The 48,074-nt window shown below is 66.6% G+C and carries 43 protein-coding genes and 1 tRNA gene; 22 read left to right on the top strand and 22 right to left on the bottom strand.

Annotation, left to right across the window (positions count from 1 at the left end):
- The first annotated feature begins 365 nt into the window (after positions 1-365).
- Genes QRN53_RS17310 through QRN53_RS17295 form a run of 4 tightly spaced genes read left to right on the top strand, consistent with a single transcriptional unit; the run spans position 366 to position 4,284 of the window.
- Entirely contained in the window at positions 366-1,934 is a 1,569-nt protein-coding gene (locus tag QRN53_RS17310) for an NCS1 family nucleobase:cation symporter-1 (RefSeq protein ID WP_285245045.1), read from the top strand.
- A gap of 53 nt (positions 1,935-1,987) precedes the next feature.
- Positions 1,988-2,731: an aspartate/glutamate racemase family protein gene (locus tag QRN53_RS17305; RefSeq protein ID WP_285245044.1), complete on the top strand. Its 744-nt coding sequence runs from the start codon at positions 1,988-1,990 to the stop codon at positions 2,729-2,731.
- Between the two features lie 14 nt (positions 2,732-2,745).
- Entirely contained in the window at positions 2,746-3,507 is a 762-nt protein-coding gene (locus QRN53_RS17300; RefSeq protein WP_285245043.1) for an SDR family oxidoreductase, read from the top strand.
- Positions 3,508-3,561: 54 nt separating this feature from the next.
- Positions 3,562-4,284, top strand: a complete 723-nt coding sequence (locus QRN53_RS17295; RefSeq protein WP_285245042.1) for a Pr6Pr family membrane protein — start codon at positions 3,562-3,564, stop codon at positions 4,282-4,284.
- Here the strand turns inward: QRN53_RS17295 and QRN53_RS17290 are convergent.
- The 3 genes from QRN53_RS17290 to QRN53_RS17280 form a co-directional block, all read right to left on the bottom strand.
- Positions 4,261-4,638 (bottom strand): sterol carrier family protein, encoded by a 378-nt coding sequence (locus QRN53_RS17290; protein WP_285245041.1) that lies wholly within the window; start codon positions 4,636-4,638, stop codon positions 4,261-4,263. The two genes, QRN53_RS17295 and QRN53_RS17290, sit on opposite strands and share 24 nt — an antisense overlap.
- Positions 4,639-4,691: 53 nt before the next feature.
- A complete protein-coding gene (locus QRN53_RS17285) occupies positions 4,692-5,708 on the bottom strand; it encodes an asparaginase (protein WP_285245040.1) in 1,017 nt (338 codons plus the stop codon).
- A gap of 61 nt (positions 5,709-5,769) precedes the next feature.
- Entirely contained in the window at positions 5,770-7,365 is a 1,596-nt protein-coding gene (locus QRN53_RS17280; RefSeq protein ID WP_285245039.1) for a molybdopterin-dependent oxidoreductase, read from the bottom strand.
- A gap of 99 nt (positions 7,366-7,464) precedes the next feature.
- Between QRN53_RS17280 and purD the strand changes: the two genes are divergently transcribed.
- Positions 7,465-8,781 carry a phosphoribosylamine--glycine ligase gene (purD, locus tag QRN53_RS17275; protein WP_285245048.1) on the top strand — a complete coding sequence of 439 codons (1,317 nt, stop codon included), beginning with the start codon at positions 7,465-7,467 and terminating at the stop codon, positions 8,779-8,781.
- A 1-nt stretch (position 8,782) separates the two neighbouring features.
- Positions 8,783-9,721: a phosphoribosylaminoimidazolesuccinocarboxamide synthase gene (locus QRN53_RS17270; protein ID WP_285245038.1), complete on the top strand. Its 939-nt coding sequence runs from the start codon at positions 8,783-8,785 to the stop codon at positions 9,719-9,721.
- A 51-nt stretch (positions 9,722-9,772) separates the two neighbouring features.
- Here QRN53_RS17270 and QRN53_RS17265 read toward each other — a convergent pair whose 3' ends face one another.
- Positions 9,773-11,038 carry a helix-turn-helix domain-containing protein gene (locus tag QRN53_RS17265; RefSeq protein ID WP_285245037.1) on the bottom strand — a complete coding sequence of 422 codons (1,266 nt, stop codon included), beginning with the start codon at positions 11,036-11,038 and terminating at the stop codon, positions 9,773-9,775.
- Positions 11,039-11,168: 130 nt separating this feature from the next.
- On the opposite strand from QRN53_RS17265, the gene QRN53_RS17260 reads away from it, so the two are divergent.
- On the top strand, positions 11,169-11,402 hold the full coding sequence (locus QRN53_RS17260) for a hypothetical protein (protein ID WP_285245036.1): 234 nt from the start codon (positions 11,169-11,171) through the stop codon (positions 11,400-11,402).
- A 160-nt stretch (positions 11,403-11,562) separates the two neighbouring features.
- Here QRN53_RS17260 and QRN53_RS17255 read toward each other — a convergent pair.
- From QRN53_RS17255 to QRN53_RS17235, 5 genes are all read right to left on the bottom strand, one after another.
- Positions 11,563-11,639 (bottom strand) — tRNA-Pro (locus QRN53_RS17255).
- An 84-nt stretch (positions 11,640-11,723) separates the two neighbouring features.
- On the bottom strand, positions 11,724-13,550 hold the full coding sequence (locus QRN53_RS17250; protein WP_285245035.1) for an ABC transporter ATP-binding protein: 1,827 nt from the start codon (positions 13,548-13,550) through the stop codon (positions 11,724-11,726).
- The gene (locus tag QRN53_RS17245) at positions 13,547-15,355 is read right to left on the bottom strand and encodes an ABC transporter ATP-binding protein (RefSeq protein ID WP_285245034.1); all 1,809 of its coding nucleotides are present in this window, start codon (positions 15,353-15,355) and stop codon (positions 13,547-13,549) included. Before QRN53_RS17245 ends, QRN53_RS17250 begins: the two co-directional genes overlap by 4 nt.
- A gap of 132 nt (positions 15,356-15,487) precedes the next feature.
- Positions 15,488-16,432 (bottom strand): metallophosphoesterase, encoded by a 945-nt coding sequence (locus QRN53_RS17240; protein ID WP_285245033.1) that lies wholly within the window; start codon positions 16,430-16,432, stop codon positions 15,488-15,490.
- A 6-nt stretch (positions 16,433-16,438) separates the two neighbouring features.
- Positions 16,439-18,766 carry a transglycosylase domain-containing protein gene (locus QRN53_RS17235; RefSeq protein ID WP_285245032.1) on the bottom strand — a complete coding sequence of 776 codons (2,328 nt, stop codon included), beginning with the start codon at positions 18,764-18,766 and terminating at the stop codon, positions 16,439-16,441.
- Between the two features lie 37 nt (positions 18,767-18,803).
- On the opposite strand from QRN53_RS17235, the gene sp36 reads away from it, so the two are divergent.
- From sp36 to QRN53_RS17220, 3 genes are read left to right on the top strand one after another with little or no spacing between them, the layout of a single operon-like run.
- Positions 18,804-18,959 (top strand): Sp36 family protein, encoded by a 156-nt coding sequence (gene sp36, locus QRN53_RS17230; protein ID WP_009359196.1) that lies wholly within the window; start codon positions 18,804-18,806, stop codon positions 18,957-18,959.
- Between the two features lies 1 nt (position 18,960).
- A complete protein-coding gene (locus QRN53_RS17225) occupies positions 18,961-19,494 on the top strand; it encodes a RidA family protein (RefSeq protein ID WP_285245031.1) in 534 nt (177 codons plus the stop codon).
- A 15-nt stretch (positions 19,495-19,509) separates the two neighbouring features.
- Positions 19,510-20,421: an NUDIX hydrolase gene (locus tag QRN53_RS17220; RefSeq protein WP_285245030.1), complete on the top strand. Its 912-nt coding sequence runs from the start codon at positions 19,510-19,512 to the stop codon at positions 20,419-20,421.
- 64 nt (positions 20,422-20,485) lie between these two features.
- On the opposite strand, the gene QRN53_RS17215 is transcribed toward QRN53_RS17220, so the two are convergent.
- Entirely contained in the window at positions 20,486-21,163 is a 678-nt protein-coding gene (locus tag QRN53_RS17215; protein WP_013602309.1) for a Crp/Fnr family transcriptional regulator, read from the bottom strand.
- Between the two features lie 196 nt (positions 21,164-21,359).
- Here QRN53_RS17215 and QRN53_RS17210 point away from each other — a divergent pair, with 196 nt between their 5' ends.
- Positions 21,360-22,544 carry a MarP family serine protease gene (locus QRN53_RS17210; protein WP_285245029.1) on the top strand — a complete coding sequence of 395 codons (1,185 nt, stop codon included), beginning with the start codon at positions 21,360-21,362 and terminating at the stop codon, positions 22,542-22,544.
- 25 nt (positions 22,545-22,569) lie between these two features.
- Here the strand turns inward: QRN53_RS17210 and aroQ are convergent, their stop codons facing one another.
- The 5 genes from aroQ to QRN53_RS17185 form a co-directional block, all read right to left on the bottom strand.
- Positions 22,570-23,034 carry a type II 3-dehydroquinate dehydratase gene (aroQ, locus tag QRN53_RS17205; RefSeq protein WP_285245028.1) on the bottom strand — a complete coding sequence of 155 codons (465 nt, stop codon included), beginning with the start codon at positions 23,032-23,034 and terminating at the stop codon, positions 22,570-22,572.
- Positions 23,035-23,165: 131 nt separating this feature from the next.
- On the bottom strand, positions 23,166-25,355 hold the full coding sequence (locus QRN53_RS17200; protein WP_285245027.1) for an alpha-galactosidase: 2,190 nt from the start codon (positions 25,353-25,355) through the stop codon (positions 23,166-23,168).
- A gap of 150 nt (positions 25,356-25,505) precedes the next feature.
- Positions 25,506-26,849, bottom strand: coding sequence for an ABC transporter substrate-binding protein (locus QRN53_RS17195; RefSeq protein ID WP_285245026.1), 1,344 nt, complete (start codon positions 26,847-26,849; stop codon positions 25,506-25,508).
- An 84-nt stretch (positions 26,850-26,933) separates the two neighbouring features.
- Positions 26,934-27,857, bottom strand: a complete 924-nt coding sequence (locus QRN53_RS17190) for a carbohydrate ABC transporter permease (RefSeq protein ID WP_285245025.1) — start codon at positions 27,855-27,857, stop codon at positions 26,934-26,936.
- 10 nt (positions 27,858-27,867) lie between these two features.
- On the bottom strand, positions 27,868-28,800 hold the full coding sequence (locus tag QRN53_RS17185; protein ID WP_285245024.1) for a carbohydrate ABC transporter permease: 933 nt from the start codon (positions 28,798-28,800) through the stop codon (positions 27,868-27,870).
- A 182-nt stretch (positions 28,801-28,982) separates the two neighbouring features.
- Between QRN53_RS17185 and QRN53_RS17180 the strand changes: the two genes are divergently transcribed.
- Positions 28,983-30,185 carry a Gfo/Idh/MocA family protein gene (locus QRN53_RS17180; RefSeq protein WP_285245023.1) on the top strand — a complete coding sequence of 401 codons (1,203 nt, stop codon included), beginning with the start codon at positions 28,983-28,985 and terminating at the stop codon, positions 30,183-30,185.
- Positions 30,186-30,190: 5 nt separating this feature from the next.
- Positions 30,191-31,219, top strand: coding sequence for a LacI family DNA-binding transcriptional regulator (locus QRN53_RS17175; RefSeq protein ID WP_502934854.1), 1,029 nt, complete (start codon positions 30,191-30,193; stop codon positions 31,217-31,219).
- Positions 31,220-31,279: 60 nt separating this feature from the next.
- Here QRN53_RS17175 and QRN53_RS17170 read toward each other — a convergent pair whose 3' ends face one another.
- From QRN53_RS17170 to acs, 5 genes are all read right to left on the bottom strand, one after another.
- On the bottom strand, positions 31,280-32,071 hold the full coding sequence (locus tag QRN53_RS17170) for a DeoR/GlpR family DNA-binding transcription regulator (RefSeq protein WP_285245021.1): 792 nt from the start codon (positions 32,069-32,071) through the stop codon (positions 31,280-31,282).
- Positions 32,072-32,126: 55 nt separating this feature from the next.
- Positions 32,127-33,044 (bottom strand): carbohydrate ABC transporter permease, encoded by a 918-nt coding sequence (locus QRN53_RS17165; RefSeq protein ID WP_285245020.1) that lies wholly within the window; start codon positions 33,042-33,044, stop codon positions 32,127-32,129.
- The gene (locus tag QRN53_RS17160; protein ID WP_285245019.1) at positions 33,041-34,015 is read right to left on the bottom strand and encodes a carbohydrate ABC transporter permease; all 975 of its coding nucleotides are present in this window, start codon (positions 34,013-34,015) and stop codon (positions 33,041-33,043) included. Before QRN53_RS17160 ends, QRN53_RS17165 begins: the two co-directional genes overlap by 4 nt.
- Positions 34,016-34,104: 89 nt before the next feature.
- Positions 34,105-35,415 carry an ABC transporter substrate-binding protein gene (locus QRN53_RS17155; protein WP_285245018.1) on the bottom strand — a complete coding sequence of 437 codons (1,311 nt, stop codon included), beginning with the start codon at positions 35,413-35,415 and terminating at the stop codon, positions 34,105-34,107.
- A gap of 206 nt (positions 35,416-35,621) precedes the next feature.
- Positions 35,622-37,643: an acetate--CoA ligase gene (gene acs, locus QRN53_RS17150; protein ID WP_285245017.1), complete on the bottom strand. Its 2,022-nt coding sequence runs from the start codon at positions 37,641-37,643 to the stop codon at positions 35,622-35,624.
- Between the two features lie 396 nt (positions 37,644-38,039).
- On the opposite strand from acs, the gene QRN53_RS17145 reads away from it, so the two are divergent.
- The 3 genes from QRN53_RS17145 (at position 38,040) to QRN53_RS17135 (ending at position 40,998) form a co-directional block, all read left to right on the top strand.
- Positions 38,040-39,446: an energy-coupling factor transporter transmembrane component T family protein gene (locus QRN53_RS17145; protein ID WP_285245016.1), complete on the top strand. Its 1,407-nt coding sequence runs from the start codon at positions 38,040-38,042 to the stop codon at positions 39,444-39,446.
- Positions 39,447-39,529: 83 nt separating this feature from the next.
- Complete coding sequence (nth, locus tag QRN53_RS17140; RefSeq protein ID WP_285245047.1) at positions 39,530-40,324, top strand: endonuclease III; 795 nt, start codon at positions 39,530-39,532, stop codon at positions 40,322-40,324.
- On the top strand, positions 40,321-40,998 hold the full coding sequence (locus tag QRN53_RS17135) for an NUDIX hydrolase (RefSeq protein ID WP_285245015.1): 678 nt from the start codon (positions 40,321-40,323) through the stop codon (positions 40,996-40,998). Before nth ends, QRN53_RS17135 begins: the two co-directional genes overlap by 4 nt.
- Before the next feature lie 3 nt (positions 40,999-41,001).
- On the opposite strand, the gene QRN53_RS17130 is transcribed toward QRN53_RS17135, so the two are convergent.
- Together QRN53_RS17130 and QRN53_RS17125 are read right to left on the bottom strand one after the other, a co-directional pair.
- On the bottom strand, positions 41,002-41,190 hold the full coding sequence (locus QRN53_RS17130) for a YegP family protein (RefSeq protein WP_285245014.1): 189 nt from the start codon (positions 41,188-41,190) through the stop codon (positions 41,002-41,004).
- Between the two features lie 154 nt (positions 41,191-41,344).
- A complete protein-coding gene (locus QRN53_RS17125; protein WP_285245013.1) occupies positions 41,345-43,078 on the bottom strand; it encodes a bifunctional 3'-5' exonuclease/DNA polymerase in 1,734 nt (577 codons plus the stop codon).
- Positions 43,079-43,179: 101 nt separating this feature from the next.
- Here QRN53_RS17125 and ssd point away from each other — a divergent pair, with 101 nt between their 5' ends.
- From ssd to QRN53_RS17095, 6 genes are all read left to right on the top strand, one after another.
- On the top strand, positions 43,180-44,268 hold the full coding sequence (gene ssd, locus QRN53_RS17120; protein WP_285245012.1) for a septum site-determining protein Ssd: 1,089 nt from the start codon (positions 43,180-43,182) through the stop codon (positions 44,266-44,268).
- Positions 44,265-45,569 (top strand): TadA family conjugal transfer-associated ATPase, encoded by a 1,305-nt coding sequence (locus QRN53_RS17115; RefSeq protein WP_502934853.1) that lies wholly within the window; start codon positions 44,265-44,267, stop codon positions 45,567-45,569. The genes ssd and QRN53_RS17115 overlap by 4 nt, the downstream gene beginning before the upstream one ends.
- Complete coding sequence (locus tag QRN53_RS17110) at positions 45,566-46,363, top strand: type II secretion system F family protein (protein ID WP_285245011.1); 798 nt, start codon at positions 45,566-45,568, stop codon at positions 46,361-46,363. The genes QRN53_RS17115 and QRN53_RS17110 overlap by 4 nt, the downstream gene beginning before the upstream one ends.
- Positions 46,360-46,965 carry a type II secretion system F family protein gene (locus QRN53_RS17105; protein WP_285245010.1) on the top strand — a complete coding sequence of 202 codons (606 nt, stop codon included), beginning with the start codon at positions 46,360-46,362 and terminating at the stop codon, positions 46,963-46,965. The genes QRN53_RS17110 and QRN53_RS17105 overlap by 4 nt, the downstream gene beginning before the upstream one ends.
- Positions 46,966-47,128: 163 nt before the next feature.
- Positions 47,129-47,509, top strand: a complete 381-nt coding sequence (locus QRN53_RS17100; protein WP_285245009.1) for a DUF4244 domain-containing protein — start codon at positions 47,129-47,131, stop codon at positions 47,507-47,509.
- A 56-nt stretch (positions 47,510-47,565) separates the two neighbouring features.
- Positions 47,566-47,991, top strand: a complete 426-nt coding sequence (locus QRN53_RS17095) for a TadE family type IV pilus minor pilin (protein ID WP_285245008.1) — start codon at positions 47,566-47,568, stop codon at positions 47,989-47,991.
- Positions 47,992-48,074 lie beyond the last annotated feature (83 nt).

Raw genomic sequence — 48,074 nt, 5'->3', positions numbered from 1 at the left:
CAGCTGGTTAGTCAACCCGCTGAGGATATGGGAGGTCTCTTCTCCTGCAGCCACGGCAGCCTCTTTTCATCGTTGAATGCATCTGCGCATGTTTTCGTATTGTGAGAAAACATTATTGCTATATGAGATTACTGAGGCGAACCCGGCGGGTCAACGTGACGGTCATCATCCCGCCCAAGAGGCCTCGTGCCGGCAGTAAGGGACCGTTTGTGACTAGACGGCAGCGGCAGTGGCGCTTGACCGACCAGTGATCCAGGTCATACCCTTATTTCACTATTCAAAATCTCGTTTCCGCAGTGTGGAATAACAGAAACGGCGACCTGCCGGCCTCACCACCTCGGAATCTCCCAAGAATCGAGACCCCCATGCAAACACCTCCCACCGCGGGCGTTGCTGCGGAGCAGGGCCTGACAGAGCCGTCAGTTGCTCCGGCTCACCTGCCAGGCAGCATCGACGCGCTGTGCGAATCAGCCAGCGCTGCCTCCGGCAAGAGCATCAGCCCTTCCCTGTACAACGCAGACCTTGCCCCCACCAAGCGGGCGGGACGCAGCTGGACCAGCTACAGCATCTTCACCCTTTGGGCGAACGATGTGCACAGCCTGGGTAACTACGCTTTCGCCATCGGACTGTTCGCCCTCGGCCTGGGCGGGTGGCAGATCCTCATGGCGCTCGGCATCGGCGCAGCCCTGCTGTTCGGACTCCTGACACTCTCCGGTTTCATGGGCGTCAAGACCGGTGTGCCGTTCCCGGTCATGAGCCGCATCAGCTTCGGTATCCGCGGGGCGCAGATCGCCAGCCTGCTCCGCGGTGCCGTGGCCGTCGCCTGGTTCGGCATCCAGACCTACCTCGCATCGGTGGTCTTCCGCGTCATGCTCACAGCCATGTTCCCGTCCCTCGCAGAGCTGGACAAGGACTCGATTCTGGGCCTGTCCACACTGGGGTGGATGGCATTCGTGACCCTCTGGGTGGTCCAACTGGTGATCGTCAGCTTTGGCATGGAAATGATCCGCAAGTACGAGGCGTTCGCCGGTCCGGTCATCCTGGCCACCATGGCAGCGATGGCCGTCTGGATCTTCGTGGAAGCCGGCGGAAGCATTGCCTGGGCGTCCAACAAGGCACTCGAAGGGCCGGAAATGTGGCTCACCATCTTTGCCGGCGGCGCGCTCTGGGTCTCCATCTACGGCACTTTCGTCCTGAACTTCTGCGACTTCACCCGGTCGGCGGTGTCGAAGAAGGCCATGGTGCGCGGCAACTTCTGGGGGATCCCCATCAACATGCTGCTCTTCGGCGCCATCGTGGTGGTCATGGCCGGTGGGCAGTTCAAGATCAACGGGACCATCATCAAGAGCCCGTCGGACATCGTCCAGACCATTCCCAACACCTTGTTCCTGGTCCTGGCTTGCCTGGCGCTGCTGATCCTGACCATCGCCGTGAACCTCATGGCCAACTTCGTGGCCCCCGTCTACGCACTGACCAACCTGTTCCCCAAGAAACTGAACTTCCGCAAGGCTGCAATGGTCTCCGCCAGCATCGGTCTGGTGATCCTGCCCTGGAACCTGTACAACAACCCGCTGGTCATCGTGTACTTCCTCGGTGGACTCGGGGCCTTGCTCGGCCCGTTGTTCGGCGTGGTGATGGCTGACTACTGGCTGATCAGGCGTGGCAAGGTCAACGTGCCGGAGCTCTACACGGCCTCCCCGGAGGGCGCGTACTTCTATAAGAAGGGCGTCAACCCCCGTGCGATCATCGCCATGGTTCCGGCCGCCGTCCTTGCCCTGCTGATCGCCTTCGTGCCCGGCCTTGCGGCGGCGGCACCGTTCGCCTGGTTCTTCGCGGCGGGCATCGCGGCTACGTTGTACTTCTTCATCGCCGACCGCAACCAGCGGCTGGTGGACGCCGACGGTGAAGCCATCGCAGTTGCCAGCACCCACTGAGCTCCCGGCCCCGACACGGCCCGCCAAACCCCGGCTGACAAAGGAATTTTCCCATGCGCCTCCTCGTCGCAAACGTGAACACCACCCACGCAATGACTGACTCCATCGCGGCCTCCGCGCGTGCCGTGGCCGCCCCGGGCACCGAGATCGTTGGCCTCACGCCGCGGTTCGGCGCCGACTCCTGCGAAGGAAACTTCGAAAGCTACCTGGCAGCCATCGCCGTCATGGACGCCGTCACCTCCTACCCCGGGCCGTTCGACGCCGTTATCCAGGCCGGCTACGGGGAGCACGGCCGGGAGGGCCTGCAGGAACTCCTGGATGTTCCGGTGGTTGACATCACCGAGGCAGCTGCAAGCACGGCGATGTTCCTCGGCCACAAGTACTCTGTGGTCACCACCCTGGACCGCACAGTTCCGCTCATTGAGGACCGGCTGAAGCTGGCCGGCCTGGATGCCAGGTGTGCGTCCGTCCGTGCCAGCGGCATGGCCGTCCTGGAACTTGAAGAGGAACCCGAACGGGCAGTGGAGGCCATCATCAACGAGGCGTTGCTGGCCGTTACCCGGGACAAAGCGGAAGTGATTGTGCTCGGGTGCGGCGGCATGGCAGGCCTTGACGAGCAGATCCGGCAGCGGGCCGGCGTCCCCGTAGTGGACGGCGTGGCCTCGGCCGTGACCATCGCCGAATCGCTGGTGCGCATGCGCCTGTCCACCTCCAAGGTCCGGACCTTTGCTGCGCCCCGGCCCAAGACCGTCATAGGCTGGCCGCTGCACCAGCCGGCCGTGCCGGTACAGCTTTAAGCCAGGAGGTCCGAATGAACACCCCACAGCCTGCCGCCCGCGTCGCCGTCGTCACCGGCGCCGGTTCGGGCATCGGCAGGGAGGTGGCCCGCCAGATGCTGGCCGCGGGCTACCGCGTGGCACTGGCCGGTCGGCGCGAGGCCCAGCTGAAGGAAACGGCGGACGGCAGCCCGGGCACCCTGGTGGTGCCCTGCGATGTCACCCGGCCCGACGACGTCGAACGGCTTTTCGAGGTCGTCCGCCAGGAGTGGGGGCGCGTGGACGTCCTGTTCAACAACGCCGGGGTGTTCGGCCCGTCGGCCGGTGTGGACGAGATCAGCCTGGACGACTGGAACGCCACGGTGGCGGTCAACCTTTCCGGGTCGATGCTGTGCGCGGCAGCGGCGGTCCGGGCCATGAAGGCACAGGAGCCGCAGGGCGGCCGCATCATCAATAACGGATCCATCTCGGCCCACTCGCCCCGCCCGCGGACCGTGGCCTACACGGTCACCAAGCACGCAATGACGGGTCTGACCAAGAGCATCGACCTGGACGGGCGCGGCTTCGGCATCACGTGCGGACAGATCGATATCGGCAACACCGCCACCGACATCATGGACACCATCGGCGTCGGCTCAGGGGCGTTGCAGGCGGACGGCACCCGCAAGGTGGAACCAATGTTTCCGGTGGCGGACGCGGCGCGTGCGGTACTGATGATGGCCAACATGCCGGCCTCGGCCAGCGTGGGCTCCGTGGTGGTCACCGCGGCCGGCATGCCCTTCATTGGCCGCGGGTAGGCACGCCGGGCAGCCGTGGCGGGGCTCCCGGCCGCCAGGGCCTAGGATCGGCTCATGACCGCAAACAGGGGACTTGCACTTTTCCGCTTTTGGTTCGCGCTGCTGGGCTTCGTGGCGGTGCTGTTCCAGTTGCTTTACCTGGTGCAGAACGTGCCGGGCGCCAGCACCGGAAACTACTTCAGCTACTTCACCATCGAGTCCAACATCATCGCGTTCGTGACCCTGGGGATCGCCGGCTGGTTCGCCTGGAAAGGCGAGAGCCCGCGGTGGCTGGAGCTCCTCCGCGGCGCGGCCACTGTGTACATGACCATCACCGGGATCACCTACAGCCTGCTGCTGAGCGATATCGACGTCAACACGCCCATCCCTTGGGTCAACGTGGTGCTGCACTACACCGTCCCCACCGTCATGGTGATCGACTGGCTGGTGGACCTCCCGCGGGAGCGGATCCCGGTCCGGACATCCTTGGTGTGGCTGGCTTTTCCCATGCTCTACCTGGTCTACAGCCTGATCCGTGGCCCCATCGTGGACTGGTACCCGTACCCGTTCCTGGACCCGCGGTCAGCCGGCTACGGCACGGTTGCGGTGATGTCGGTCCTGATTGCCGTGGCCGCGTTCGGGTTCGCCGTGGTGGCAGCCCTGTCCACGAAACTGCAGAATTCGGTTCCGCACCCGGCCCTCACCTCCCCGCCGGAAACGGCACCGGAGCCGCGCACCACGGTCCGGGGCAGGCAGGCGGGCGGCGACGCCGGACTAGAGGGGCAGCAGCGCCGATAAGTCTGCGCGCAGGCCTGAGGCGGCCACCTTCCCGGCAGCCACTGCGTCCGCCCACGCCACCTGGCCGGTGACCATCGCCAGCCAGGTGGCGGCGTCGCACTCGATCACGTTCGGCGGGGTGCCGCGGGTGTGGCGCGGGCCCTCGACGCACTGGGTGACGCCAAAGGGCGGCACGCGAACCTCCACGGAGTTACCCGGGGCCCGGGCGGTCACTTCCTCCAGCGAGTACCGCACGGCCGTGGCCAGGGCGGCCCGCGGCAGGGGAGCAGCCGACGGCGAAACGGCGGCTTCCAGCCATGCCTTCACTGCTGCTTTGCCTTCGTGGACATCAATACGACGGCGGGCTACGGCCATGCTTTCAATCTTCCTTTGGCATCGGCAGGGGTTGTGGCGCTAGGGTTGTGGCGCTAGTCCAGGAGGGCGGAAACTGCCGGGCCCAGCCGGATCTTCCCCACGGGGCGGCCGCCCCCGAGGACCGGTGCCACCACTTTTTCCAGGGCGCTGGCGACTCCGGGAATTTCCACAGCCCCGGCGGCCGCGAGCAGGGTAAGGGCCACCAGGGAGGTTGCCCGGATGTTTCCGTCGAGGATCTTGACGGCCACCGAGACGCCCTGCGGCGTGGCCATCGCCAGGACGCCCTCGGCACCGATTTTGGCGATGATTTCCAGCTCGTCCATCACCAGGGTGTTCGCTTCACCCCGGCCCTGCACCGCCCAGGGGTAGTCGAGCATGGAGGTGGCGATCGTGGCGGCCCTGGCGCTGAAGCTGTGGTCGCCGGGAGCTTTGGCCAGCTGGGAGTAGGCGAGTGCCAGTCCCTTCAGCGAAACCGCGGCCACGGGCGCACCACAGCCGTCAATGCCCAGGTGGGCGATCCGCTCGCCGGTGTATTCCTCGATGACGGTGCGGACGCGCTGCTGCAGGGGGTGGTTGGGTTCCAGGTAGCTGTGCGTGTCCCAGCCGTTTTCGGTGCAGGCCCAGAGGAAGGCGGCGTGCTTGCCGGAACAGTTGTAAGCCAGCCGCGACTTGCCCTTTTCGGAGCGGACCAGCCAGTTCCGGGCCGTTTCGTCCTCCGGCCACGCTTCAGGGCACTGCAGCTGGTCTTCCCGCACCCCGGCCGCCTTGAGCATGCCGGCCACCACATCCATGTGGTCCAGCGAACCGGTATGGCTGCCGCATGCGATGGCCACCTGCGCGCCCCGCAGCGGGACACCGGACTGCATGGACGCCAGCGCCTGGAAGGGTTTGAGGGTGGACCGCGCATAGATGGGGGTGTTGATGTCGCCGAGTTCGGTGACCACCGAGCCGTCGGCGGCCACGAGGACGGCGGATCCGATGTGCCGGGACTCGACGAAGCCGCTGCGTTCGATCACGGCCAGTTCGACGGCGGAGTCAACGGTGAAAGTGGCATGCGGGTTGTGCGGCATACTGCCAGTCTATGGGTGGCCCGCGGATGGCGGGCCACCCCCGGGCCGGGGCCCGGCCGCTTTATTGGACGGTCACCATCACCGACTGCCAGCCCGACGCGCCGTCCGGGACGGGATCTGCGCGCTGCTCCGTCTGCACTTCCCCTGTCCCGTCGGTGGCACGGACTTTGATGTAGTGCGGGCCCGGCGTGGCCTCCCACTCGTAGGACCATTGCCGCCAGGTGACCGTGGAGGCCTCCGTGGAGAGGACCGTTTCCGTCCATTCACCGTTGTCGATCTGGATTTCCACCTTGGTGATTCCGCGGGTCTGGGCCCAGGCTGTGCCGCCCACGGCAACCTTTCCGGCGGGAACCTTGGCGAAAGACTTGGGAACTTCCACGCGGGCCATCGTCTTGATGGGGCCGCGTTCGGACCAGCCACGCTCGGTCCAGTAGGCCTTGTTGTCCGCGAAGCGGGTGACCTCCAGGTCCACTACCCACTTGGTGGCGGAGACGAACCCGTAGAGCCCGGGGACCACCATCCGCACCGGGAAGCCGTGCTCCAGCGGCAGGGGCTCGCCGTTCATGCCGATCGCCAGCATGGCGTCGCGTCCGTCCTGCAGGACCTCCAGGGGAGTGGAGGCACTGAAGCCGTCGATGGACTTGGAGAGCACCATGTCCGCACCCTCCTTGGGTTTCGCCCGGGCCAGGACGTCGCGGATGGGCATGCCCAGCCATTTGGCATTTCCGGCGAGGTTGCCGCCCACCGGGTTGGAGACGCAGGTGAGCGTGACGTGCGATTCGATCAGGCTGGCGTCCAGCAGGTCCTGGAACGTGAGTGTGACTTCCTGCTCCACCAGCCCGTGCACCCGCAGTTCCCAGTCGTTGACATTGATTTCCGGGACGCTCAGGGCCGTGTCGATCCGGTAAAAGTCGGCGGTGTCCGTCAACCATGGCGTGACCCCGGGGACGGGCGACTGCACGCCGGCGGGAACCGCTGCTGCGGCTTTGGCCGGGGCAGGCAACGTGAGCGCATCCCGGGCTTTGGCCACGTTGTTGCGCGCCGCTCCCAGCAACCGTCCACCCGTGGCGGCGATGCCGGCTGCCACCGCGGTGATCCCTGCCGCAGCAAAGAAGCGACGACGGCTGGCGCCTTCGTGTCCCAGCCCGGCATCGGCGTCGGCTGCCTGGTCTGCCGGAGCTTCCGGCCACGGCTTGCTCTCCTTCAGCCGCCACAGCGGCACCATGAGCAGGCGCAGGGCCACCAGGCCCGCGACGGTTCCCAGCACGGACGGGATGGCGTCCACGCCACTGACGCCGGCGCGGGTCACGACGCAGGCGACGATTACCGCGCCCATGAACAGGACGCCCAGGACGCCCAACGCCCATTTCCGGTACGCCACGACACCCAGGATGCAGGCGAGCACCGCAATGGTCAGCCCCATTCCCACGAACAGCGCAGTTTTGTCATTGGTACCGAAGGTGGCGATCGCAAAGTCCTTCAGCCGGGGCGGCGTGAAGTCGATGAAGGTGGACCCCAAGGCGAACAGCGGGGTTGCCCTGGCGGTGAAGAAGGCGCCGAGCAGCTCCGCAACGGCAAGTACGACGGCGGCTGCCACCACACCTGCCAGGGCGGCGAGTGCGGTGGGGCCGGTCAGGCGGTTCCGAAGCTTTGTCATGGAGGTGGTTCGGAGCGGCACGTAGTCCGGATTGACCTGCGGGGCCGGGAAGGTCACAGCTTAGGAGCGGGAAGGGTGCACAAAGTACCCTTGGAGACTGTGAAGGTACTCGTCATTGGCCCCGGAGGCCGCGAACACGCCATTGTCCGCTCCCTGCTTGCCGACCCCAACGTGTCCGAAGTCCACGCGGCGCCCGGCAATGCCGGTATCAGCAAGCTGGTACCCACCTACAACATCAACGGCAACGATCCCCAGGCTGTTGCCGAACTGGCTGCCCGCCTCACGGTCGATCTCGTGGTGGTGGGCCCCGAGGCTCCGCTGGCCGCAGGCGTGTCGGACGCCGTCCGCGCCGCCGGCATCCCCGTTTTCGGGCCCAGCAAGGCAGCAGCGCAGCTGGAGGCGTCCAAAGCGTTCGCCAAGGAGATCATGGCGGAGGCCGGCGTCCCCACGGCCATGGCCATGGTGGCCACCAACGCCGGGGAAGCCGAGTCTGCGCTGGACACCTTCGGCGCGCCCTACGTGGTCAAGGACGACGGCCTGGCCGCGGGCAAGGGCGTGGTGGTCACCAGGAACCGCGACGAAGCCCTGGCCCACGCCCAGTCCTGCTTCGACGCCGGCGGATCCGTGGTGATCGAGGAGTTCCTGGACGGCCCCGAGGTTTCCCTCTTTGTCCTCTGCGACGGGCAGAACACCGTGGCACTCTCGCCCGCCCAGGATTTCAAGCGCATCTTCGATAACGACGAAGGCCCCAACACGGGGGGCATGGGCGCCTACACCCCGCTCGAGTGGGCCCCCGAAGGCCTGGTGCAGGAAGTCCTCGACCGGGTGGCGCAGCCCACCGTGAACGAGATGGCGCGCCGCGGCATTCCGTTCGTGGGGGTGCTCTTCGTCGGGCTGGCACTCACGTCCCGCGGAACCCGCGTCATCGAATTCAACGTCCGCTTCGGGGACCCCGAAACGCAGGCGGTCCTCGCCCGGCTCAAGACCCCCCTGGGCGCGCTGCTCATGGCCGCCGCCAAGGGCGAACTGGACAAGGCGGAGGAGCTGCGCTGGTCCAAGGACACCGCCGTCGCCGTCGTCGTGGCCTCGGAAAACTACCCGGACACGCCCCGCACCGGTGACCGTATCCGTGGACTCAAGAAAGTGGACGCCCTGGACGGCGTGCACGTCATCCACGCCGGCACCGCCCTGGACGACGAGGGCAAGGTGGTCTCCGCCGGCGGCCGCGTCCTGGCCGTCGTCGCCCTGGGCAGCGACCTCGTGGAGGCCCGCGAAAGGGCCTACGACGGCGTCGAGCTGGTCCAGCTTGATGGCTCCCAGTACCGCAGCGACATTGCCCGCAAGGCGGCCCGCGGCGAAATCAAGGTGCCGTACGGTGCCACCGGTTCGCTGCCCGTAGTGAAAGCGAAGGCCTGACATGAGTGGAACTTCAGAAAACCGCGGCTACGCCACCGACACCCTGGAACTGCCGGGCTGGACGCACATCTACTCCGGCAAGGTGCGCGACCTCTACGAACCTGCGGACGAAGCGATCGTGCAGCGGCTGGGCCAGGACTGTGTCCTGGTGGTGGCCAGCGACCGCATCAGCGCGTTTGACCATGTGCTGTCCAGCGAGATCCCGGACAAGGGCCGCATCCTCACCCAGCTGAGCCTCTGGTGGTTCGACCAGCTGGGCGTCGAGCACCACGTGCTCGGGTCCACGGTGGAAGACGGCGTGCCCGCAGAGGTGGAGGGCCGGGCCATGATCTGCAAGAAGCTGGACATGTTCCCTGTGGAGTGCATTGCCCGCGGCTACCTCACGGGTTCAGGGCTGCTGGAGTACAAAGCGTCCGGGACGGTGTGCGATATCCCGCTCCCGGAGGGGCTGGTGGATGGCTCCCGGCTGGAGCACGCCATTTTCACCCCGTCCGCCAAGGCACTGATCGGTGAGCACGACGAGAACATCACCTACGACGCCGTGGTGGCGCTGGTGGGGGATGACATCGCTGCCCGCCTGAGCGAGCTGACCTTGAAGATCTACACCACCGCGGAGAGGATCGCGCGGGAACGCGGCATTATCCTGGCGGACACCAAGGTGGAGTTCGGCTACGACGCCGTCTCCGGGTCCATCACCCTGGGCGACGAGGTGCTGACCCCTGATTCTTCCCGTTTCTGGGACGCCGCAACCTACAAGCCCGGCCAAGCCCAGCCCTCCTACGACAAGCAGTACGTGCGGGACTGGCTGACCTCTGCCGCGTCGGGCTGGGACCGGTCATCCGACACCCCGCCACCGGCGCTGCCTGCCGACGTGGTGGAACGCACCCGCAGCCGTTACGTCGAAGCGTACGAGAAGATCACCGGGCTGAGCTTCTCCTGATTCACAGCTCAACCAGGTGGCCCCGCCGGCGCGGGGTTCACCTGGGTGGGGTCAGCTGGCTTTGGCGGCCGCTGCCGCGCGCTTCTGGGCCAGCTTGATTTCAAGGATCGCGTCCAAGGCCTGCTGGACCCTGTCCTGGGCGCCTGCCGCGGCGAAGGCCTTCTGGGCTTCCTCCAAGTGCACCAGGGCTTCGTCGGTGTCACCGGCAGCCTTGAGCGACTTGCCCAGGAGGAGCGAGACCTCGCCTGCCGTGTGCTTGGCCAGGCTTGCGCGCTCGGCGTGGATTTCGCGGAGTTTCTCGACGGCGGCCACGATGTCCCCGGTCAGGTACAGCCAGCGGGCGCGGATGAATGCAACTTCCAGCTGGTCGGACTTGTTTCCCCCCACGATCGACAACGCCAGTTCGGCACGTTCGATCGCAGACAGGGTTTCCGGTTCGACGATTCCGGACGAAAGGCGGACTGCCGCGGATGCCTTGTTGAACCGGGCCCACAGCCCGATGTCATTGGCGGGGGAGAGCAGCCGCGCGGCGCGCTCGTGGTGCCTCACGCCTTCGGCGTAGTCGTGCCGCATGAAGGCGACGTTTCCCACCACCCAGGCCACCTCGCCGGCGAGCTGGCTCATGGAGAATTCGTCGACGTGCTCGATCATGGCCTGGCAGTAACCCCAGGCGTCGTCCAGCCGTCCGCTCTCGGCCAATGCACCGATCAGGGCGTGGTGGGCGTTGATGATGAGGGTTGACCCCTTGGGGAGCTGCTTGCACAGGTCCACTGCCTGGATTCCCTGGTCCACAGCGAGGCTCAGCTGGCCCTGCCCCTGGTAGATTCCGGCGAGCATCTGGTGTGCCCGGACGGCAAGCCCTGCCGACTCCCTGGCCATGGGATGTTCCAGCAGGTGCTCCATGATCTTTTGGGCTTCCCGCCAGTTGCCCTGCTTGATCAGGCACTCGGCCTGCATGTACGTCATGTTCCACCACGCACTGGTGTTCCGCCCCTCAAGGGCGATCTTCGCAGCCGTGGCAGCGTGGCTTGCCGCCAGGGGATAGTCGCGCAGGTCCCACGCCTGCCGGGCGTAGAGGCCGGCCAGCACGTACTCGGCGTCGCTGACGGAAATGGGTTGGCTCCAGGCTTCCAGCGCCTTCGGTGCCAACTCCAGCCTGCGCGCCAGTTCCTCGATGACTTCCGCCGTCGGTTCGCGCCGGCCGGTTTCGAGCAGCGAAATGTAGCTTGGTGAATACAGGTCCTTGCCCAGTTCGGCCTGTGTCAGTCCACGCTCAAGGCGCTCCGCGCGGAGCTTTTCTCCGAACCCGTTGCCCACGCGTATCCTCCTTTTTGGACAAGTGGGGCTGACGGATGCTTGACAGCCCCTGTGGAAAATATTTTACAATGTGTGTCAACAAGGACAGTGCTGGCTTTGTAACGAATCCGACTCGTATTGAGGAACTTATATGTTGAAGAAGATCGCAACCGCGGCCGTCCTGGCCGGGGCCCTGGCTTTTTCCGCGGCAGCTCCGGCTGTCCTGGCCTCAGGCTCCGTCGCCGATAATTCGAGCGTGTCTGTAGCAGTAGGCAACTGGCCCGACCCCGCCTCTGCAAAGGTGAAGAAGGACAAGAGCACCACCACTACCACCACTACTACTACGGTCATCACGTACGTGGGCAACTGGCCTGATCCTGCATAAACAGCTTCCTCACCCAGGAGGCGAGGATGGCCCCGGAGCGACAGCTCCGGGGTCATTCAATTTAAGTGGGCGGCTTTTTGTGGCGGCCGTTTTCCGGTAACCGCCGTAACCAAATAGAGACGCGAAAAGAGGGCCTCCAATGGAGACCCTCTTTTCGTTATGGTCGGGATGACAGGATTTGAACCTGCGACCTCTTCGTCCCGAACGAAGCGCGCTACCAAGCTGCGCTACATCCCGATCCGCTGCAAAAGCAACTTTACAAGGATAGCCGATGGCAGGGCCCGATGCGAAATCCGGCCGCCGGGGAGCCTGGGATGCGGCTTAGACCAGGGAATCCTTCCACGCCCCGTGCAGGTCCGCGAAGCGGCCGCCGCCGCCGATCAGTTCCTCCGGCGTGCCGTCTTCCACAATCCGGCCGTCGTGCACCACCAGCACCCTGTCAGCGGTCTCCACTGTGGACAAGCGGTGCGCAATGATCAGTGCCGTCCTGCGCGCGGCCTCCGTCCCGGCGAGCAGGCGGGCCAGCCCGGCCTGCACGAGCCGTTCAGAGGGGATGTCCAGGGAGGATGTGGCCTCGTCCAGGATCAATACCGCCGGCCGCGCCAGGAAGGCCCTGGCGAAGCTGATCAACTGCCGCTGTCCGGAGGAGACCCTGCCGCCGCGCTTGTTCACGTCGGTGTCGTAACCCTCAGGGAGTTCCAGGATGAAGTCGTGCGCCCCCACGGCCTTGGCGGCCTCCTCGATCTCGGCACGTGTTGCCTCCGGCCGGCCCAGTGCGATGTTGTCCGCCACTGAGCCGCTGAACAGGAACGCTTCCTGGGTGACCATGACGATGTTCCGGCGGAGATCGGTCGTGCCCAGGTCGCGGAGGTCCACGCCGTCCAGCATTAGGTTTCCCGAGGTGACGTCGTAGAACCGCGCGATGAGTTTGGCCAGGGTGGACTTGCCGGCCCCGGTCTGCCCCACCAGGGCGACGGTCTGTCCGGCCGGGATGTGCAGGTTGAGGAGCGGCACCACCACGGGTCCGTCGCCGTAGCGGAATTCAACGTCCTTGAAGTCGATGCGTCCGGTGGCTTCGGGAAGCGGGACCGGGTTCTTCGGTGGCCGGACCGTTGGTACTTCTTCGAGGAGCCCGGACACCTTTTCGAGGGCTGCCTGCGCGCTCTGGAATGAGTTGTAGAACATGGCCATCTGGTCCACGGGCTGGAAGAACCGCTTGGTGGAGAGGATGAGGGCCAGGAGGACGCCCACAGCCAGGTCACCGCCCAGCACCCGGAAGCCGCCGAACAGCAGCACCACCGCCACGCACACGTTGCCGATCAGCACCAGTCCCGGCTGGAAGATGCCGTTAAGGTTGATGGACCGGACGGTGACCAGCCGGTAGTCCTCGGCGAGGTTGCCGTAGGTCTGGGAGTTTTCCTTTTCTTTGCGGAAGGCCTTGACCGCGCGGATGCCGGTCATGGTTTCGACGAAGTGCACGATCAGCCGGGCGGAAACAACCCGTGATTCGCGGAAGGCGATCTGGGAGTGCTTTTGGTACCAGCGGGCCAGGAAGAACATGGGCACGCCGGCGGCCAGCACCAGCAGGCCGCTGCGCCAGTCCAGGGCAAAGATGGTGGCCGCCGTGAACGCCATGAAGAGCATCCCGGAGGCCAGCGAGCTGACCCCGGAGTCGAGGAGTTCGCGCAAGGCCTCCAGGTCCGACGTCTGGCGGGCAATGATCCGGCCGGACGTGTACTTCTCGTGGAACTCCAGGCTGAGCCGCTGGGTGTGCCTGAACACCCGGACGCGGAGGTCCAGCAGCATGGCCTGGCTGAGCCGTGCCGTGGAGGTGACGTACAGGGCGGTGAGGCCCGCCGTCGCGATGGCCGCCAGCAGGTAGGCGACGCCGGTGAACACCAGCGGGAGGTTCTCACCCGACCGGAGGGCAGGGAGGGCATGGTCGATCCCGAAAGCGATCAGCGCCGGGCCGGCCACCCGGGCCGCCTGGGACAGGACCACCATGGCGAGGGTCAGCCAGAACCGCACCCGCACGGGCCGGATCAGGGAGCCCAGCAAGGCGAGCGACCGTCGTCGGACCGCCCTGCTGTCGCTCTTGCTGAGGTGGGCGTTGTCTTCGTTGGCGGTGCCGAATGTTGCCGTGCTCATCGGGTCATTTCCTCTGCCTGGTCCTCCAGGGCGGACAGTTCGGAGTCAAGGTCCCGCGGCTCACGCTCGAGGCTGGCGATGACGTACCGGTAATGCTGGTTGTGCGCCAGCAGCTCCGTGTGCGTGCCGACGGCGGTGATGCGGCCTTCCTCCAGCAGCGCCACCCGGTCTGCCAGGGCCACGGTGGATGGCCGGTGCGCCACGATCAAGGTGGAGGTGTCCTTGAGCACCTCGCGGAGGCGGGCTTCCACGAGTTCCTCGGTATGGACGTCCAGGGCCGAGAGGGGATCGTCCAGGACCAGGACGCGGGGACGGGCGGCGATGGCGCGTGCCAGGGCAATGCGCTGGCGTTGGCCGCCGGACAAGCTGAGGCCTTCCTCACCGATCAGCGTGTCCACGCCCTGTGGCAGGGAGTGCGAGAAGTGCGCCTGCGCCACGTCCAACGCCTCTTCCAGGACCTCTTCGCTGCGTACCGGCGCGCCGAGCAGGACATTGTCCCGGACGGAATTGGAGAAGAGCGTGGTGTCCTCGAATGCCACTCCCACGATCCTGCGCAATTCCTGGACGTCGAAGTCGCGGATATCCACGCCATCGATGCTGATGGCACCGGCCGCGACGTCGTAGAGGCGCGGGACCAGCTGGATGAGCGCACTCTTGCCGCTGCCGGTAATGCCCACCAGGGCCATGGTTTCGCCGGGCCGCACCTCAAGGTTGATGTCCTTGAGGATCGGTTTGTCCGGCGCGTCCTCAAAAGCGAACGTTGCATTATCGAAGCGCAGCGCGCCTGCCAGTTCGTCCGGGCGGCGGGGCTCGGCGGGGCTGGTGATGGTGTTCTGCGTATCCATCACTTCGTAGTGGCGGTCGACGGCGGTCTTCGCCGTGAGTGCCATGGCCAGCAGCATGCCGGAGAATTCCACGGGCGAGGCGATGACGGCGGCCGTTGCGAAGAACGCCACCAGGGAACCGATGCTCAGCTGGCCGCCGGCGCACAGCATGACGCCCACCACCAGGCCGGTCCCAAGTGCGAGCTCGGGGAGCAGGGTGACCACCATGGTGAAGGTGGCCTGGTGACGCGCCTTCTCGATTTCCGTCTGGCGCAGTTCCTCGGCTTGTTCGTTGAAATTTTCGAGAGCTTCCCGGCTGCGGCCAAACGCCTTGAGCACGCGGATGCCGTGGACCGATTCCTCCACGGTGGTGGCGAGGTCTCCCGCCTGGTCCTGGCTGCGCCGGGCCACCTTGCTGAACCGGGTGCGGAACCGGAAGCTGTTGATGGTGATGGGTACGGCGGCGGCGAGGAAGATCAGCGCCAGCTGCCAGCTCATGGCGAACATGGCCACGATCCCGATGATGACGGTGAGGGTTGTGACCACCAGCATGATGGCGCCGAAGGCCATCCACCGGCGGAGGAAGTTCAAGTCCGTCATGGCCCTGGACAGCAGCTGGCCGGAGCCCCAGCGGTCGTGGAAGGAGACGGTCAGTTCCTGGAGGTGGTCGTAGAGCGAGACCCGCATCCTGGTTTCCACCGTAGTGGCGGGGTTGATGACAAACTGCCGGCGAAGCGCCACCAGGCCGGCCTCGGCGACGCCCAGCACCAGGATGACAGCGGCGGAAGTCCACACCCCATCCGCCGTTGCCCCGGGCTGCAGCGCAGTGTTGACCAGGACGCGCAGCACCTGGGGGATGGTCAGGGCTACGACACTTGCGGCCAGCGCACAGAGAAGCCCCAGCAGAAGCCGTGGAATGATGGGCCGGACGTGCGGATAAAGACGGCTGATGGATTTGAAAAAGGGAGTCTGCTTGGCCATGCCCGCTTCTCAAGCTCTAAAACGAATGTAGTTTCCTATAGCAACAACCCTATGCCATGGGATGAGACGATTCACAGGGGTTGCCGTCCGCGCAGCCGGCTTGCCCAGTTATTGCAGTCCGTAATGGGCTGGTCAGCCGCGTGAGGTCAGCGTCAGCAGGACAGCCTCCGGCTTGCAGGCGATCCTCACGGGGGCGAACCGTGAGGTGCCGATGCCCCCTGAGACGTTGACCGGCGTCGTGCGCCCGTTGCTGGTCCAGTCGTTGAGGCCCTTCGCGCGCCACGTGGGAAGGTCGCAGTTGGCCACGACTGCACCGTACCCCGGGATGCAGAGCTGGCCGCCATGCGTGTGTCCAGCGAGCAGGAGGTCCGCGCCGGCTTCCGTGAAGTGGTCCAGCACCCGCTGGTACGGGGCGTGGATGACAGCAACCCTGAGGTGGTCGTTGGCATCCTGGTTGACCGTACCGCGCGGCCAGCCGGCATACCGCTCGCGGTTAAGGTGCGGATCGTCTACACCGGAGAAATCGAAGCGCATCCCATTCAGGATCAGGGACTGGTGGCGGTTGGTCAGGTCCACCCAGCCGCCCATGCCGAACCCGGAGCGAAGGCGCGGCCAATCCAGCGCGGTGGGCTTCGGCGCAGCCTTGGACGGTCCCAGCAGGTAGGACGCGGGGTTCTTGAACGTGGGTGCGAAGTAGTCATTGGAGCCCGGCACGAAGACGCCGGGAAACTGCAGCAGGGGCTGAAGGGCATCCAGGAGCGGGTCCACTGCCTTCACATGGCTGAGGTTGTCGCCGGTATTCACCACCAGGTCAGGCTCCAGGTCTGCCAGGGAAGCGAGCCACTGGGCCTTCTTCCGCTGCCCGGGAACGAAGTGGATGTCGCTGAGGTGCAGGACCCGGAACGGACTGCGCCCCGGGGGGAGGATGGCCAGGGTCTCCTCGCGGAGGACGAACTGGTTCTTCTCCCACAATCCGTAGCCGAAGGCCGCCATCCCGGCCGCGGTACCCGCGCCTGCGGTAACGGCAAAGCCGCGCCCGAGTGAACGGGCGCGGCTTGCCAGGCTATCGATGCTCATGCGTGCTTAGCCGTTTCCCTTGCCATTGTTGCCATTCCCGGTGTTGCCCGGGGCCGGCGCCTGCGTGACGGGTGCCTGCGTTGCAGGGGCCGCGGGGGCCGCAGGGGCCTGTGTGGCCTGCGGGCTGTTCTGGGCGGGAGCCGAATTGGGGGTGGTTCCGTTGATCATGTTGCTCGGCGGTGCCGGGAACGGGTTGGTGCCGTAGCCCGGAGCGATCTTGGTCATGAAGTTCGCGAACATGGGGCCGGCAATCATGTAGCCGTCAATGCCCTGGTAGGTCTTTCCGTTGACGGTGATGTTCTGGCCGGCACGACCCTGATCCCCCAAGGGGTCACCGAACCATGCCGCGGTAGCCAGGCCGGAGGTGTGGCCAACAACCCAGGTGGAGCCGTTGTTGTTGGACGTACCGGTCTTGGCGCCGATGGGGAAGCTGGTCTTGGTGGAAAGACGCGGCCGGATGAGGGAGCCGGAGCCCTGGTTCATGACTTCCTGCAGCGCATAGTTCACGCCGCGGGCAACCTCGGGCTTGATGGCGTCGCGGCAGCTGCTGGACTGGGCCGGGAGCTGCTTGCCGGTGGCATCGGTGACAGACGTGATGGCAATCGGTTCGCAGTACTTTCCGTCGTTAGCGAAGGTGGCGAACGCGCTGGCCATGGTCAGCGGCGACGTCTGGGTGGAACCGAGCAGGTTGCCCAGCGTCATCATGTTGATCTTGGGGTGCGGCTCGCTGCCGTCCGCGGACGGGAGGCCGCTGTGCAGGCCGACGGCGTCGGCCATCTTTTGGATGCCACAGAAGTCCAGCTGTGCAGCGGACGCGAACGTCACGGTGTTGATGGAGTTGTAGAGGCCTTCGAGGACGGTCAGTGGCCTGTACCACTGAGGCTCGGCATTCTGGAGGTCATCAGTGGCGTCCAGGCCTGCGTTCTTCTGCGCCGTGCTGTAGGCACCCTGTACCTTCCCGCAGGTGTTCTTCCACGGGTAGCCGATGGGATAGACGCGCTGGGCTGCATTGACCACGGTATTCATGGTCTTGCCCTCGTTGAGCCACTCAGCGAAGGTGAATGGCTTCATGGTGGAACCCGGCTGGAACCCGCCGACGCCGTTGAGGTCGTTACCGTCCTTGTCCAGCTTGTCCACGTTGAAGTTCAACTGCGAATTGAAGCCACCCGCGCCCGCCAGGAACGAGGTGTTTTGGGCCATGGAGATGATCTTGCCGGTGCCGGGCTGCACCGACACCATGGACGCACCCCATTTGTCCGGGTTGGCGCCGGCCGCGGCATCGGCCTGTTCCTGGGCGGTGGCCTGGGCCTTGGGGTCCAAAGTGGTGGTGATGGTCAGGCCGCCGCCGTAAATGAGCCGCTGGCGGTCCTTGATCTCCGCACCATAGGCCGGGTTGTTCTCCAGCAGGTGCAGGATGTAGTCGCAGAAGTAAGGGGCGGTGGCCGCGTAGGCACAACCCTGCTTGGGCTGGGTGACCTTCGGTTCAACCGGCGTGGCAACGGCCGCCTGGTATTCGTCCGCGGTGATCTTGCCCTGGTCCTTCATCAGCCCCAGCACCAGGTCGCGGCGCTGCTTGGACTTTTCCGGGTTGGTGACGGGGTCGAACATCGAGGGGCTGTTCACCAGGCCCGCCAGGAGTGCAGCCTGCGGGAGGGTCAGGTCCTTGGCGGTGGTGCTGAAGAAGTACCGGGAGGCGGCCTCGATGCCGTACGCGTCACGGTTGAAGAAGACGATGTTCAGGTAGCCCTCAAGGATCTGGTCCTTGGTGAACTCCTTCTCCAGGGCGATGGAGAGCTTCATTTCCCGGAGTTTGTCGCCCACGCCCTTGTTAACGCCGTTGAGCTTGATCTGGTCCTCCTCGCCGGCGGCGGCGAGGTTCGCATTGAGCACGTTGTTGACGTACTGCTGCGTGATGGTGGACGCGCCCTGCTTGTTGCCGCGGGCGGTGGCGACCAGCGCGCGCAGGATGCCGGTGGTGTCCACGCCGCCATGCTCGTAGAAGCGGCTGTCCTCCACGGCAATGATGGCGTTCTTCATGTTGGGCGAAATCTGGTCCAGCGGAACCTTGGTGCGGTTCTCCGTATAGACACTGGCGATCTCGCTGCCGTCGGCAGCCAGGATGCGGGTGGTCTGGCTGGGCGGGTCAACCTTCAGTTCCGCGGGGAGGGAGTCGAAGAAGTTGATGGAACCGCTTGCCGCGCTGCCGGAGACGGCCGCGGCAGGGACCAGAAGGCCCGCCACCAGGACACCGCAAATCGCGCTCACACCGAGGAAAAGAAGGATCTTACCCAGTGTGGTGGCAGTGTCGAATAAGGGGTTGTTGCGAGTCGCCATGTTTTCCACTTTACCGGCAAGGGCTACGCTTTCTCTCATGACCAAATGGGAGTACGCGACGATTCCGCTCATTATTCACGCCACCAAGCAGATCCTGGACCAGTGGGGGGAGGACGGCTGGGAGCTTGTCCAGGTGGTTCCCGGACCTGACGGCAACGGCCTTGTCGCCTACCTTAAGAGGGAGAAGCAGTAGCATGAGCACCCCCGCAGAAGCACCGTCCGGCGCCTCGACGGCGCCCGCATCCGCCGTCGAGCAGCGCCTCGCCGAACTTGGCATCACGCTCCCGGCGGTCGCCGCTCCCGTGGCGTCCTACGTCCCCGCCACCGTCTCCGGCAACCACGTGTACACCTCCGGCCAGCTGCCGTTTATTAACGGCAAACTCGAAGCTACGGGCAAGGTCTCCGCCGGTACCGAGGGGTTCGCCGACGAGCCCACGGTGTCCCCCGAGGACGCGCAGAAGTACGCCGCAGTGTGTGCAGTGAACGCCCTGGCCGCGGTCAAGAGCGTCATCGGCGACCTGGACCGCATCACCCGCATCGTCAAGGTGGTGGGATTCGTCTCCTCGGACCCGTCCTTCACGGGCCAGCCCGCCGTCATCAACGGCGCCTCTGAACTGCTGGGCCGCGTCCTTGGCGACGCCGGGCAGCACGCCCGTTCCGCCGTCGGTGTTTCCGTTCTTCCGCTCGACTCTCCCGTTGAAGTCGAACTGATCGCCGAATTCAGCTAGGACCGGTCACTTCCCTTGCCTCACCTCGCACGACGCCTTTTTGCACTTCCCCAGGACCTTGAAGGGGCGGCCCAAAGCTGGCTCGAACACGGCGAACGGACTCCCCGGGCCGCTCGCTACGCCTCTTCCGTGGTACTCCTGCGTGATTCGCCCACCGGCTTGGAGACGTGGCTGGGTTACCGGCCCGGCTCCTCGCCGCTGGGTGTCCTCGCCTTCCCCGGCGGTTCCTTGGACCCGGCCGACGACGACGCCATGGGGTGGCTGGGTCCCTCGCCACAGCATTGGGCCGAGCAGATGGGGACGGCCGACGTCGGGCTGGCGCGGCGGCACGTGGTGGGCGCCATCCGGGAGCTCTTCGAAGAGACGGGCATCCTGCTGGCCGGCCCGGACATGTCCAACACTGTGGAGGCCACGTCCTCGTCCGAGTGGATGCGTGCCCGCATCGCCGTCGCTGACCAGGAGAAGACGCTTGCCCAGGTCCTGGGCAAGCGTGGACTCTCGCTGCGCACGGACCTGCTCAAATCCCTGGTCAACTGGCGCAGCCCCGATTTTGCGCACCGCCGGTTCGACACCCGGTACTTTGCCGCCACCGTCCCGCTGGGCCAGGAACCCTCGCTGCTTGAGGGCAAGGGCGTGTGGGGCAGGTGGGTCAACGCGGCGCAGGTGGTGCAGGAACGCAACACCACCGCACTCGGCGACGAGGCCGGCCAGGAGAACACGGTGGGCCGTCCGCTGGGCGACCTGCTGGTTCCCGGCTCGGAGATCATGATCGAAAAGATGGCAGCGGCCAACGGCTGCATCGCCTACCTGAGCTACAAGCGCAAAGCCCACGTCTACCAGCCGGTCCTGGTGGAGGAAGACGGCAAGCTGATGCTTGAGGTCGAGGCCGCCAAGACCGTGGCGGGGGACCATCAGCGCGAGCGCTGACACGCGCACGGACGTATCCGGGCATGGAAAAGGCCGCCCCTCGGGGCGGCCTTTTCCATGTGTCCTAGCGGGAGCGCTGGCGGAGGCGCTGCATGTCCAGGATGACCACGGCGCGAGCCTCGAGGCGGAGCCAACCGCGCTGGACGAACTCGGCGAGGGCCTTGTTGACGGTTTCGCGGGAAGCGCCCACCAGCTGGGCCAGTTCCTCCTGCGTCAGCTCGTGGGCCACCAGGACGCCGTCGGTGGCCGGGCGGCCGAAGCGGTCCGCCAGATCCAGCAGGGCCTTGGCCACGCGGCCCGGGACGTCGGAGAAGACGAGGTCGGACAGGGAATCGTTGGTGCGCCGCAGGCGGCGGGCCAGGGCCTGCAGCAGCTGGGCGGAAACCTCGGGCCGGGTGCGCAGCAGGGTGTTCAGGCTCTCGTTCTTGAGCCCGGCCAGCCGGGTTTCGGACACCGCGGTGGCGGTGGCGGTGCGGGGGCTGGGATCGAACAGGGCCATCTCGCCGAAGAGCTCGCCCGGGCCGAGGATGGCAAGGAGGGACTCGCGTCCATCCGGGGACGTGCGGCCGAGCTTCACCTTGCCGGAGACGATGAAGTAGAGCTGGTCGCCCTGGTCTCCCTCGCGGAAAACGGATGCGCCGCGGGAAAGGTCCACCTCGGTGAGCTCGTCCGTCAGCAGACGGAATGCGTCGTCGTCGAGCGTGGCGAAAAGGGGTGCTCGGCGCAGTACCTCGATGTCCATGAAATCTCCTGAGTAAAAGTATCGGCTGTGGCGCTTGTGCCATTGTTTCAGAATTTTCAAGGTTCTGTGACGAACTTGGCAGCCGAAACGCCCGGGAACAGCCGGATCCGGGTCCGCCGGAGGGCGTTGCAGCCCACAGAAGTTTGTCAGTGTGCGCCACTAGAATGGGGGTTCAACTGTTTAATAAGGAGCCTTTGTGGTCGGCTTGACTGTCCTGGACCTCGTCCTGATCCTGGCGTTGCTGTCATACCTGGTTTACGGTCTCCGCAATGGGTTCCTGGTCACGGTCGGCGGCTTGGCCGGTTTTGCCGCCGGCGCCGTCGCGGCGTTCTTTGCCGTCCCCCTGGTCAGCACCTTTGTTGCCGACTCGGGGTGGAGGCTGACCGCCATCATCGCTGCCGCCGTCGTCCTCATGGCCCTGGGACACGGGCTGGGAACCATGGTGGGCCGGCAAATCCGCGGCGCCATGCGGATCCGGCCGCTGCGGGCCGTGGACCGGCTGGTGGGCGGGGCACTGAACCTGGTGGTGTCCGCGCTGGTGATGTCCATGCTGGCCTTCAGCGTCAGCTCCCTCGGCGTGCCGGTCGTGTCGCAGCAATTGGCTGAATCCAAGGTGATCCGGTTCATTGACGGGCTCACTCCCACCCCGGTCAAGGCGACCATGGCGGAGCTGCGGTCCACGGTCATCGGCAACGGAATACCCACGTTGTTCGAAGGCCTGGACCAGGGCCAGCCGGTCCAGGTGCCCAACGCCAGCACCAACACTCCCGCCTTGAACAAGGCGGCCCAGTCGGTCCTGCGGATCGCGGGCACGGCGTACGAATGCGGCCAGAACCAGACCGGCACCGGATTCGTGGTGTCCCAGGGCCGCGTGGTCACCAACGCGCACGTCGTTGCGGGCGTGTCGCAACCAGTCGTGGAGATGCCCGACGGCGGCGCGATGCCGGGCCGCGTGGTCTACTTCGACACCAAGCGGGACCTGGCAGTCCTGGCGGTAGACAACCTGCCGTCCCAGCCGCTGCCGCTGAGCCGCGACCTTCCAGGCGGGAGCCAGGCCGCCTTCGCCGGGTACCCCCACGGCGGGCCCTTCCAGTCCAAACCGGCCACCGTGCAGGACATCGCCACCGTGCTGGTGCCGGACATCTACGGAAACAACCCGTCGCCGGAGGACATCTACCGCCTGGCGGGGGACGTCCAGCCGGGAAACTCGGGCGGCCCGCTGCTGACCACTGACGGCCAGGTGGCCGGCGTGATCTTTGCCAAGGCAACATCGGACGCGGAGGTGGGGTTCGCCATCACCATGAGCGACCTCAACCCGGTGGCGCAGCAGGCGCCCACCTTGTCCGCCCCCGTCTCCTCCGGTCAGTGCATCCAGAAGTAGGAGTCTCCTGGCGGGAAAGGACGGGCTACAGGACCTCGGCCAGGTAGTCGATGGCGAGCTTGTAGCCGAAGATTCCGGCGCCCACGATCACTGCGGAGCAAACCGGTGACAGGTACGAGTGGTGCCGGAATTCCTCCCGCTGGTGCACGTTGGTGATGTGGACCTCGACGGCGGGAAGCTGCACCGCAGCCAAGGCGTCACGGAGCGCCACGGACGTGTGCGTGAAGGCGCCGGCATTCAGGACGATTCCTGCGGCGGCGCCCCGGGCCGCGTGGATGGCATCCAGGAGGACGCCCTCGTGGTTGGACTGGACGCATTCCACGGCGAATCCGTGCTGTTCAGCGGCGGAGGCGGCGAGCTGCTCCACGTCGGCAAGGGTCGAGGTGCCGTACTTCTCCGGCTCCCGCGTACCCAGCAGGTTCAGGTTGGGGCCGTTGATGACCAGGATGGTGCCGCGGCCGGCTTCGACGGTGGAGGAGGCTTCAGTCATGCCTGCAAATCTATCGGTTTGCCCTGCCCGCCGCGCATTCTTACGTCCCCACCCCATCGATTGCTGGGTACTGGTCGTTTTGGGCCCCCAAAACGACATCTACGGAGCAATCGATGGGGTGTTGAGGTTTGCTACAGGGCTGTGACCTTCAGGAGCAGCGCGTGCTCGGGGTTCAGGATGGGCATGGGCAGTCCCACCTCGGCCAGGAACCGGCCATTGGCTACCGCACCGCCTGCAAGCCACGCCGGCGGCTGGACCTGGGTGAAGGTGTGGGCGTAGTCCGCGTCCGCGGGGGAGGGAAAGACGGCTTCCACCCGGTAGCTGCGTTCGGCGTCCAACCCGGGAAGGCCCATCCGGCCCGGTGCTTCCGATGCCGAGGTGCGCATGCTTGCAAAGGCGAAGACCGCCGCGGTCCCGCTGTCAACGGGACCGGGGGCCACCACGCCGTACAGCTGGAACGCCTCATCGGCGGTGTCCGTGTGGACCGGCAGGCCGCTGTGGATCAGGTCCCGGTGTTCCTTGTACAGTCCCACCACGCGCCGGAGCTCGTCCCGCTCCTTTCCCTGGACGCCGCGGACGTCCCACTCCATCCCGAAATGGCCAAACAGGGCGGTAATGGCCCGGAATGACAGATCGTGGGTGCGGGCGGTGGTGTGCGAGGTGGTGGGCCCGATGTGGCTGCCCACCAGCTCGGGCGGGACCACCAGGCCCGTCCAGCGCTGGATGGTCTGCCGCTCCAGGGCGTCGTTGCAGTCCGAAGCCCAGATCCGGTCGGTCCGTTCCAGGATGCCCAGGTCCACGCGGGCGCCGCCGGAGGAGCAACTCTCGATCTCGACGCCGGGGTGGGCTTTGCGGAGTTCATCGAAGAGGCGGTAGGCGGCGAGGGTCTGCGCATGGACCGAGGGCCGGCCGGCGTGGCCGTGTTCCGTGAGGTCCCTGTTCTGGTCCCATTTCAGGTAGCTGATGTTGTTGCCGGCGAGGAGCGCGGAAATCCGGTCGAAGATGTACTGCCAGGCGTCCGGGTTGACCAGGTCGATGACGTGCTGGTGGCGCCATTCAAGGGGCAGCCGGCCGCCGTCCTTGTGCGCCGTGGCGGACGGGCCAACGATCCAGTCGGGGTGCTCCCGGGCCACGTCCGAGTCCAGGTTGACCATTTCCGGCTCCACCCACAGGCCGAACTCCATCCCGCGGGAGGTGACGGCCTCGATCAGGGGCGTGAGGCCGTCCGGCCACACGGTCCCGTCCACGTACCAGTCGCCCAGGCCGGCATGGTCGTCACGGCGGCCGCGGAACCAGCCATCATCCAGGACGAAGCGCTCCACGCCGAGGTCTGCCGCGGAGTCTGCCAGTTCGATCAGGGTGTCCAGGTTGTGGTTGAAGTACACGGCCTCCCACGTGTTCAGCACCACCGGCCGCGGTTTTCCTGCGGGAAGTCCGGTGGACGCGGCGGGCAGCACATGGTGCGGGCGGGAGCGGAACCAGCTGTAGAAGGCCTCGGTGATTCCATCCAGGCCATGGTCCGAGTAGGCGGCAAAGAGGGCCGGGGTGGTGAAGCTGGCCCCTTGTTCGAGGACTACTTCAGCCGGTCCCAGGAGTTCCGAGCCACCGATCATGGTCCGGCCGTCACCGATGGTGTCCGCGAACTGCTCGTGGTTGCCGCTCCAGGCCAGGTGCGTCGCCCACACCCTGCCGTGGCGGTTGCCGAAACCCTCCGTGCCTGCGGCGAAGATCAGCGACGAGTCGTGCCCCGTCCGGCCGTGCCGGCCGCTGCGTACCCAGGTTCCCTGCTGGATGCGGTGCCGTTGCGGGTGCCGTTCCCGGCACCACCGGCCGGTAAGGTCCAGGAGTTCGACGGCGTCGGGGGACACCGGCAGGACGGTGGCGAGTTCATCAACCTGGAACGGTGTGCTGCCGTCGTTGGTGACGGTGTGGCGCAACTCCAGCAGGCCGCCGTCGTGCAGCGTGAGGCGCGATGAGACCCTGAGCCCGGCGTCGGCGTCGGACTGTTCAATAACGGCGGTGCCGCCCTCCGCGGCGGCGGACGTGACGCGCAGGCGGGCGGAGAAGTCGAAGCCGGAGCCCTCGCCGGTGATGCGGTGCCCGCGCAGGGCGGGGCGGCCCCGCCACGAGGAGGAGGCCTGCGGGAGGAGCCCGGCGGGAACCCGTGCATCGACGGAGGAGTGGCCCAGGGGGCCGGCCAGGATCCCGAGGTCCGGCAGGCCGGTTCCCAGGTCGGCACCCCAGTGGATGACCTCGGCCTCCCCGCTGTCGAAGCTGATCAGCAGGCTGGTGCCGGCGGAGCGGAGGTACACAGGGTCCATAGGAGGTCTCTTTCAGTGTTCAGCGTTGCGTCTTAAGTTACGCACAGGAGGTAGTTCCGGGAAGGGGCAGCCGGGTGGCGCCGTCGCGAGGAGGGGGACGGCGCCACCCGGCCAGGTGGCTGCGACCACATACGCAGCCACGTCGGGGGGTTACTTGAACAGGGCGTTGACCTGGTCGTTGGCCTGGGTCAGGGAGCTGGCGGGGGCCTTGCCCGAAACCACGGCATCCATGGCCGGCTTCATGATGCCGTCAACCTTGGCGGCCTTGTCCGCGATGGGGAAGAGGAAAGTGGTGCCGTCCTTGACCTGCTGGCTGAACGGTGTCACGTCCACGCCCTTGGCCTTGAAGGCGTCCACGGCTTTGTCGGCGGAGGACTTGATGGCGGGGAAGACGACGGCCTTGGCGGCTACGACGTCCTGGCAGGCGGCGGAGCCGAGGTACTCGACCCACTTGGTGGCGGCTTCGGGCTTCTTGGTTCCGGCGTAAATGGAGTCCGCCAGGCCGTTGTACATGCTGGAGCGCTTGCCGTCGGGGCCGGTGGGAGTGGGGGCGATGCCCACCTGGACGTCCTTGTAGCCGGTGTACTGGCCGATCATCCAGGATCCATTGGCGTTGATCACGGACTTGCCGGCGGCGAAGGTGTCAGCCATGCTGGCGCCCACGGTGGTTTCGAGCTTGGGCATGTAGCCCTTCTGCGCCAGCCCGGCGAACCAGTCGATGCTTTGCTGGAACTTGGCGTCGTCATAGTTGAAGTGCGTGCCCCAGGGGTTCTTGTCCGTGTGCGTCCACCCGGTGGTTCCGGTGAGGTAGCTCCACTCGGTCTGCCCCTGGCCGGAGCCTGACCCGTTCAGGCCCAGGCCGTAGACGGCGACGTTGTTCTTGTCGAAGCCGGCCTCGTCGCCGCGCTTGCCGTTCTTGCCCACTGTCAGGTGGGCGATGGTCTTCTCGTACGTGCCGCCGTCCTGGGGGTTCCAGGTCAGTGCGGCCATCTGTTGCGGGGTGACACCGGCGTCAGCGGCGAGCTTGGTGTTGTAGAACAGGGCGATGGTGTCCCAGTCCTTGGGAAGCCCGTAGCGCTTGCCGTCCTGACCAACCCACAGGTCGGCGAGTCCGGAGTTGTAGGAGCCGGTGTCGATGTTGTCCTTCTTCACGGCGTCATCGAGGGCCAGGATCTGCTTGTTCTTGACGAATTCGGGGTACTTGCTCAGGTGGTCGGTAAAGACGTCAGGGGCCGTGCCGGCCACGAAGCCGTTGGTGAGCGTGCCCCAGTAGTCATCCCAGCCGCGCTGGGTGATTTTGACGGTGATGTCCGGGTTGGCCTTGTGGAAGTCGTCGGCGCACTGCTTGTAGGCCGGGAGCTGGTTGGCGTCCCAGAGCCAGTAGTTGATTTCGCCCTTGCCGGCCTCGGCGGATCCGCCGTTTCCGCAGGCGGAGAGTGCCAGGACTGCTGCAGCGGCCGCCGCGAGGGAGCCGAGTGCTTTCTTCTTGTTCATGGGAGGTCCTTTCGGGAATGTTTCCGGGCGCGCCGCCATGGCGCGTGCGGGGATAGGGGGTTGGGGAGTGCTGCTGGAGAGGTGTTACTTGATGCCGGAGAAGCCGATGGAGTTGACGATTTTCTTCCCGAAGGCGGCGAACAGGATCAGGACCGGCAGGGCCGAGACCAGGGTGGCCGCCATCAGCCCGGACCAGTCCGGGGCGCCCTGGGGTGATTGGGACTTGAAGACGCCCAGGCCCACGGTGAGGACGCGGACGGATTCGTCCTGGCCCACCAGGAGGGGCCAGAAGTATTCATTCCACTGGCCGATGAACGTGAGCAGGGCCAGGGTGGCGAGCGGGGCTGCGGCGTTGGGCAGGATGATCTGGAAGAAGATGCGAAGGTGCTTGGCGCCGTCGAGCATGGCCGCCTCCTCCACCTCGCGGGACATGTTCAGGAAGAACTGGCGGAGGAAGAAGATGGCGAACGGGGTCATGAAGATGTAGGGCAGCACCAGGCCAACCATGGTGTTCAGCAGGCCCAGGTTCTTGATGAGCAGGAAGTTGGGCAGCGCCGTGAAGATCGGGGGCACCATCATGGTGGCCAGGAAGAGGCTGAACACCGCGTTCCGTCCGCGCCAGCGGAGCCGGGCGAAGGCGTAGGCGGCCATGGCGCTGAAGAACACGGCCCCGGTGGTGGTGATGGAGGCGAAGAGTACGGAGTTGCGCAGGTAGCTCCAGAAGTCGATCTGGGCGCCCGAACCGCCGTCCGCTACGGCTTCTTCGGGGGACTGCAGGCCGAACACGCGCTCGAACGCGCCCAGGTTGAAATCTGCGGGGAGCAGGTTGGTGGCGTTGGAGGCTAATGCCGCGTTGGTGGACAGTGCGGTCCGAAGGACCCAATAGAACGGGAGGACGGACACGGCGACGGCGACGGCGACCAGGGCCCAGGCGCCGGCGCGGCGCCAGTTGAACGGCCGACGCCGGATGGCCGGCCGGGCGGGAGCGGAGACTCTTGCGGTGGTCATGGTGGCGTCCTTAGTCCAGGTCCGATTCATTGCCCTTGAGGAACTTCATCTGGATGAAGGCCACCAGGGCGAGGATGACGAAGAGGATGACGGCCAGGGCGGAGCCGTAACCGAAGTCCGATTCCGTGAAGGCCTTTTGGTAGATGTAGAACTGCAGTACGCGGCTGGCGTTGACCGGGCCGCCCTGGGTGGTGACGGCGACGGTGTCGAAAACCTGGAAGGAACCGATGATGGTGACGATCAGGACCAGGGCCAGGACCGGGCGCAGCAGCGGCAGGGTGATCTTCCGGAAGGTCTGCCAGGGCGAGGCCCCGTCAAGGTTGGCAACCTCGTAGACGTGGTGGGGGATGGCCTGCAGTCCGGCGAAGATCAGGAGCGCGGTGTAGCCCATGTGCCGCCAGGTGTTGATCAGGGCCTGCGTGGGGATGGCCCACTCCTCGCTGCCGAAGAAGGCGACCTTGGGCATGCCCAGGGCATCGATGAAGTAGTTGACGATGCCGATCTGGTAATCCAGCAGCCAGAACCACAGCAGCGCTGCGATCACGTTGGCCATCAGGTAGGGCAGCAGCAGGGTTCCCCGGATGAGCGTTGACTTGGCGACCCGGTGCATCAGGAGGGCCAGGCCCAGGGCCAGGGCGGTCTGCAGGACGATGTTGATCAGGACGTACTGGGTGGTGACGGCCAGGGCGTTCCAGAAGAGCGGGTCCTTGCCGATGGCCTCATAGTTGGCCGTGCCGATCCAGGTGGGATCGCCGAGGATGTTGTATTCGGTGAAGCTGAGGTAGATGCCGCGCAGCGTGGGCACCAGGTAGAAAACGATAAATCCGATCATCGCGGGGGCTATGAAGAACAGTGCGATCTTCAGGTCGCTTTGTCCCCGGCGCTTCAGCGGCCGGCGCACTGAGTGCTCTGCCGGGCTGGCGTTCCTGGTAAGGGTGGTCATCGTCGACCCTTTCGGCGAGTGTGATGGAAGTAACAAGCTGCGAGACAATCTACACGAGTAGATATGAACGTGGCAAGAGATGACTTTGAGCTTTTAATTCCGACTTTTTATCCACCATTTAAATATTGACTCGAGTAGATTCGGGTGAAACACTCAACTATCCCCCTCTTGAAAGGCAGACAATGACGTTCTCCATCGGCATCGTGGGCGCCGGCCAGTTCGGCTCCCAGTTCGCGCACCTCTTCAACCTGCACCCCGGCGTCCATGCGGTCTATGTGGCGGATGAGCGCCCTGAACGGGCGGCGGAGGCCGTCGAAAGGTACAACCTGGCGGGCCAGGTTGCGGACTTCGACGCGCTGCTGGCCTCCGACGTCGACGCCGTTGCCATCTTCACCCAGCGCTGGACGCACGGCCCGCTGGTGGAACGGGCCCTCCGCGCCGGCAAGCACGTCTACTCCGCCGTCCCCATGGCCGTCACGGAAGCTGAAATTTCCCGCATCATCGAGGCCGTCCGTGACACCGGAAACGTCTACATGATGGGCGAGACCAGCTACTACAACCCGGCCACGGTCTATGCCCGTGAGCAGCACGCTGCCGGCAAATTCGGCAGGGTCTTCTACTCCGAGGGCGATTACGTCCACGACATGGACCTGGGCTTCTACGACGCGTACCAATACAGCGGCGGCGACCGCTGGAAGGAGACGGCCAGCTACCCGCCCATGCTTTACCCCACGCACGCGATCGGAGGCGTGCTCGGGGCACTGCCGGCACACGCAGTCAGTGTCAGCTGCATCGGGATCCCGGACCAGCGCAACGACGGCGTCTTCGACAAGGACGTCAGCATGTTCGGTAACGACCTTTCCAACGCCACCGCACTTTTTGAACTGAACGACGGCGGTGCCATGCGCACCAACGAAATGCGCCGGGTGGGCTACCCGTCCCATATCCGCGAATCCCGGTTCCGGTTCTTCGGTACCGAGGCCAGCTTTGAACAACTGGCCCGGGTCACTGTGTGGCAGGACAAGGAGGACGTGCACGATATTTCCGAGCAAATGGAAAGCCGCCCCAGCATTCCCCTCGATGATCCGTCGCTGGCCCACGTCGCCCCCGAACTGCGGGACGCCTTCGTGTCCGGACTGGCCCCGGTGCACGACGCTGCACGGCTGCCCGGGGAATTCCAGGGCGCACCCAACGGCCATGAAGGCAGCCATCACTTCCTGGTGGACGACTTCGTCACCGCGGTCAACAACCGCACACTGCCGCCCGTCAACGCCTGGGTGGCAGCCCGCTTCACCCTGCCCGGAATCGTTGCCCACGAATCCGCCATGCAGAATGGCGCGCGGCTGCCCATCAATGACTTTGGCGACGCGCCAGCCAACTGGTAGCTAGCATGTACTGCATGACCACTTCGGCCGTGCCGGCCCCGCGCGGACCCGTGACGCGCAAGGATGTTGCCCGCTTCGCGGGCGTCAGCACCGCCGTCGTGAGTTATGTAGTCAATGGCGGCCCCAAGAAAGTGGCCCCGGCCACCGAAGCCAAGGTGCAGGAGGCCATCCGCCGGCTGGGATATCGGCCGAACGCCGCCGCCCGCGCCCTCAAGCTGGGCTCAAGCGAGACCTTGGGACTCATCATCCCGGACAACACCAACCCGTTTTTCTCGCTCTTCGCCCACGCCGTTGAAGAAGCCGCCGGGGACCTGGGCTACGCGCTGGTCCTCAGCAACTCCGACGGGAACCTGGCCACCGAACGACGCAACATCCGTAACCTGGCCGCGCGGCAGGTGGACGGGGTGCTGTTGGCGAGCGTGCTGTTCGAACCGGACCTCGAGGCCCTCGAGATGGCAGACATACCCTCCGTGCTGCTCAACCAGGAACGCGATGCCCCGGGATTCAACAGCATTGGCGTGGACCTCGCTGCGGGCGCCAAAATGGCGGTGGAGCACCTGATCGGCCACGGCCACACCAATATCGGCCTCGCCATGGGCACCAACGTCTCCGGCAGCACAGACGGCCGCGAGGTGGGCTGGCGCGAGGCTTTGCGGGACGCCGGCCTGCCGGAGGGGCCCATCATCTACAGCGAGTTCACCAGGCCCGGAGGCTATCTCGCCGGACAACGGCTGCTGGCTTCGGTCAACCGGCCCACGGCGATCTTCGCGAGCTCGGACATGCAGGGGATCGGGCTCCTGCGGGCATTCCATGAAGCGGGCGTGGCTGTACCAGGCCAGATTGCGGTGGCATCCTTCGACGGATCCGTCGAATCCGAATATTCGTGGCCGCCGCTTACCACCGTGGAACAGCCCGTGGTGTCCATGGCGGAAGCCGCCGTCGGAGCGCTGGTGGGAGCCGGCCGCGGCGGGGAGCCGAGGCACCGCATTTTCCCCACCACATTGCACGTCCGCCAGTCCTGCGGCTGCCCCTAGGGGAGGCTGCGCCACGACGTTCTCCGCCCGGCCGATCCCTGACGCCGGGGCAGCGATCCCTTAGGCCGGTGCGGCGATCCGCAGCCGGCTGACGCTCTCCTGCAGGATCCGGCGGGCATCCGCGCTGAGGCCGGCGTCGCTGATGACCTCGTCCGCTTCCTCCAGGGCCGCGATGGTGCTCATCCCTTGCGTGCCCCACTTGGTGTGGTCTGCCAGCACCACCAGCTTGCGCGAGGCCGTCACGAAGGCCCGGTCGGTTTCGGCCTCCAGCAGGTTGGGGGTGGTGAACCCGGCCTCGGGGTCCATTCCGTGCACCCCCAGGAAGAGCAGGTCCAGGTGCAGCTGCTTCAGGGCCGCGGTGGCGATCGGCCCCACCAAGGCATCCGACGGCGTGCGTTCGCCTCCGATCAGGATCACGCTGGAACCGTAACGGGCGGCTGCCGAGGAGGTTCCGTGATGGAACAGGTCCGCGATGCGCACCGAGTTGGTGACCACCGTGATCCGCGGACCCTTGGCCAGCTCCTGGGCGAGGGCCCAGGTGGTGGTGCCGGCGCTGAGGCCCACCGCCATGCCCTCGTGCACCATCTTTGCCGCTTCGGCAGCGATGGCCCGCTTTTCGGCGGGCAGTTGGGTGGACTTCAGCTCAAAGCCGGGCTCATGCGTGGTGGCGCCCCCAGGGAGCTTGGCACCCCCATGGATCCGCTCCACCCTGCCGCCTTCTTCCAGCAGCTCGATGTCCCGCCGCACCGTCATGAGGGACACGCCAAGCTGGTGGGCGAGATCCGAGACACGGACCACCCGCTCCCGCTGGACGGCGTCCACGATGGCCTGGTGACGTGCTGCGGGGAGCATGGGGTTCCTTTCGGGCGGCTATGGGAGGGGTATCCCGTTCACGTTCCATCTTTGCCTACCCCTTGCTGGAACCAAGAGTCAGGCCCGCGACGAACTGGCGCTGCAGCAGCAGGTAGATGACCAGGGTGGGAATGACGGTGATGACCGCGCCGGCGGCCAGGAGGTTGTAGTTGCTCAGGAACTGCCCCTGCAGGTTGTTGATGGCGGTGGTGATGGGGAGGCGGTTGCCGCTCTGGATGAACAGGAGCGGCCAGAAGTAGTCGTTGTAGATGAAGATGACCTCAAGCGTGCCCAGCGCCGCGAACGCGGGCCGGCACAGCGGCATGATGATCTCGCGGTACTGCCGCCAGATGCCCGCCCCGTCCACCAGTGCGGCTTCCGTCAGGTCCGCGGAGAGCGCCTTCATGTAGTTGGACAGGACGAACGTGCAGAACCCCATTTGGAACGCGACGTGGATGGCGATCACCACGATGTACGTGTTCAGCAGGTTGCCGGAGTCACTGAACGAATACGGCACTTCCAGGTGCTTTGCCATCTCGAACAGGGGTGCAGCCAGCACCTGAGGGGGCAAAAGGTTGCCGGCGGTGAACATGATCAGCAGCGTGATGTTGAACTTCCAATTGACCCGGCTGACCGCGAAGGCCATGAGCGACGCCAGGAACAAGGTCACCAGGACGGCCGGGACCGTGATGATCACCGAGTTCCAGAAATACGTGGCGAACCCGCCCTGGGTCCAGGCCTGGACGAAGTTGTCGAAGTTGAACGCCCCCGCCACGCTGAAGTAGCCGTGCTCGTTGGTGGAGGCTACGGGGCGGAGCGCGGTGTACAGGGCCCAGCCCAGCGGAATCAGCCACATAACGGCCATGACCACCAGGAAGATGTGCGTCCCGTAATGGCGCTTGGGCCGGCTGCCGGAGCGGGGCCGGACATTGGCGTTGTTGTTCCCTGCGGTGCGGGCGGCGGTGATGCTCATGCTTTGCTCTCCTTGCCAAAGGTGCGGCTGAGGTAGAAGACGATCGGTACCAGCGAGATGACCAGCAGGACTACTGCCAGGGCAGACCCGACGCCGATCACCTGGCCCTCGCCCACGAGGTTCTGGATCACCAGGGCGCTGAGCATTTCAAGGCCGTTGGTGCCGCGGTTGATCACGTACACCACGTCGAACGCGCGGAGGGACTCGATGATGGTGATCACCACGATGACGATGTTGATGGGGCGCATGGCAGGAAAGACAACCCGGAAGAACGTTTGCACGGCGCTGGCCCCGTCGATCGCGGCGGCCTCTTTCAGGCTTGGGTCGACGCCCTTCAGCCCGGCCAAGTACAGCAGCATGACATAGCCGGCGTGCCGCCAGGTCGCAGCGATCAGCGCCGCCCAGATGTTGACGGAGGAATCGCCGAACCAGTCCACGGCTTGCGGCGTGCCGGCGGTGCCCAGGAGGAAGTTCAGGAGGCCGTTGTCACGCTGGTAGAAGAGCTGCCAGATGATGCCGATCAGTGCCAGGGAGAGCATGACGGGGGCGAAGAAGATGCTTTGGTAGATCTTGCTGCCGCGGATGTTCTGGTCAAGGAGGACGGCGAGCAGCAGGCCAAGCGGTGTGGCGATGAGGGCAAGGAACAACAGCCAGAGCATGTTGTGCTGGAGTGCCGGCCAGAACGGTGGGTAGTCCTGGGAGATGAACTGGTAGTTGTCGGTCCCGGCCGAGCGGATGTCCGCCAGGTCCAGGCCGTTCCACCGGGTGAAGCTGAGTCCAATCGACATCAGCGTGGGCAACCACACCAGGGCCAGCTCGACCAGGGTGGGAATGCCGACCATCAGGGCGAGAACTACTTTGTCGCTGCTGGACAGGCGGCGTACCCGGCCGCGCCCGGGCCGCCTCTTCGAGGGCGCGTTGGCCGGGTCCCTGGATTCCGGCGGGATCAATTCTTGTGCGGTGCTGCTCATGGGATTCTTCCCCTTGCTTGGTCCGGATGCAGGAGGGGGAACGACGACGGCGCACGCCGCGTGCCGCCGTCGTCGTTCCGTGCGCTGAACTACTGCGCTGCGTACAGTGTCTTGGCCTGGGCCTCAAGGTTCTTGACGTCGATGGTGCCGTCCTTGATGAAGGTCTGCAGGGCCGGAATCATCACGTTGTTGGCCATGGCCGGCAGCGCATCGCGGTCGAAGAACTGGCTGATGTTCTTCGCCGCCGAAATGGTGTCGGCACACTTCTTGTTCAGCGGCGTGAACGATGAGGTGTCCGCGCCCTTGGCGGTGGCGATGTTCGATGAGTCCACCTTGGCGTAGGCATTCTGGGCCTCCGGAGTGCCGAGGAATGCCAGGAAGTCACGGGCTGCCTTGTTGTCGCCGCCCTTCTTGGACAGCAGCAGGCCGTCGATGGGGGCTTCGACGGAGTCCCGTCCTTCCATGGCGATCTCGGGGAAGGCGAAGAAGTCGATGTCGGAGAGGACCGTGGGATCGGTGAACTGCTGGGTCACAAAGGACCCCAGCAGGTACATTCCCGTCTTCTTGGCCTCCAGGGCCTTGGCGGCGTCCTGCCAGGTCTGGCCCAGTGCTCCAGGATCCTGGAACGGCAGCAGCGCCTTCCAGGTGTCAAACACTGCGCTGACTTTCTGCTGGTCCCAGGACTCCTTGTGGGCGCAGAGGTCCACGTGGAACTGGTAGCCGTTGAGCCGCATGTTGATGTAGTCGAACGTGCCCATAGCCGGCCAGCCGTCCTTGTCGGCAAAGCCAATGGGGATCAGGCCGTCGGCCTTCATCTTCGTGGCCAGGGACTTGAGGTCGTCGAAGGTCGCCGGGACCTGGTAGCCCTTTTCGGCCCACAGGCTCTTCCGGTAGAAGAATCCCCAGGGGTAGTTGTAGTTGGGGACGAAGTACATCTTGCCGTCAGGGCCGGTGGAGGCTTTCTTCAGCGCATCGGTGTAGTTGGCGCCCACCGTCTGCCAGACATCGTCAATGGGGGCCAGTAGACCCTTGCCCGCGTAGTACTGCATCCGGTACCCGGCAAACCAGGTGAACGCGTCATCGGGGGAGCCCTGCAGGTAGGAGTTGATCTTGTTCTGGAAATCGTTGTGGGGCACCACGTTGGTGGTGACGGTCTTGCCGGTCTTGGCGGTGAAGGCGTCCGTCACGGCCTGGTAGGCGCGCTTGGGGACATCGTCCGAAGCACCGGAACCGAAGGTCAGGCCGGAGGATTCGGACCCCGTTGCCGACGGCGCACTGCCGCCGGTGCAGGCGGCCAGGAACGGGATGCCCGCCAGGCCGATTGCTCCAACGCCGACCGTCTTTAGGATGGTCCGCCTGCTCGGAAACGCAGAGGCCGACGCATCAAACTGTGAAGCCATGTTCTCTCCCTTGAAAAAATCGCCGCGTGTGAGGCACCTCACATACGTTGACTATAACCTCGCAAAAGCGAACAGGGAAGAACGCTAAGTAACATTTTCGTGAGAGATTTTTTTGAATCGTCACAACGACGAACGGCCCCGTTTTTCCCGTGGTGACGGGGAAAACGGGGCCGTTCCGAAGTTGCAGGCCGGATACTAAGCCAGTGTTACTTTCTGAGCGACTGGGCGATCTGTTGCATGATCGTGGGATCGGACAGGGTAGTGGCATCGCCCGGATCGCGGCCTTCTGCGACGTCCTTGAGGAGGCGCCGCATGATCTTCCCGGAACGGGTCTTGGGCAGTTCGGGGACCACCAGGATGTTTTTCGGCTTGGCGATCGGGCCGATTTCCTTGCCCACATGGTTGCGCAGTTCCTGGACGGTGGCGTCGCCGTTGTTTACGGCATCGCCGCGGAGGATGACGAACGCGACGACGGCCTGGCCGGTGGTCTCGTCCGAGGCGCCCACGACGGCGGCCTCCGCCACCGCGGGGTGCGACACCAGTGCGGATTCGATCTCCGTGGTGGAGAGCCGGTGCCCGGAGACGTTCATGACATCGTCCACGCGGCCGAGCAGCCAGATGTCACCGTCTTCGTCCTTCTTGGCTCCGTCCCCGGCGAAGTACATGTTTTCGAACCGGGACCAGTACGTGTCCTTGAACCGCTCGGGGTCCCCCCAGATCCCGCGCAGCATGGCGGGCCAGGGTTCGCGGATCACCAGGAAGCCGCCGTGGCCGTCGGGAACGGACTGGCCCATTTCGTCCACGACGTCCACGGCGATGCCGGGCAGCGGGACCTGGGCCGAGCCGGGCTTGGTGGCGGTGACGCCCGGCAGCGGGGCGATCATCTGAGCGCCGGTTTCGGTCTGCCACCAGGTGTCCACGATGGGTGCCTTGTCCCCGCCGATCACCTTGCGGTACCACATCCAGGCCTCGGGATTGATCGACTCGCCTACCGAACCCAGGACGCGGATCGAGGACAGATCGTACTTGGCCGGGATCCCGTCACCCCACTTCATGAACGTGCGGATGGCGGTGGGGGCGGTGTAGAGGATGGAGACCTTGTACTTCTCCACGATCTCCCACCAGCGGCCCTGGTGCGGGGAGTCCGGTGTGCCCTCGTACATGACCTGGGTGGCACCGTTGATGAGCGGGGCGTAGGCGACGTACGAATGCCCGGTGATCCAGCCGACGTCGGCCGTGCACCAGTAGACGTCCGTTTCCGGGTGCAGGTCGAACACCGCCTTGTGCGTGTACGCGCCCTGGGTGAGGTACCCGCCGGTGGTGTGAAGGATACCCTTCGGCTTCCCGGTGGTCCCGGAGGTGTACAGGATGAACAACGGGTGCTCGGAATCGTGGCCCACCGCCGCGTGTTCCGCGGAGGCAGTGCCCACGGTGTCCGCCCACCAGTGGTCCCGGCCCTCGTGCCAGTCCACGTCCTGCCCGTTGCGCTTGACCACCACCACGTTCTGCACGGTGTGGCCGTCGTGGGCCAGGGCGTCGTCGACGGCCGGCTTCAACGGGCTCGGCTTGCCGCGCCGGTAGGTGCCGTCAGCGGTCACCACCAGCTTGGCTTCGGCGTCGTCGATCCTGGACCTGAGCGCCTCGGCCGAGAAGCCGCCGAACACCACCGAATGCACAGCGCCGATCCGGGCGCACGCCAGCAAAGTGATGACGGCCTCCGGGATCATGGGCAGGTACACCGCCACGCGGTCCCCCTTGGCCACCCCCAGGGACTCGAACGCGTTGGCCGCCTTCTTCACTTCTTCCGTCAGTTGCGCGTAGGTGTACTTGCGGGTGTCCCCGGGTTCACCCTCGAAATAGATGGCCACCCGCTCGCCGTTGCCCGCCTCCACATGCCGGTCCAAAGCGTTGTACGCCGCGTTGATTTCACCGCCCACAAACCACTTGGCGAACGGCGGATCAGACCAGTCCAGCGCCTGCGTAAAGTCCTTGGACCACGTCAGCAGCTCCCGGGCCTTCTTTGCCCAGAACGCCGGACGGTCCGCGTTGGCGTCGTCGTACTCGGCTGCGCTGACAACGGCATCGGCTGCGAATTCCGGGCTCGGCGGGAAGGCCCGGGTCTCGTGCAGCAGGTTCGCGAAGGCGTCGCCCTGCTGGCCGGGCTGGGCCTCGGCCGGGGATGCACCGGATGGAGCCGTGGCCGTGGAGCTGGGGGTGTCCTGGGACATATGAACCTCATCATTCATCGATCGTCGCCGCGCGGGACGCCATCACCGCAGGGCCCGCCGTTCGCGCGGCACTGGGCTCCAGCCGGGACGGACATACCGCAAAGAGCTGTTCCGCCACCAAGCCTAATGCTTGCCGCTGATCCGCTGTGCCCTCCGTCACAGATGCGGCAGCGAGCGGCATTTGTTAAGCGGTGAATGGCGTGCCGGCCGCCCAGGCGACCCCGGGCCAGCTAGTGATCAGCTTGGCTGTTGACTAGGCTGAGATGGAATTGTGACTTCACTTCGGACCGCTCCGGCCAGGCATGAACCGTGCCCTGTCGGCGCCGGACCGCATGTCAAGACGGCACAGTTTTCGGGTCCGTACGGGCCCGGTGCCGCCACGCTAAGGAGAGCAGAATGAACCAGCAGAGCTTCGGCCAGCGAACGGCCCCGCAAGCGCAGCCCGGACCCGACGGCTCCGGATCCGCCGGCGGACCTGGCCACCAAACCCCTGCCGGCAGCACCGCTCCAGGGCAAAAGGCAGCCTCGGGAAAGATTGACCCGAACGCCAACCAGGCTGTGCTCGGTCCGTTCACTGTGCGCGACCTTGCGGTTTTTGCCGGCACCCTGATCCTCTTCGTCGCGTCCCTGCTGCCCCTGTTCGGCGCACGGTACAACCTGTGGAACCTCAACAACCTCTTCTTCCTGGGCCTGGGCATCGTCCTGCCGCTGATCGCCAGCGCGCTGTTCGCCGCACGCCGCCTGGCGCCCGACACCAAAATCCGGGTGGGGTCGCTGTCCATCGACCAGTTCGCCTCGGTGGTGGCCTCCTTCGCCGTCGCTTTCTTCTTCCTCTCGGTTGCCGGCGCTTATGTCCACAGCCTGCTGGTGGGCCTGATCGGCTCCCTGGTCCTTTTCGCCGCCACGGTCCTTGGCCGTTTCCTTCCCTATCTCTCCGGTGACTTCAAAGGCCGGGCGGATGCCCCGGCCCATGTCGTGGCACGCGAAGCTGCAGTGCCGGCGCGGAAGCCCCGTGCCCCCAAGCCGGCCAAGCCGGAGTCCGGCTCCGGACAGTCCAAGACCGGTTTCGGGCTCAAGGGTGCTGGCGTCTTTGGCGGCGCAGGTGCCGGGTCTTCAGCGGTCCAGCCGGGGCCTGCCAGCCACGAACCTGCGCGCCACGAACCTGCCACCACGCACGCGCCTGCCACCGCGGCTGTGCCTGCCGCCACCGCAGCGTCCGCAGCTACTGGCGCCACCGCAGCGTCCGCGCCTGCTCCTGCCGCCCCGGCTACTTCGGAACCGGCACCTTCCACTCCGGTTTCCACGGCCCCCGAGGTCTCGGACCGGACCCCTGAGGTGGATGCCGGTCCGCCCACCCAGGCAGCCGACGTCGTCCGCCCGGCCGCTACGCCCGCGGCGGAGGAAACCCAGGCAGCCGACGTCGTGCGCCCCGCTGCGATGCCCGCGGCGGAGGAAGCCCGGCATGGCGACGTCCCGGCCGCCGGTGCCCCGCAGCCGGCCTGGGAACCGCCCGCCGCCACCGCGGTGCACCAGCAGATCCGAACGGAAGAGCCCATCGGCGCAACCGTGGACCCGGCCGCCCGCCACGACGAATCGGATGCACAGTCCGCCCACGAGGCCTTCTGGTTCGCCGTGGCGCAGCACCGCACCGCCTTTGATCCCCGCACCGGGGCGCCCGCCTTCGTCATCGAACCCGGTGGCTGGGTCCTGGCTTTGGAAGACCGGGGACATGAGTTCCTGGTCCAGCACACTGACGGCCGGCTGGGTATCCTGCGCGACCTCAGCAACATCGAGCGCGGCTGACGTCCATGGCCGGGCTCCGGGCGGCCAGCCCCGGCGGGAATGACCCCGCCGGGCAAACCGCCAACAACGGCCAGGCTCCCGGCATGCCGGCGGTCCCGGCCGAATCCCTGCTGGCACTGAAGCGGCGGGCACGGCGCATCAACAAGGCCCTGGCCGAAAAATACCCCTACGCCCATGCGGAGCTCGACTTCCGGAACCCGTTCGAGCTGCTCGTGGCAACTGTGCTGTCCGCCCAAACCACCGACGTCACCGTCAACCAGGTCACCAAAGTGCTGTTCGCCCGCTGGCCTGACGCCCGCTCCCTGGCCGAAGCGGACCCGGTGGAGCTTGAAGCCATCCTCAAGCCCACCGGATTCTTCCGGGCAAAGGCCAAGAATGTCCTCGCGCTGTGCACGCGGCTCGTGGACGACTTCGACGGCGAGGTTCCAAGCCGGATGAAGGACCTGGTCACATTGCCCGGCGTCGGGCGCAAGACGGCCAACGTGGTGCTCGGCAACGCCTTCGGTGTCCCGGGCATCTCCGTGGACACCCACTTCGCCCGCCTCACCAAGCGGTTCGGCTGGACGCAGTCCGAGGACCCCGTGCAGATCGAACAGGACGTGGCCGGGCTCTTTGAGCGCAAAGACTGGACCGTGCTGTCCCACCGGGTCATCTTCCACGGCCGGCGCGTATGCCACGCCCGCAGGCCGGCCTGCGGTGCCTGCCCCATTGCCAACTGGTGCCCCACCTATGGCATGGGAGAGACGGACCCGGCCAAGGCAGCCAAGCTCCTGAAATATGAGTTGGCGCCCGGCAACGAAGCCCTGCTGGAGCAGTACCTGTCAGAACAGCACCGGGCCGCCGAGATCCGGATGGCCTCCCAGGCAAGGACGCCGTGAGCGCGCGCGAAGACCTGTCCCGGCTGGTCCGGCAGGCCCAGTCGGGGACCGCCGGGCCTCCTGACCCGCGCTGGGCCGCGCTGACCGTGGATGTCGAACGCGCCCGCCGGGCCGCCGTCCTCATGCTTTTCGGCGTCCTCGACGACGTCCCGGCCGCGTCCGGCAAACCGTTGGCCCCGGCAGACCTGGACGTCCTGCTCCTGGAACGGGCCCACACACTGGGTTCGCATCCGGGGCAGGTGGCCTTCCCCGGCGGCAGCATCGACCGGGACGAGACACCCGTGGCGGCAGCGCTGAGGGAGGCCGAGGAGGAAACTGGACTGGATTCGGCCGGCGTGGAAGTCCTGGGCACCCTCCAGGAGTTGGGCCTGGCGCACAGCAACTTCCTGGTGACGCCGGTCCTCGGCTGGTGGCATGCACCGTCACCGGTCCGGGTGGTGGACTACGGCGAATCCGCCCAGGTGTTCCGCGTCCCGGTCCGGGACCTGCTGGACCCTGACAACCGGGTGATGGCCACGGTCCACCGGGCAGGCCGCACCTTCGACAGCCCCGCCTTCACCGTCAACGGCGTGGTGGTGTGGGGGTTCACCGGCATTGTGCTGAGCGGGCTGTTCGATCAGCTCGGCTGGTCCGTCCCGTGGGACGTGAACCGGCTGCACCCGATGGGGGTCTAGGCGTCAGGCCTGCCGGCGCAAGTCCACCACAATGCCCGTGGCCGCATTTTCCCGCACGGCCTTGATGCCGTCGCGCAGCATCGTCAGGGACGGAAAAGTCGGAGAAACCGCGACGATGTTCCCGTCGGCGTCTGTGAGCCGCAGCCGGTAGGACTCGTCCCCAACACGGTGTATTTCAAATCTTCCCGCCATGGACGGGGACCTCCCTGGTATGCGTCGTTGCATCAGTGACCGGATCTGCTTCAGCCATTTTGACTGTAACCGCCGTCGCCGGACCCGTCGAGCTACCGCCGGGTAGGTTACTTTGCGTCTCAAAGGCGGGTTTTCCTGCCGGGCCCCAGGCGCGCTATTTTGCCAGGTCGTAGGAATCCACAACCGCGAGGCTCACGGGAAATTCCACCGGGATCCGGCCGAACAACAGCTCTTTGGCTGCGCTGGCCGCTTCCTCGATGGCGGCGATGCAGGCGTCCACCCGCTCTGCCGGCGCGTGCACCATCACTTCGTCGTGGAGGAAAAACACCAGTTCGGGCCGGCCGGCACCGCTCCCCGTCAAGTCCGCAGCCCGCAGGGTGCGCAGCCGTCGTCGCAATTCCGCCAGCCAGCATGCCGCCCAGTCCGCCGCGGAGCCCTGGACCACGAAGTTCCGTGTGAAACGGCCCCGCGACCGGGCGATCGACTCGGCCCGCCGCTGCTCCTCCGCCGTTGCCGACCGCTGGCTTTGGAACCAGCGCTCGGACGGCGGAGGGCTGCTGCGGCCCAGCCTGGTGGTGACGGTCCCACCGGCTTCGCCCGCACGTGCCGCACGCTCCACAAACTCGACGGCGCGTGGGTAGGTGCGTGCCAGCTGCGGCATCAGCCGGCCTGCTTCGCCGGACGTGGCCCCATACATCGCGCCCAGCAGCGCCGTCTTCGCCTTGGCCCGGTCCCCGCCGAAACCCTTGGCCGCGATCCCCGCGTAGAGGTCCTGGTCCCTGGCCGCCTCCGCCATGGAGGAATCCTGCGCGAGGGCCACCAGGACCCGGGGTTCAAGCTGGGAGGCGTCGGCGACGATGAGCTTGTGGCCGGGATCGGCGTGGACGGCACCGCGGACCTGGCGCGGAATCTGAAGAGCGCCGCCGCCGCGGGAAGCCCAGCGGCCCGAGACCACGCCGCCCACCACGTACTCCGGACGGAACCGGCCGCCGTCCACCCAGGCGTCCAGCCAGGACCAGCCGTTGGCGGTGTGCAGCCGGGAGAGGCTCTTGTACTCCAGCAGTGGCTCGATGACCGGGTGGCTGGACTCCCTTAGCTCCCACTTCCGGGTGCTCTTCACCTCGATTCCGTTGCGGTGCAGGGCCCGCATCAGGTCCTGCGGAGAATCGGGGTTGAGTCCGGGGGCGTTGAGCAGGGTGCGCAGTTCTGCGGCCAACTTTTCCAGCCTGTGCGGACGCTGTCCGGCGGCGGGGCGGGGACCGAGGTGGCCGGCCAGTATTTGTTCGTGCAGGTCTTCGCGCCAGGGAACGCCTGCGTGCTGCATCTCCGCAGCCACCATTGCGCCCGCCGACTCCGCCGCCAGCAGCAGCTGGAGCCGGTTCCGGCGGTTTTCCGCCGGGTCTACCGCCGCCACGGCGGCTTGCTGGGCAGCGTATTCGGCGCGGAGCTCGTCTACGGACCCGCCCGGGGCGGCTCCGGCGGCGGGGGTATCGAACAGCGCGCCCTGGTCCGCCGGGGGACGCGGCGGCTGCAGCGCTTTCGGGGGAAGCAGCGGATCTTCCACAGGTACCCGGCCCGTGTTCCGGGCGTACTCCGTGTGCGCGCTGAACTGCGAAAAAGCCAGGATGTTGCCGCAGAGGCTGACGTCGTAGCAACGCTCCACTTCGACACCGGATGCGAGCAGTGCGGGGTACCAGTCCTGCGTGCGGTGCCAGATCCAGCGCGGCGGCTGGCCGCCGGGCCGCCGGGCTTCCATTTCGCGGACGACGGCGGCCAGGTCAGTCAGTGCCATCGGCCGGGGTTCGGGGTTGGCCGGTTCGGGAAGTCCCGCCTGGGTCAGCTGCTGGAGGGCCGCGCCGCGGGGATGGGCGGCGAGCAGCAGGTACATGCTCCAATTCTGCCCTGTTTGCGGGGCCGGTCCGACGCGCGTTGTCCACATACAGGATTTGCTCCCTTATCTGTGTGGTGGGAGGTGGCCAGAGTGGCTTCATGAGCAGGCACCAGTTGAACGCACCACAGCCCGGGACGGGTGAAGTCCTGCTGGTTACTTCTTCCGGGGTCCTCCGTGCCGAGGTGGAGCGCATTGTGGCGGCCGCCGGTGCGCAGCTGCGTGTTGTCCCCGATGCCGTCGAGGGCGGGCGGTATTGGGATGCTGCAGCAGCCGTCCTTGTGGGCAGCGACGTGCGGGAGTTGCCGCCGCGCCGGCGCACGCCGGCGGTTATGGTTGGCCTGGACGGTGAAGGGGACAGCCTCTGGCACCTCGCCGCCGCCCTGGGGGCGGAACGTGTTGCAGTGCTGCCGGACGCTGCGGCCTGGCTGGCAGACCACCTCAGCCGGTCCCGCTCGCCGGGTCCGGGCGGCGTGGTCCTGGGCATTACGGGCGGCTGCGGCGGGGCAGGGGCCACCACGGCGGCCATCTGGATTGCGCAGGCCGCCGCTTGGCTGGGCGTTCGCGTCCTCCTGGTTGACGGCGATCCGTGGGGCGGCGGACTGGAGCTTGCGCTCGCCGCGGAGGATACCCCGGGCCTCCGTTGGCCGGACCTCGCTGAGGCCAGGGGCAGCATCGACCCCGTGCAACTGGTGGATTCCCTGCCCGCGGCGGGAGGCTTGTCCTTCCTCTCGTGGCCTGCCAGCCGGGAGCAATCCATCCCGGTCCCCGCCGCGGCCACCGCAGGAGTCCTCGACGCCGCCCGGCGCGGCTACGAACTGGTGGTCATCGATGTCGGACGGGGCGCGGGGCCGCTGAACACGGTGGCTTGGGACTGCGACCGGATCATGGTGGTGGTCCCGGCCCAGCTTAAGGCAGCAGTGGCGGCCGTGCGCTTGCTGCAGGAGCTTCCGCCGGTAGAGGCGGCACTCCTGGTCCGCGCGCGTCCCGGGGCGGCGTTGGACAGTTCGCTGATCGCCGACGCCGTTGGGCTGCCGGTGCAAGGCAGGATCCCGGAATTGCGCGCCGTACCAGGTGCCACGGAAACCGGCCGCCTGCTGGACCTGGGGAAGCGGCGGAACATCCGGCGCTTCGCCGCCGCCGCCCTCGATTGGCTCGGCGATGACCTGCGGGCGGGAGATGCGGCATGAGGCGCCCGCCGGGAACCCCCGGATTCACGGAGCGGCAATCGGGCAGCGGATCGGCGCGGGGAGACGCCGGGGCACGGCGGAGCGCCCGGATCCTGGAAACCAACATGTCGGCCCGCGCCGGGCGGCCGGATGAAACAGCAGCGACCGGAAGGGCAGTGGACGCCGGACTGTTGGAATCGGTCCGTGAGTCGATGATGGCTGAGGCCGGAGCCGTGACCCCCTCACGGGTGGCTGCGGCGGTCCAGGCCACCGGCAAGTTGCTGGGTACCGCCGGGTCACTGGCCGCGGTGGAGCGGATCAGCGCTGAGCTCAACGGTTTGGGACCGCTTCAGGAACTCACCCGGGACCCGGCCGTGACGGACATCTTCGTGAACGCGCCGGGCTCTGTCTGGGTTGACCGGGGACGGGGCATCGAGCGGGTCTCCGTGCAGTTCGACAGTGAAGCCCAGCTGCGGGCACTGGCCGGCAGGCTCGTCGCGGCAGGCGGCCGGCGCCTGGACGACGGCTCACCGTGCGTCGATGTAAGGCTCGCCGGCGGCTACCGGGTCCACGCCGTGCTGCCGCCGGTTTCCACGTCCGGGACGCTGCTGAGCATCCGGATCCGCCGGGAGCGGGTCTTCACCATGGACGAGTTGCGAGCGGCCGGAATGTTCGGCCAGCGGGTGCAGACAGTCCTTGAGGGAGTGGTGGCCAGGAGGTTGAGCTTCCTGGTCAGCGGGGCCACCGGTTCCGGCAAGACCACCCTGCTGTCCACCCTGTTGGGGCTGTGTGCGCCGGACGAACGCCTCGTCCTGATCGAGGATGCGTCCGAGCTCAACCCGGTCCACCCGCACGTTGTGGCCCTTGAATCGCGCCACGGAAACCTTGAAGGCGGCGGCGCAGTGGACCTCGGGGAACTCGTCCGGCAGGCGTTGCGCATGCGTCCGGATCGTCTGGTGGTCGGCGAGTGCCGGGGGCCCGAGGTGCGCGAGCTCCTCACCGCGATGAACACCGGCCACAGCGGTGGCGGTGGAACCATCCACGCCAACACCGCAACAGCGGTCCCGGCCAGGCTGACAGCACTCGGGGCGCTGGCCGGATTGGGACCCGAGGCCGTTCGGCTCCAGGCGGCCAGCGCATTGGACGTGGTCATCCACCTCGGCCGGACGCCCCGGGGAAGGGAAGTCCTCTGCGTGGGACTCCTTGGCGATGGTCCCGAAGGTCTTGGCGTGGTGCCGGCCGTGGAGGAATCCGGAAAACCGGGCCCGGCGTGGCCTGCGCTCGCAGCCCGGCTGGGGCTGGATTCCGGGAAAGGCCTGTGACTCTCTTCCTGGCGGTGCTCCTTTGCACCGCCATGCTGCTCCTCAGGCCGCAGCTGCATGCTGCGGCAAGGCTGCGGTCGGTGGCGCGGAATTCCCCGGGCGGACAACGTTCCCCGCGGCGCAGGATGTTGCCGGGGTTCCGGCGGCCCGGGCGCACTTCACGCGGCCAGCGCGGACTGGGCCTCACCCTGGTGGTGCAGCAGCTGGCGGCACTGCTCAAGGGCGGGCGCACGCCGGCACGGCTCTGGGACGAACTGTGGACCGTGTACGGCGTCCCCGGGGAACAGGCGAGGCGGCTCCAGGCTGCCGCACGCCCCGACGGGCCCGTACTGTCGCCGGGGTCAACCACAGTCCTGGCCTCGGCGCGTGCAGCCGCGGCTACCGGGGCTCCGGTATCGGAAGCCATCCGTCGGGTGCTTCCCAGCGCATTCCCGGGCCGCGACGGTGAAGCCGGAACATGGACTGAGCTGGCAGCCTGCCTTGATATCGCTGAAGCCAGCGGATGCCCGCTTGCTGACGTGCTGACCAGATTCGCGGCGCAGCTGGATGCAGCGGAGGATTCCGACGCCGCCAGGCAGACAGCCCTCGCCGGGCCCAGGGCCACGGTCCGCCTGCTGACTTGGCTGCCGCTGATGGGACTCGGACTGGGTGCAGCCTTGGGGGTCGATCCGTTAGCCACACTGCTGGGCACTCCGTTGGGACTGGCCGCGCTGGTGGGCGGCGTGATCCTTACCGCGGCGGGCAGGGCGTGGTCCGCCCGGCTCGTTTCAGCCGCCGCGGAGTCGGGGCCATGATGCCGGCATGGCATGGGCTGGCCCTGTTCCTCCTCCTGGCAGCGGCTGCGTGGCTTGCCTGTTCCGGCCACAGCCGGCCTCGCCGGCGCCTCCAGCATCTGCGCCTGGATGCCTCGCCCGGGAACCACAAGGCCGCTGCGGCGGGGACCGGCATCCACCGCGGTACCGGCCTCAAGGACACGGCCATGATGCTCGAACTGGTGGCGGCGATGCTTGATGCCGGGGCCGGGATCGGGCGCTCGCTGGAACTGGTGGCCGCTTCGGCCGCACCCCGGTACCGGGACTCCCTGCGCCCGGTGGTCTCCGCCTTGGCCATCGGCGCCGACTGGGAGACGGCGTGGCGCAGCTCGGCCGTTCGGCTCCCTGAGGTCCTGGAGCTCCGGGATGCCCTGGGGTTTGCCGCGCTGACCGGCGCACCCTCATCCGCGATCCTGTACGCGCAGGCGGCAAGGCTCCGGCGGGAGAGGTTCCGGGCGGCAGAAAAACGCGCAGCGTCGCTCGGCGTCAAGCTGGTGGTCCCGCTGGGCCTGTGCTCGCTGCCTGCCTTCATCTGCCTGGGCGTCGTCCCGGTACTGCTCGCCTTGGTTCCATCTGGATCCTAGACCGGCCGCCCTGCTCATCCCGGTCACCGTGGTCTTTTCCTCCACAAGAGGGCGGCGGCCCGGCTTTTCCACTTAGCGCACCCCATCCCTTACCGGCCGCAGCGCCGCCGGGAAGAGTCGAGACAGCCGGGAAACATCCCGGCAACCCACGAAAGGAACGCACATGTCCATCAACCACCAGCGCTTCTCCGCCGAAACGACGGCCCCCGCTGACTCCGCCAAGGCCGGGACCCCACAGGGCGGACAAGGAGCGGCCGCCGGCGGCACCGGGCACGCCCCTGCGCACACCGGTTCCGCCCGGCATGGCTCTGAGGCCGCAACCGGCAATGTCGTGGAGCTTTACCCGGGATCGGTCCACCCTCGTGGTGGGAACCGGCGCAGGGCCCGGCTGCTGGGCTCGGAAGCGGGCATGGCCACGGCGGAGTATGCCATCGCCACGCTGGCGGCCGTCGGCTTTGCGGGCTTGCTCGTGTTCATCCTTCGCAGCGATGAAGTACGCGGCTTCCTGCTGAACCTGATCCGGACCGCGCTGGCATTGCCGTGACAGGTGTGTTGTGGGCGTGGCGCCACCGCAGCTCAGGGAGGAGAGCGTCGGCCACGATGGTCCACCCTGGGGTGGTCCCGGGCAGTGCCGGGGGCGCGGTCACAGCTGAGTTTGCCGTGGCGCTGCCGGCCGTATTGGCTTTGCTTGCCATGCTGCTCGCAGGAGCCGCCGCAGGCATGACCCAACTGCGGATCGAAGAGGGAGCCCGCGCCGGTGCCCGGGCCCTGGCCCGGGGCGAAGACCCCGGCGCCGTGGAACGGACAGTAAGGACCCTTGCCGGCGGATCGGCAGCCGCCTCCATTGCGGCCGACGGCGAATGGTTCAGCATCACCGTCACCGACCATGTGTCGGGGCCGCTGGGAGCATCCATTCCGTGGACTCTCACCGCACGCGCCTCAACACGGAGTGAGGCACCGGGTACCGGAGCCGCAGGCGGGACCGGTAACGGCGGCGGCCTGACCGACGGCAAGGGAAACCGGTGACGGGGGTGGTAACGGGCCATCCCGCTGCCGCTGGCGTCTGCTGCCCAGTGGTTGGGCAGAGCCACCCCGCTGGCGCTGGCGTC

This window comes from Pseudarthrobacter sp. fls2-241-R2A-127, assembly GCF_030209355.1.
Taxonomy (GTDB): domain Bacteria; phylum Actinomycetota; class Actinomycetes; order Actinomycetales; family Micrococcaceae; genus Arthrobacter.
The sequence above is the reverse complement of the archived record's forward strand: the minus strand, read 5'-3'. Positions and strand labels throughout refer to the sequence as shown.

Coding starts and splice junctions, on each gene's coding strand:
- QRN53_RS17260 (WP_285245036.1), top strand. CDS start 11,169: ATGTTGAAGAAGATCGCAACCGCGGCCGTCCTGGCCGGGGCCCTGGCT.
- QRN53_RS17200 (WP_285245027.1), bottom strand. CDS start 25,355: ATGGACCCTGTGTACCTCCGCTCCGCCGGCACCAGCCTGCTGATCAGC.
- QRN53_RS17270 (WP_285245038.1), top strand. CDS start 8,783: ATGAGTGGAACTTCAGAAAACCGCGGCTACGCCACCGACACCCTGGAA.
- QRN53_RS17250 (WP_285245035.1), bottom strand. CDS start 13,550: ATGAGCACGGCAACATTCGGCACCGCCAACGAAGACAACGCCCACCTC.
- QRN53_RS17235 (WP_285245032.1), bottom strand. CDS start 18,766: ATGGCGACTCGCAACAACCCCTTATTCGACACTGCCACCACACTGGGT.
- QRN53_RS17305 (WP_285245044.1), top strand. CDS start 1,988: ATGCGCCTCCTCGTCGCAAACGTGAACACCACCCACGCAATGACTGAC.
- QRN53_RS17180 (WP_285245023.1), top strand. CDS start 28,983: ATGACGTTCTCCATCGGCATCGTGGGCGCCGGCCAGTTCGGCTCCCAG.
- aroQ (WP_285245028.1), bottom strand. CDS start 23,034: ATGACTGAAGCCTCCTCCACCGTCGAAGCCGGCCGCGGCACCATCCTG.
- QRN53_RS17285 (WP_285245040.1), bottom strand. CDS start 5,708: ATGCCGCACAACCCGCATGCCACTTTCACCGTTGACTCCGCCGTCGAA.
- QRN53_RS17165 (WP_285245020.1), bottom strand. CDS start 33,044: ATGAGCATCACCGCCGCCCGCACCGCAGGGAACAACAACGCCAATGTC.
- QRN53_RS17125 (WP_285245013.1), bottom strand. CDS start 43,078: ATGTACCTGCTGCTCGCCGCCCATCCCCGCGGCGCGGCCCTCCAGCAG.
- sp36 (WP_009359196.1), top strand. CDS start 18,804: ATGACCAAATGGGAGTACGCGACGATTCCGCTCATTATTCACGCCACC.
- QRN53_RS17280 (WP_285245039.1), bottom strand. CDS start 7,365: ATGACAAAGCTTCGGAACCGCCTGACCGGCCCCACCGCACTCGCCGCC.
- QRN53_RS17195 (WP_285245026.1), bottom strand. CDS start 26,849: ATGAACAAGAAGAAAGCACTCGGCTCCCTCGCGGCGGCCGCTGCAGCA.
- QRN53_RS17240 (WP_285245033.1), bottom strand. CDS start 16,432: ATGAGCATCGATAGCCTGGCAAGCCGCGCCCGTTCACTCGGGCGCGGC.
- acs (WP_285245017.1), bottom strand. CDS start 37,643: ATGTCCCAGGACACCCCCAGCTCCACGGCCACGGCTCCATCCGGTGCA.
- QRN53_RS17175 (WP_502934854.1), top strand. CDS start 30,191: ATGTACTGCATGACCACTTCGGCCGTGCCGGCCCCGCGCGGACCCGTG.
- QRN53_RS17310 (WP_285245045.1), top strand. CDS start 366: ATGCAAACACCTCCCACCGCGGGCGTTGCTGCGGAGCAGGGCCTGACA.
- ssd (WP_285245012.1), top strand. CDS start 43,180: ATGAGCAGGCACCAGTTGAACGCACCACAGCCCGGGACGGGTGAAGTC.
- QRN53_RS17290 (WP_285245041.1), bottom strand. CDS start 4,638: ATGGCCGTAGCCCGCCGTCGTATTGATGTCCACGAAGGCAAAGCAGCA.
- QRN53_RS17300 (WP_285245043.1), top strand. CDS start 2,746: ATGAACACCCCACAGCCTGCCGCCCGCGTCGCCGTCGTCACCGGCGCC.
- QRN53_RS17190 (WP_285245025.1), bottom strand. CDS start 27,857: ATGACCACCGCAAGAGTCTCCGCTCCCGCCCGGCCGGCCATCCGGCGT.
- QRN53_RS17115 (WP_502934853.1), top strand. CDS start 44,265: ATGAGGCGCCCGCCGGGAACCCCCGGATTCACGGAGCGGCAATCGGGC.
- QRN53_RS17185 (WP_285245024.1), bottom strand. CDS start 28,800: ATGACCACCCTTACCAGGAACGCCAGCCCGGCAGAGCACTCAGTGCGC.
- QRN53_RS17105 (WP_285245010.1), top strand. CDS start 46,360: ATGATGCCGGCATGGCATGGGCTGGCCCTGTTCCTCCTCCTGGCAGCG.
- QRN53_RS17130 (WP_285245014.1), bottom strand. CDS start 41,190: ATGGCGGGAAGATTTGAAATACACCGTGTTGGGGACGAGTCCTACCGG.
- QRN53_RS17100 (WP_285245009.1), top strand. CDS start 47,129: ATGTCCATCAACCACCAGCGCTTCTCCGCCGAAACGACGGCCCCCGCT.
- QRN53_RS17155 (WP_285245018.1), bottom strand. CDS start 35,415: ATGGCTTCACAGTTTGATGCGTCGGCCTCTGCGTTTCCGAGCAGGCGG.
- QRN53_RS17145 (WP_285245016.1), top strand. CDS start 38,040: ATGAACCAGCAGAGCTTCGGCCAGCGAACGGCCCCGCAAGCGCAGCCC.
- QRN53_RS17215 (WP_013602309.1), bottom strand. CDS start 21,163: ATGGACATCGAGGTACTGCGCCGAGCACCCCTTTTCGCCACGCTCGAC.
- QRN53_RS17225 (WP_285245031.1), top strand. CDS start 18,961: ATGAGCACCCCCGCAGAAGCACCGTCCGGCGCCTCGACGGCGCCCGCA.
- nth (WP_285245047.1), top strand. CDS start 39,530: ATGCCGGCGGTCCCGGCCGAATCCCTGCTGGCACTGAAGCGGCGGGCA.
- QRN53_RS17295 (WP_285245042.1), top strand. CDS start 3,562: ATGACCGCAAACAGGGGACTTGCACTTTTCCGCTTTTGGTTCGCGCTG.
- QRN53_RS17160 (WP_285245019.1), bottom strand. CDS start 34,015: ATGAGCAGCACCGCACAAGAATTGATCCCGCCGGAATCCAGGGACCCG.
- QRN53_RS17095 (WP_285245008.1), top strand. CDS start 47,566: ATGGTCCACCCTGGGGTGGTCCCGGGCAGTGCCGGGGGCGCGGTCACA.
- QRN53_RS17245 (WP_285245034.1), bottom strand. CDS start 15,355: ATGGCCAAGCAGACTCCCTTTTTCAAATCCATCAGCCGTCTTTATCCG.
- QRN53_RS17170 (WP_285245021.1), bottom strand. CDS start 32,071: ATGCTCCCCGCAGCACGTCACCAGGCCATCGTGGACGCCGTCCAGCGG.